Source organism: Phenylobacterium sp. FG114, assembly GCF_057809855.1.
The window spans coordinates 548,905-592,220 of record NZ_JBMDKU010000001.1 but is presented as its reverse complement, the minus strand read 5'-3'; the positions used below and the strand labels follow the sequence as shown (position 1 = coordinate 592,220).

The window sequence follows — 43,316 nt, the reverse complement described above, 5'->3', positions numbered from 1 at the left end:
CGGCCACCGCACCCACGGCCGCGCCGCCGACCGCCAGGGCGCCCGAGGCCAGCGCGCCGGCGCCCAGGGCGGGGCCGCCGCTCACCAGGGCCGCGGCCAGGTTGGGAATGAACAGGGCGAGCATGGCCAGGAGGAGGGCGGCCGAAAGGATGGCTAGGGCCTCGTAGAGGTCGGGATTGCCCGAGGGCTGCAGCTGGTCGAACACCGAGCGCGCGCCGGAGACCACGATCGCCAGGGCCAGGACCTTCAGGCCGGAGGCGACCACGAAGCCGAGGGGCCGCTCGGCCAGGAACGCGGACTTCGACCAGATGCCGAACGGCAGCAGCACGAAGCCGCCCAGGGTGACGATCTTGAACTCCAGCAGGGTGACGATGATCTGCAGCGCCAGCACCGCGAAGGCGAGCATGATGCCGATCATCGCCAGGCCCAGGATCAGGGCGTCGGTGAGGGCGCCCACCACGTCGAGCGGGTTCTCGCCGAAAGCCGGCGTCTCGCCGAGCGCCTTCACGATCTCCCAGCCCTGCTGGAGGATGGCGCCGGGGTTAAGGAAGTCGGCGCGGGAGAGTTTGCCGCCGCCCGCCGTGAGGCCGAGGTCGATGAAACCGCCCCAGATGGTCTGAGAGAGCCCCTGCCAGTCGTTGATGAGGTAGGCGAAGGCGCCGATCAGCAGCACCTTCGCGAAGCCGCTCGCTAGCACTTCGCGGTTCGAGGACAGCGCCCACTGGACGCCGGTCAACGCGACCACGAGGGCGATCATCAGGCCGAAGACCCCGTTCACGGCGCCGCTGAGGGCGTCAAACCCGGCTGAGACGGTCGTCGAGAAGACCGTCATCAGGTCGTTGGCCGTCTGAGGCGTGGCAGCCATCCTCCTAGCGCCTCTACCGCCGCTCGTGAGGAAGCGGGTCGAAGTCCGGGTTCGGGATCGTCGTGGGCTCCCGGCCCCAGAACTGCCGCCGCGCCTCCGCGCCCGCCGCCCGATCGGCGGCGCGGCGCGCACTCTCGGCGGCGAGCAGCCGCGACTGCGCCATGAGCAGGGTGCGCATGGAGCCCAGGTCCTCCGCCAGGACCGCGAGCACCTGGGTCGACGACTGGATGGCCGCCGTCTGTCCGTCGGCGCGTCGGCTGGCGTCGATCGCCCCTTCGAGGCGGCCGGTCCGGCCCCGGCTGAGCCGCTCCAGCTCGGCGGCGGTGCGCGCCAGGTCCTGGGCGGTCTCGCGGGCCTGCGTGTTGCGGGCGCGGGCCTGTTCGAGGGCGCGCCGCGGGTCGAGGCCGTCGACCGTGGTCGGGTAGATCCTCTCGAAGTCGGACTGCAGGGCATCGATGTCGGAGGCCAAGCCGCGGACCGAACGGGCGAGCTCGCCGATGTCGCGAAGGGTCGCCGAGGTCTCGGCCAGGTGGCTGTAGGGGGAGGCGGCGAGCTCGCGGGCCTGGTTGGCGAGCATGCGCGCCTCGTTGGTGAGGCTCTCCAGCTGGCGGGCGGCCTGCAGGGCGTTTTCGAGATGGTTCTTCGGATCGAACACCACCTGCTGGGCCTGGGCGGGCTTGGGGTCCGAGCAGGCCGGGACGGCTAGGACGAGGGGGGCCAGCGCGGCCAGCCACCTATTCCGCGGCGAGCGCTGGGCCCGCGAGCGCATCGAAGAGCGCATCGACATGAGCAAATCCCTTGGCTGCGAGGAAAGCGCGCGCGAACCCGTCCGGGCCGGCGCGGGCGAGGGTCCGGTCGATCAGCGCCTGGTCCTCCGGTGTGGCGGAGCCGCAGAACGCCAGGCTCGCGCCCGAGAGCTTGAGGTCGAAGAGCCGCCGCCCCTGGGGCTGGCGCCAGTAGTAGGCGCGCTTGGGGGTCGCGAAGGCGATCAGCTCCAGCTGCCGGCGCGTCAGGCCGAAGCCGGCGTAGAGCTCCGCCGAGGCGGGCTCCAGGGCGCGGGGGTTGGGCAGGAAGACCTGGGTCGGGCAGGACTCGATCAGGCTGGCGGCGATCGAGGAGGCGGCCACGTCGTCCAGCGACTGGGTGGCGAACACCACGGCCACCCGGCGCTTGCGCAGCGTCTTCAGCCACTCGCGGATCTTCGCGGCGAAGGCGGTGTCGTCGAGGAAGAGCCAGGCCTCGTCCAGGATCAGCAAGGTCGGGCGCCCGTCGAACCCGCGCTCCAACTCGTGGAAGAGGGCGGCCAGCCCCGGGCCCAGCACGGAGCGGGTCGCCATGAGCTGCTCGAGCTCGAAGGTGTCGAACACGCCGGGGCGCAGGTCGCTGGCGACGCCGTCCAGGAGCGCGCCATGCGGGCCCTTGAGCGTCAACGGCTCCAAGGCTGCGGCGACGGCGCGGTCCTGCACCAGGGCGCAGAACACGGTCAGCGAACGCTGCTCCGACGGCGCTTCTGCGAGCGCGCCCAAAGCCGTCCACACCTCCTCGCGCAGGCGCGGCGTGACCTCCACGCCGGCGGTGCGGACCGCGTCGGCGATCCACTCCGCCGCCCAGGCGCGCTCGGCCGCATCGTCGATGCGCGCCAGCGGCTGCAGGGAGAGGTCCGCGCCGGGCTCGAGCGCGCGCCAGGCGCCGCCGGCCGCATGGGTGGCGGCCCGCGCGCTGCGGCCCTTGTCGAGGAAGACCACCCGGGCGCCCGGATAGCGCAGCCACTGCAGCGCCAGGAACGACAGCAACGCGCTCTTCCCCGAGCCCGTCGGCCCGACCACCATGGCGTGACCCACGTCGCCGACATGCAGCACCAGACGGAAGGGCGTGGAGCCGGTCGTGCGCGCCACCGCGAGCGGCGGGCCGCCCAGGCAGGCGTCTTCCGCCGGCCCGGCCCACACCGCGGACACCGGCAGGAGATCGGCGAGGTTGAGGGTGCTGACGAGCGGGCGGCGGACGTCCGCATAGGCCTCGCCCGGCAGGGCGCCCAGCCAGGCCTCGACGGCGTTGAGCTCCTCGGTCCGCGCCACGAGGCCCTGGGCGTTCAGCGCGCCTTCCGCGGCCCGCGCCTTCTCCGCGGCCAGGACCGGGTCGGCGTCGAGGACGCTGACGGTGATCGTCAGGTAGCCGAACGCACAGCTGTCGGCGCCCAGCGCGGCCAGGGCGCCGTCGCACTCCTCGGTCTTGCCGGCGGCGTCGGTGTCGAGGAGCGGGACCTCCTCCTTGGTGATCGCCTCGCGCAGCAGGACGCCCACGCCCTTGCGCTTGGCGAACCAGCGCTTGCGCAGGCGCACGATCTCGCGCTCGGCGTCGGCCTTGTCGAGGCCGATCCAGCGCGCGGTCCAGCGGTAGGCGAACGGCAGCGCCGACAGCGCGTCCAGCAGACCCGGGCGCGTGGCGGCGGGCAGGCTGCGGACCGAGACCACCTTCAGCGCCTGGTCGCCGAGGCGCGGCGCCAGCCCGCCGGTGAGCGGAGCGTCGGCCAGCGCCACGTCGAGGAAGACCGGCAGGTCCGCCGGCGACACGCGGTGGGTCCCGGTGGAGCAGCAGGCGTGCAGCCAGGTGAGCAGGGCCTCGTCGCCGAGGCGCTCGGCTTCGGGGAGGGTGTCGCCGAGCAGGTCCAGGACGGCGTCAGCCTCCCGCTGGAAGACCGCCAGCGCCGCGCGCCAGTCGCGGTCCGCGCGGCCCAGCCCGTCGAACAGCAGCCGCTCGATCCGGCGGGTCTCCTCCGCCGGCGGCAGCCAGGTCAGCGCCAGCGCGTAGTCGGTCTCGAAGGCCGGGTCGGCCTGCTCGAACGCGGCCTGACGCTCGGCGTCCACCAGCCAGGCGGCCGGGTTTGCGATCCCGGAGACCGGATAGGCGGGGGCCGGGCGGCGACGGGCGTCCACATGCAGGCACCAGCCCGTGCCCAGGCGGCGCAGCGCATTGTTGAGGCGCGCGCGGACCGCCATCAGCTCGTCCTCCGTCGAGGACTCCAGGTCGGGCCCGCGGAACCGCATGGCCGTCAGGAACGAGCCGTCCTTGTTGAGGATGACGCCCGGCGCCACCAGCGCGGCCCAGGGCAGGTGGTCGGCGAGCGTGGCGGGCCGGCGGCGGGCTTCGTCCAGGAAGCGCATGGCCGCCTCACGCGTCCAGGTGGCCGGGGCGGCCCAGGTGGCGGCGCAGCACGTCGAAGAAGCGCTTGTCCGAGCGGGCGACGAAGAGCCCGAGCGCATGGGCCAGCGCCCACCAGAGCAGGCCCAGCCACCAGATGCGCAGCGCCAGTCCCAGCACCAGCGCAACCGTGCCCATGACGATGGCATAGTCGCGCGGCATGCCGGCCAGAAGCACCGGCTCGGCCAGGCCCTGGGCGACGGGCAGGTCCCAGCCCTCCCGGTGAAGCGACGCGTCCATCAACCGACCTCCGCGCCGCCGGCGAAGCCGAAGAAGTCGAGGAAGAAGGTGGAGGCCGCGAACGCGATCGACAGGCCGAAGAGGATGCCGATCCCGCGGCGCATGCCCGAGCCGCTCTCGCTCATGGCGATGCCGGCGCCGAAGATGACCACCGCGAACACGGCCGCCGCCTGAACGACCGGGCCGGTGACCGATTCCACGATCTGCTGGAGGGGGCCCTCCCAGGGCATCCCCGCGCCGCCCGCCAAGGCCGGGCCGCCCACCATCAGGCCGCAGAGGGCCGTCGCGGCCGAAAGGCCGCGTAAGAATTCCTTGCGCATCCGTGCAATCCCTGGCGCGATCTCGCGCTCTGATTGCAATCAAAACGTATCGGAATTCAGGTTGTCAACAGATCTGTGCATTGTTTTTGTTGCAACTTTCTTGAGACTTACTGACGACTTGTCGGCGAACTGCACGCACTTCGCCCGTAAGTTGTCATAGCGTCGGCGCCGACCTGCCCCGTGCGAGGGGAAATCCGCGACCTCAGGGCGAGGCCCCGGCCTGAGGACATGCGCCGGACCCGGACCGACCCCGCAACCTGGCTGGCGAGCCGCCCAGCGTGTGGATGTTTTTCAGGACGTGTTGAGGCCCGCCGCCCGGACTTGCGGCGTCTGCGGCCTGTCTCGGCGCGTCTATTTTTAACAGGTCGCCGCAAACGTGTTAAAAAGTTCGCGAAAAACGAACATGAGTCGGACGATATGTTAAAAGCGAGCTATCAGATCCCGCCGCTGCCGCCGACGTCGATCGTGGAATCGCCGGCCGTCCTCAAGGCGGCGGCCAAGGCCCATCGCCACCTCGCCGAACTCAAGGGCCGCGCCGCGAGCATACCGAACCAGGCGATCTTGATCGACTCCTTGGCCCTGCAGGAGGCCAAGGCCAGTTCCGAGATCGAGAACATCATCACGACCCAGGACGAACTCTTCCAGGCCGGCCTGTTCCTGGACGGTCCAGGGTCGGGCGCCGCCAAGGAAGTCGCCAACTACCGGGACGCCCTCAAGCGTGGCTTCGACATCCTGCACCGGAACGGCGGCCTGCTGACAAACAACGCGATCATCGAGATGTTCCAGGTCCTGAAGCGGACGGACGAGGGCTTCCGGGCGACTCCGGGCACCGCGCTGAAGAACGACCGCACAGGGGCTCTCGTCTATGTCCCCCCGCAGGACCGGGACGCGATCCAGGCTCACATGACGGCGCTGGAGCGCTTCATCAACGACGACGACCGGAGCGACCTGGATCCCCTGGTCAAGATGGCCGTCATCCACCACCAGTTCGAAAGCATCCACCCGTTCTCGGACGGCAACGGCCGCATCGGGCGGATCATCAATGTGCTCTATCTGACCCGGTCGGGACTGCTCGACATCCCGATCCTCTACCTCAGCCGCTACATCACCTCGAACAAGGCCGACTACTACCGCCTGCTGCAGGAGGTGCGCGACACCGGCGCCTGGGAGCCTTGGCTGCTCTATATGCTGGAGGCCGTCTCCAGCACGTCCCAACAGACCCTGCAGCTGATCGAGGGCATGCGCGCCCTGATGGCGGACTACAAGCGCCGCCTGCGGGAGCACGCCTCGATCCGCTATTCACAGGACCTGCTGAACAATCTCTTCCGCCACCCCTACACCCGGATCGAATTTCTGCAGACGGAACTGGGCGTGACCCGCCAGACGGCGGCCAAGCATCTCGACCAGCTGGCGGCGGCAGGCTTCGTCGAGAAGCAGCAGCTCGGGCGCAACAACTACTACATCAACACGCCGCTCGTAGCGCTCTTCCTGAGGATCGCAGAGCCGCAGTGACCGTCTCGGTCAGGGCCTCTCGCGCCCCATGGCGGGGCCCATCGGCAGCCGGCGGCTCCCGCGCGTTCACCCGGTCCGGCCGGAACCGCTCAGGCGACTTCGCACAGGCGATAGCCCCCGTCCGGATCGACGCCGTCCAGGGCCAGGATCGGCTCGACGGTGCGGCCGGCCGGTCGCCGGGCGATGTGGACGATGAGGTCGATGGCCTGCCCGATCACCCGGGCCGGGTTCTGCGCCATGACCTCGCCCAGCAGATCCTCCAGCCGCAGGAGCGACTCCCGCGCGGAGTTGGCATGGATGGTGGAGACACCTCCCGGATGGCCGGTGTTCCAGGCCTTCAGCGCCTCCAGCGCCGCGGCGCCGTCGCGCATCTCGCCCACCACGATGCGGTCCGGGCGCATCCGCAGGGCGTCGCGGACCAGGTCGGCGACGGTGATGGGACGTGGATGGCGCCGGGTGAGGACCGGCACGACGTCCCAGGCCGCGCATTGCAGTTCCGGCGTGTCCTCGATCAGGAAGACCCGGTCGTTCGCGAAGGACGGCTCGGCCAGGATGGCGTTCGCCAGAGTGGTTTTGCCCGACCCCGTGCCGCCGGAGATCAGGATGTTGCGCCGGCCCTCGACGGCGGCGCGCAAGGTGTCGGCCTGACGGCGCTCCAGCACGCCGGAGGCGACGTAGTCCTCGAGACCCCAGATAACGGCGGCGCGCTTGCGGATGGAGAACGCCGGCTGCGCGCAGACCGGCGGCAGGAAGCCCTGGAAGCGCTCGCCGCTCGGCAGCACGCCGGAGAGGCGGGGATCGTCGCGGGTGATGGGCTCCCCCACATAGTCGGCCACGAGGCGGATGACCCGCTCGCGCGAGGGCGCGGTCAACGCCGCGCCGCTGTCCGTGCGCCCGGACCCCAGCCGGTCGACCACCAGGCGTCCGTCCGGGTTGGCCAGGACCTCGACCACCCGCGGTTCGGCCAGCGCTTCGAGGATCGCCGGGCCGAGCGCATGGTCGAGCGCCTCGCGCTTGCGCGCCAGCGCCACCGCCTCGGCGTTCATTCGGCCGCCGCCGCGAAGCTGCGCGCCTCGAGCGCCGCCTCGCCGTCGGGGCGCCGGCCGGCGACGATCCGCGCGGCGGCCGCGTCCAGGAGCGTCTCGATGCGCGCCTCCACGGCCGCCCGGACCAGGGGATCGTGGTCTCCGGGGGCGTCCGGCAGCCGCGTGAAGAAGGCGCGCGCGAACTCCACGAGCAGTTCCTGGACGATGGTCATGTCGCGGGCGTTGGAGCGCATATGGTCGCGCAGCGCCCGCTCCAGGGCCAGCAGGCGGTCGTCGGGGTCGGCGCCCGGCCGGCGCTGCAGGCCGCGGGCGATCGCGCTCTCCGCGGCCCGGCTCAGGGTCTGCCGGTGGGCGCGGGCTTCGCGCCGCAGGGCGAGCTCCGTCTTCGGGTTCTCGAAATAGACCTGGACGCGCGGCGTCGGCCGCTCAGCCGCTCTTGCCATGATGATACTCCTGCAACTGGTCGAGGACGGCTTCCTGCGCCGCGAACTCCTCGGCGACGCGCCCGTAAATCTGCGCAGCCTTGGCGGCCGCCTTCTTCTCGTCCATGGCGCCCACGACCTCCTTGAAGAGGGGGAGGCTGGCGGTTCGGTCCTCGCCCAGCGCGCGGCGCCCCGCCCACGGGTGGGCGGGACGCCCCGGCGTATCGAGCACGTGTGTGTCCGGTGCGGGGATCGCGGCGCGTTCGCGGAAGGGGGAGCGCTGGTCGTAGCGCACCTTGCGACAGCGCAGCGGCCGATGGCCGGCGGCGAACACGAGCTGCTCGTCGTCGGGCAGGGCGCGGATCTCTCCCGGTTCGAGGAGGGGCCGTTCGATCTCGGAGCGGGAGACCGAGCCGTGGCCGGCCGCGAACGCGGAGGGCCCGCTGCGGGTCGTCCGCGTCTCGGCGATCGTCCCGGTCAGGCGGGAGACCTTCTCCTGCGTGAGCGGGTCCAACGCCGCGAACGCCGTGAAGACGTGGCAGTTGTCGAGGATGGTGTTGTTCGGTCCATAGGTCTCGACGATGTCGTTGAGGCTCTGGGCCACGAACATGGTCTTCAGGCCATAACCGCTCATCAGCCGCAGGCTCTTCTCGAAGAATTCCACGCGCCCCAGCAGCGGGAACTCGTCCATGGCCATGAGCAGCTTGTGGCGCTTGGGCCGGCCGGCGGCGTCGGCGGTCTCGTGGGCCGTCAGCGACTGCGCCGCGGCGTAGAACAGGAGGCGCACGAGCGGCTTCAGCGCCGCGGCGTCGGCGGGCGCCACCTGGACGTAGAGGCTCATCGGCGCGTCCGCGCACACGAGGTCGCCCACCGCGAAGTCGGACACGGACAACGCCCGCTCGACGTCCTCGCCGGCCAGCCACTTCAGGTAGGCGCGCGCCGTGCCCTGGACGGAGGTCCGGAAGCGGTCGTGCATGGCCGCATAGCCTTTCACGGCGGTGCGGATGAAGGGGTGGGTCTCAGGCTCGCCGTCGGGGCCGGGCCGATGCAGCGTCCGCAGCATGACGTCGGCCGCATCGTCGAGGTCGGCCAGCAGCTCGCGCACCTTGAGGAGGGTCTTGGCCTGGTCCTCGGCGGCATAGAGGACGTGCAGGATGACGGCCTCGAGGATCTCGGACGCGGACTTGTCCCAGATCGCTTCCTCGTCCCGCACGCCCCCGGGGTCCGAGAGGATCGCCACCAGCCGCTGAACCTGAGCCAGCTCGCCGGCCCCGGGTCGGATCTCGGCCAGGGGGTTCCAGCGCACGGAGGCCGGATCTCGCGGGTTGAAGCGCAGGGCATGCGAGAACGTCGCGCGCCACCCGGCGGTGACCCGCCACAGCTCGCCCTTGGGGTCGTGGATCATGGCGCTCTCCGTCCAGCAGAGCAGGCTGGGGACCACGTGGCCGCGGCCTTTGCCGCTTCGCGTGCCGCCGGTGACGAGCGTCGGGCGCAGGTCAGCGGTCACCAGCAGCCGGCCGTCGAGCTCTCCGATCACGCAGCCCGTCCGGGCGCGCAGGCCGGCGCGGCGCGCCTCGGCCAGGCCGCCCCAGCCGCGGCGACGGCGCGGCGCCGTCGGCCCGTCCAGCAGCACCCCGGCGCCGAGGCCACCGGCCAGGCCCAGGAGGACCAGGGAGGTGGCCGCGCCGAAGGTGCGCGGCTCTTCGGACCCGAACCGCTGGCGCCAGGATAGCAGCGACCAGGGCGGGTAGACGACAAGGTCGCTGGCGACCCGAAGCCCTGGGCCCAGGGCCGGTGCGAAGGCGAAAGACCAGCCCACGAACTGCGCGCCGGCCTGCAGCCCGAGCGCCGCGCCCATCGCCAGACCACACAGACGCCCGCTCACGCTCACCGTACGCTCGTCCTGTTGGGCGCCGGCCCTTGGCGGCCGGCGGACGGAAATCGGACTTCGGCGATCTGTGGGCGCCGCAGCAAGCTGGGCCATTGCCGCGATTGGGTCCGCCGATGGACCAAGGACGACCGGGCCCGTCCATGGTCGGACGGCATCAAGACCCGAGTCGTCGCCAGGCCGACATCCTGGTCCGCGAAGGGACCAAGAAGGTCCGCCAGCGCTCAGGACGGGCTGCTTAGACGAGACCGCAATCTCATTGCGGGTGGCGCGCGAGGTGGTCGCGCCCAAGGTGCCGGCCCGATGAAAAGTGACAGCTCGACGACAGCTGCGCCTTGAACAACCTCCGCGCGAGGCTTTACTCCCCGGAAAGTAGTGTGCGGGAGCTTGTGTCCTCATGGTTGCGCCTGCGGATCGCGACCCGACCGCGAAGGGGCCGCTGCTGGCGCGGATCCTGCGCGCGGTGCGGAACTTCCGCCGCCGATTGCTCGTGGACGTGGCCCGCGAGCTCAACATCAAGAAGCGGACCTACGAGCACTTCGAGGGCGGGTTCGGGCCGCTGAACGTCGAGCGCGTCCACGCCTTCGCCGAGCTGCTCCGCGTCGATCCGTACGGCGTCCTGGCGGCGCTCGAAATCTGTTCACCCGAGTTCGCCGTGCGGACCGCCGAGAACAAGCTGATGACCATGTTCTATCTTCAGCTGCAGGACTTCGACGAACGCACGGGCGACGCCATCACGCTGCTCGACGCCTACACCCTGATGGCCGCATTCCGCGAGATGTTCGCCAAGCTGGAGAAGGAGGCCCGAGAACGGGAGGCGCTGGTCTCCCGAAGGCTGCAAGGGCCGCCTGACAACAGCGGCGAGGATGAACCGTGAGATGCGCTCCCCGACCAGGTCGGAACGCGGAGTGCTTGCGCGAGCCACCCGCCAGAGGTTGGCCCCACGGCGTCGCTCACCCGGAGATTGGTGGCCGCCTTGGCCGGTCGCAGCCTAGCCTGGGGCCATGTGCAACCTCTATGCGATGATGAAGGGCCGCGCCGCCGTGGCCGCCCTGGCGCGGGCCATGGACCGCAACAACAACCAGCCGCCTATGCCGGGCGTGTACCCGGACTACGCGGCGCCCGTCGTGCTCCGCGACGGTGACGGCGCCCGCGAAATGCGTGACCTGCGCTGGGGCATGCCGTCGTCCAAGAAGGCGTTGATGGACGCCGCCGCCAAGCGGGCGGACAAGCTGCGCGCCAAGGGGACGGCATTCGACTTCAACGAGCTGCTGCGGATGGAGCCGGACAAGGGCACCACCAACATCCGGAACACCGCGAGCCGGCACTGGCAGCCTTGGCTCGGCCCGGCGAACCGATGTCTCGTGCCCTTCACATCCTTCAGCGAGCCCGACCAGGTGGGTGGCTCCCTGCAGCCGGTCTGGTTCGCACTCGGCGAGGACCGGCCGCTGGCCTTCTTCGCCGGCGTCTGGACGCCGTGGGGCTGCGTCCGGAAGATCAAGACCGGCTGGGAGGACTGCGAGCTGTTTGGCTTCCTGACCACGGACGCCAACGCGGAGGTCGCCACCTATCATTCGAAGGCGATGCCGGTGATCCTCACCGACGAGGCGGAACGGGACCTCTGGCTGAGCGACGCGCCCTGGCCCGAGGTCCAGCACCTGCAGCGGCCGCTTGCCGACGGCGCGCTCACCGTGGTCGCCAAGGGTCCGCGCCAGGACGATCTGGAACTGGCCTAGGTATCCGGCGGGACCCACGACCAGGGGCCGTCATAGAGGTGCGGGAACACGGCCACGTCGTCAGAACCGCAGCCGCCCTCGCCTGTGCAGGACAGCCGCGAGGCCAGGTCGGCGATCCTGAGTCCGAGCCGGTCGCCGAACCGCTCCAGCAAGGCCGGCGGTGTCCATTCCACGAGCCGGGGGCAGGCCTTGCAACAGATCGCCAGCGACCAGCCGGTGGCGAGGTAGTCCCGCACCGTGTCGCTCCCCGCTTGGTCCGGGTGGAAGCGCCGCAGCGCGGCGTCCGGCGGTCGTCTCAGGGTCGACGGCAGGACCGCCCCTCCTCTCAAATCCACACCCGGGCGCGGCCCTCGGCGCCACAGGCCCTGCACTTCAGTCGCCGCCGGATGTCCGCCGGGGTGGCGTCCGACCCACAGCGCGCGACGGCGTCGCGGTAGCTCCAGGTCGTCCGATGGCCGCAAGGCTCACACTGGACCTTCAGCGTGTCGCTGGGCGCCAGGGACCGGTGGATGTTCTGGAACATCGTCACAGCTAGCGCGGCCCGCGATAGGCCGCGTGGCGACTCTTGTAGGCCGCCACGTCGAGCTTCCCGGGTGGACTGGTCATGGCCACCCAGGTCCCGCCGGTGAGCGCCCGGGCGGCATAGGTCAGGACCCCTCGCTCGCACTCCAGCCCGGGGCAGCGCGGCCTCTGGCCCCAGAAGACGGCGTCAGGGCCGTGCGTGCGGATCATCGCCGGCAGGCTGACCCGCAGCTTGGTCGCGCAGCGGTCACACGTCGCCTTCATCTCCCAGCGCCGCACATGCATCTCGGCGAGCGTCAGGGCCGCCAGCGGACTGGGCGGCGCGGCGAGCACGTCGGGTTGTTTCGTCCCCACCTCAGCCAACCTCGACAGGCGTGCGTGACCTCGCCACGCCGGTAGACGCTGCCCCCTTGCGAACACATGCCGGGTCACAAGAAGCGATATCGGTGTGGTGGGTCCTGCGCTGAGCCATTAGCGAACAAAAGCAGAACTTACGGCGCCTGGCGAGTCCGATCTCGCGTGACCCGAGTCCTGGTGATCGGCTGTCGCGGATTTGAAACCGGTCCAGGTCCGGCCGGCCTTATGGCCTCCCGCGCCGCGAGCAGCAGCGCGTCCAGTGGAGGGCGTCGCCGGCCGTTGAGACGTGAAGGGATTTGTGAAGCGGTCGTGAGGACAGCGCTCAATGAGCCGGCAGATCGAGGCCCGACAGGCGCTGACGTCAGCGTGGGTGAGCAAGCCGATGTGGTTGTCCGAGGCGCCGCGCCGTAGGCAGCCGCCAATTCCTACATGCTTGAGGCCGCTGCCGCCGGCATGGGCGTGGCGATCACCGCCTGGGCCTTCGCACAGCCGGACATCGAACGTGGCCGGCTCATCGCGCCGTGGGGCTTCTGCCAACTGCCCACCCGCTTCTGCCTCTTTCAGCCCACGCTCGCGCCCGCCGCAGCGGTCGAGAGCCTAGCGCGGTGGCTCGTGACAGAAGGTCGGCGCACGGCGGCCCCGCCAACCTCAACGCTTTAGACCATCCGCGGTCAGCGGCCTGGTCAGCGGCGTCTTCGCATCTGTTCCGCTGGCTTATGGATAGACCGCTCAACTCAGTCGTCCTGCCGCAGCACCGAGCCAGCTGGGGCGTTGACGTTCGCGCCGAGCTTTCGGAGGGATGGGGTGTCGGCGGTTTCCCGCTCAACGACGCCACCCGTTCGGAGCCCATTTTGGACGCCATCCTGACGATCCTCACGTTGCTGGTCGCGGTGATCGTCAGTGGGTCGCTCGCCCGCCTGACGCGCCTGCCGCTACCGCTGGTGCAGATTGGACTCGGCGGCGTCATAGCGTTGTCGATCGTCGAGACCGTCGAATTGCGGCCGGACATCTTCTTCCTGCTGTTTCTGCCGCCGCTGCTGTTCCTCGATGGTTGGCGTATTCCTAAGACCAGCCTCTTCCGGGACCGCGCGATCGTTCTGGAGCTGGCCCTGGGCCTGGTCATCCTGACGGTCGTCGGCGTCGGATTCCTGATCCATGGGCTGATCCCGGCCATGCCGCTGCCGGTGGCCTTCGCACTGGCCGCTGTGGTCTCGCCGACCGACCCCATCGCAGTCGGGGCGATCTCCAGCCGTTCGCCGATCCCGAAGCGGATGCTCCACATCCTGGAGGGGGAATCCCTGCTGAACGACGCGTCCGGCCTAGTGTGCATGCGCTTCGCCGTCGCCGCCATGCTGACCGGCTCCTTCTCGCTGCCCGACGCGTTCGTGACCTTCCTGTGGGTTGCACTGGGCGGCATTGCGATCGGGGCCTCGGTGACCTGGGGCGTGACCCAGACCAAGCACTGGGTGACGGCCCGCCTTGGCGAGGATACCGGCGCACAGATTCTGATCAGTCTGTTGATGCCCTTCGGCGCCTATCTGCTGGCCGAGCACTTCCACTGCTCCGGCATCCTCGCCGCCGTCGCAGCGGGCGTGACCATGGGGTTCGTCGAGCAAGCGGGACAGGCGCTGGGCGTTACCCGCGTCCGTCGCACGGCGGTCTGGGACACGGTCCAGTTCGCCGCCAACGGCGTGATCTTCGTCCTGCTGGGCGAGCAACTGCCGGGCATTTGGGAAAGCGCGAGCCAGACCGTGCGGCTCACCGGCCACAGCGAGCCCTGGTGGCTGATCGTCTATGTCCTGGCGATCAGCGCCACGCTCGGCGCCTTACGGTTCGCCTGGGTGTGGACGTCCCTGCGGCTGACCCTGTTCCGAGCCCAGCGGCGCGGCGACCGCCCGCAGAAGACAAGCTGGCGCCTCGTATTGGCCATGTCGTTCGCGGGGGTTCGTGGCGCCATCACCCTGGCCGGCGTCCTCACCCTGCCGTTGACCCTGACCAATGGCGACGCGTTCCCAGCGCGCGATCTGGCCATATTCCTGGCGGCCGGCGTGATCGTGGTGTCACTCCTGGTGGCGAGCCTCGGTCTGCCGCGCGTCCTGAAGGGTCTGGAACTGCCGCCGGAGCCCTCACGCCAAGCCGAGGAAGATCAGGCCCGCGCGGCCGCGGCCGAGGCTGCGATCCGCGCCATCGAAGAGGCGCAACATGCACTGTCTCAGAGCGGCGTGGATGTCGATCTGTCGACCGAGACCGCCGCGCGGATCATGGAACTCTATCGCCATCGTATCGACAGCCGCACCCAGGGGCCCGAGGAGACTGCCGTCAACCGCCGGACCGAACAGATCGAACGACAACTACGGTTGGCTGGGGTCCGGGCCGAACGCGACGAGATCTTCCGTCTTGGCCGGGATCGACGGCTCGACGAGGACGTCACCCGACGGATCGTCCGCGAGTTGGACCTGCTCGAAGCGCGCTACGCCAATTGATCGCCCTCCCACGGCCGGAAGCTGCGTACGTGCGGCTCGCCAACGTCTCCGTTGCGCCACAAGCCGTCATTGAGATCAGGCCCGGAAGCAGACATTCAGGCATCGGCGAGCGCGCCGTTAGCGGACTCGAATGGCAGCCCGCGCGCTATGCCAATCTAGGTAGGGTGCACCGCGCAGTCGGGCGAGCATTGGGAGTGGACGGCAATCAAGCTTGGCCTTAGGCGAGTGGCTATCACTGAGGCTCCACCGTAGGAGCCTGATAGGCTGAGGTCGGCACGAAAGTGAACATCCTCTCGTTCAATCCTGGTCATGACGGGGCTGTCGCCTACGTTCAGGACGCTCGGTTGGTTTTCTCCATCGAAGCCGAGAAGAACTCCAACTATCGATACTCTCCGATATCGAGCCACGATGTCTTCGCCGCACTGAGTCAACTCGATGAGCACCCCGACGTCATCTGCACTGGCGGCTGGTGGCCGAGAGAAGCGGAGCGAACAGGAGAGGCGCCACCCGTCGGATACCGTGGCGTTTCCGCGCGTGAAATTGTCGTCAGCGAGCAACGCTTCTTAGGACAGCCGGTCCGCCGCTTCTTCTCATCCCATGAGCGGTCACACTTGCTCTGCGCGTTTGGCCTCTCCGACCTGCCGAAAGGCACGCCATGCTACGCCTTGATCTGGGAGGGCGCGATCGGTGCGTTCTATGAGATCGATCAGGACCTAAATATCACGCTGATAGCCAACGTGATGACCCACGGCGTCATCCGCGGCGATCTTCGCGGCCATGGACCCCGCGATGCCCGCCCAGGCCTCCTCGTAAAGATCAAGCTTCGCCGTAAACTCCGCTATCGCCGACGCGAGCCCGTCCCGGGCCCTTGCTCGCCGCTCGATCAAAGTCGGAAGTGTTTCGGGTTTCGCCGACAGCTCCGGGGTGGCGATACTGGCGTCTCGGGCGGCTTGCAGTGCTTCGCCGAGTGCCCGCTGCGCTAGCAGGAAGGTCTCGTGCGCCTGCAGGAACGGGTTCACAGTGACATCATCGCCCAGCAGCCGCACAAGGTGGCTGCGGCCCTCCGCATCCAGCCCGCGGATCCCCAGACCTGCCACCGCCGCCACGGCCGCCTTGAACAGCCCCGGCCACTCCCCGATGCGCTCCGCCACCCGCGCACCGGCGGCGATCGTCGCCGCTGAGCTGTCGAGACGGACCCGGAGTTCGGCCTTGCGTGCCGCGGGTAAGGTGTCTTGCTCGCACATTGGACAAGCGTCGTCCTCGCCCGCCAGGGCCAAGCCCTCCGTCCAGAAGGCAAGGATCGCTGCGCTGTAGGCGGCGGCGGTCACGCCGGCCAACGCCGCGACGGCGTCGTCGACGGCGCGAGAAGCCTGACCCAGGGCGCTCAGTGCCTCAAACGCCGATTCGCGGTTGGCCTCGTGCGCCTCGCCCAGGGCAATCGGGCCGGTGTCGAAGACCGCCTTGCCGGCCGCCTGACGGGTCTCACGCAGCCGCACAAGCGCCTCTGCGGACGTTGGCGCCGATTGTCCCGTCAGGACCGAAGCGGCCTTCAGCAGCGCCTGCTCGTCCTGTATCTGGTCGACCACCGCAGGCGTGCTGGACCACCGCTCTGCCACGGCGCTGGCAGACGGCACCGTCTGAAGCTCGGCCGCCAGCAACTTGAGATGAATGCGAGCGTCGACGACCGTCTTCGGCGGCGTCCGCTGAAACGAGGCGCGCGCACTGTCGAGCGCGCCCTTGAGGGCGGTGAGTTCTTCCAGGCCAAGCGCGGCGCAGATCGCGTCGCGGCGATCTTTCGGCTTGGAGTGGACGAAGGTCTGCAAACCGTGCTGGGCGACCACCGGATAGAAGGCGTCGAGCGCCTGGATCCCTAGCGAACTGAAGTTGGCCGCGCCGCCGTCCACGAAGGTCGTCGACGTCTCTTTGGGCCCCAGCACGCGCGAGAGCAGGACCTCGCGACCGCCGATGTGCGCCCGCAGCGTCACCTCGGTGGGTGCGGCGCCGTGAACATTGGCGAAGGTGTTGGCGTATTCGGCCTTGCTGTAGTCCTCGCCGCGCAGACGCCGCTTGGTCGTCCCGTAGAACAGCCACTCGATGGCCTCCGCCAGGCTCGTCTTGCCGTGGCCGTTGGGGCCGAAGAGCAGAACGAGGTCAGCGTCGAGATCGATGGGATCAACCGCTGGTCCGAAGCCCCGGAAGTTACGGACAGTCAGTTCGAGCAGGCGCATCGTCGCTCTCCGCAAGGCCCTGCTCCATCACGTCCTTCAGCCGAGTCACCACGTCAGCCGCCTTCAGCGAAGGATCGCGGTGGCAGGCCGTGAAGGTCGCCACCAACCGCTTCGACAGCCCAGCGGCGACGTCGCGCTCAAAGGATTCGAGATGGGACTTATCTGTCATCGGGGTCCGCCTAGCGAAGCCCGCAGCTTAACTACGCGGGTGAGAGAACGCCACGTGGCAGACCTCCGCCAGTAGGAGGCCGCGGGCTGAGCGCGGTGGTTACCCTGATGGTGACCTGCTGCCGGACTTGTCGAGGCAGCAAGCGGACGGTCCTAACGTCGGCAATGAGTCAGCTCCAGACTCAGCTTCGCCTGAACCCACCACACGCCCCTGGCGCTCTACAGCGTGAGGTTGGGCGAGGGCCGCGGCGCCGCCGCCCGCCCGACGCCGCGATGAATTCGCATAAGACCGCATAGCCGCGAGAGCATTGTCAGCTGAACCGGCGATCGACGCGGTCCCGGAGCGTGCGCGAGTAAAAGGGTTTCCCGTTCTTCAGGGCCACAAGGGTGTCCTCGATCACGAACTCCGTCACCGTCGCGGTCATCAGGATCTCGACCCGCATTTCGCAGTCCCAGTCGCCGCGGCGCATGCGACTGGTCTGCGTCACGCGCCAGCGGCAGCTGGTCCGATCGGCGGGATCGTAGCTGAGCTCCATGTCGGGGCCGCCGCCCGAGAGTTCGACGCCGGTCGCAGCCACCGTCTGGGCGCTGCTGGCCCAGGCGCCCTGGACCTGGACCGAACCGCCCGGCGCCTCCCGCACCTCGAGGGCCGGGTCGCCGCGGGAGAAGGCGGTGTTGCGCACGGCGATCGGGAACGCCGCCTCGACGTCGGGGATCGGGCGGACCGGCAGGTCCAGCCCACACCCCGCGAGATCGAAACTGAGCGTCACGGGTTCAGGCGACGGCCAGGTGAGCGGCCAGAGGTTGTCGGAGAGCGACAGCCGCAGGGTGGAGCCGGGCTTGAACCGATGTGCGATGGGCTCGAGCGAGAGCTCGACGTCATAGAACGTCCCCGGCTTCAGCTGCGCGGGCGGCGCCTCGAACCCCGCCCGGAAGCAGAGATTCAGAACGCCATAGGAGACCAACCAGGAGCGACCGTTCCCGTCGACCTCGCAGAGCCGGGCCGTGACGGCCGCCACCGGTCGGTCTGCGGCGACGCGGAGTTTGAGCAGCGGTACGCCGACCACCTCCGTGGGCTGCTCGATCGCTCGGTCGAACACCAGCGAGCGGGCGTCATCCTGGGTCTGGTCGCGTGGCAGTTCGGCGGGCGCGTAGGGAATCCACTCCGGCGCGGCGAGGCCGACGACCTTGCCGGACCGCCGGACGAGACGCCCGGCGGCCGGCCGCTCGTCGAGCCGGCCGGGGGCAAGGCGGAGCGCCCAGGGACGGATGCTCGCAGAGGGCCAGGTCGCCTCGGCCGCCCACCGGCCGGGTATCTCCCGCATGCCGGCCTCCGCCGGCGTGGCATAGTTGATGTAGAATCGGAACCGGGGGTCGCCTCCCGCGGGCGCGGCCTCGCCGGACAGCCAGCGCCGCCACCACCGGACCTCCTCCGTCGCCCAGTCCAACCCGGGTCCGGGCTGCGCGAGATCCGGATAGCTGTGGCCCCACGGCCCGAAGATCGCCTTGGACGGCGCCGGAAGCGCGCGCAGCAGCCGCTCCGCGGACTGGGCGTAGGCGTCAGCCCAGCCGTCGACGATATAGGCGGGGCAGTCGATTGCGGCCGGGTCGAGGCCTACCGAGCCGTGGCGCCAATAGGCGTCGTTGGAATCGTGCTCGAGCCAGCGCGCGGCGATCGAAGGGGTGGATTCCAGCCGGCTCCGCCAGAGCGCCTCCCAGCCTTCGCCGACCACCTGCGGGTCGGGGGGGCTCGACATGACCATCGCGAACCCGGCGGCCCACTTGAGGTTCGTGAGGCCCGGCAGGCCTCCGACATAGTGCGCGTCGTTGCGGAACCGCATGTCGGTGGCGCACATGGGAACAATCGCCTTGAGCGCCGGAGGCCGAGACGCCGCGATCTGCAGGGTCGAGAAGCCGCCCCAGGAGAGGCCGCGCATGCCGACCGCCCCGTTCGACCAGGGCTGGGCCGCGAGCCAGGCGATGATCTCCGCGCCGTCCGCCTGCTCGCGCGCCAGATACTCGTCCTCGAGCACGCCCTCGGAATTCCCGGTGCCGCGGATGTCGACGCGGGCGAAGGCCACGCCGCGGGACGCCAGTTCCTGTCCCCAGCGGTCGTCCAGGCCCCGGTAGCGGTCGAAGGTGCGGTAGGGGATGTATTCGAGAACCACAGGGAAGCGCTGGTCCGCCCGGCCTTGCGGCAGCCAGAGTCGGGCGGCGAGCTTCAGCCCTCCGCGGAGGGGGATCCACACAGGCTCGACGGCGCGTACCGGATGGCCGGACGGCGTATCCGCCGCCGCCGCGGCCGTCGCAGCCGCAGGAGCCAGAAAGGGCGCCGCCAATCCGCCCAGAACGCTGCGACGCTTCGGTCTCATCATGCTCGGATATCCCGGATTCGCGGCGGCGGCCGCTAGCGGCGTGTGTGGCGCAGGAGGTCTTCGTTCAGCTCATAGCCCAGGCCCGGATCGTCTGTCAGGTTAAGCCACCCGTCCTTGTCCGGCCGCAGCGGCGTCGCGAGCAGGAAGTCCCGCCGCTCCAGCGACCAGTCCGGCGGATCGTAGGGAAACTCCAAGAAGGATGCGTCGGTGACGCCTGCGGCGAGGTGCAGGTTGGCGACCACGCCTGCGCCATTGGTCCAGGTGTGCGGGGTGAAGCCGACCCCGAACTGTTCGGCCATCTGCGCCACCCGGCGCAGGCCGGTGATACCGCCAACCAGCGCCGCATCCGGCTGCAGAATGTCCAGGGCCCCAGCCTTCAGGAGGTCCCGGAAGGCGCCGGGATCGCGCGTCATCTCCCCACCGGCGATCCTTACCGAGGTGGCGTTTCGGAGGCGTTGCATGCCGTCGAGGTCCGCACGGTGCAGCGGTTCCTCCATCCAATAGACCCCGAGCAGTTCGAGTTCTCGGGCGACCGTCAGGGCGTCCTTGAAGGTCCAGGGCGCTTCTACGTCCCAAGGCATTCGCCAGCCCTGATTACAGTCGACCATGAGTTCGATCCGGTCGCCCAGTCGCTCGCGGACGGCGGCGAGCCCGGCCACGTCCTCGCGCCAGTCGCCGCGGTGGAAGCGGATCTTCAGCGCCGGGAACCCTTCGGCCACGACCCGCTCGGCGGCGTCGGCCAGTTCGGACGCGCTGCGCAGCGCGCCAAGGGAGGCGTAGGCGCGGACCCGGGACTGCCGGCCGCCCAGCATTTTCCAGACGGGCTGGCCGCAGATCTTGCCGGCCAGGTCCCAGAGGGCCAGGTCCAGCGGCCAGCAGCGTCCGTAGTGGAAGTCGATGTGCGACAGGACGGTGTGGTGCCGTTCCAGACGCATCGGGTCCTGTCCCAGGAACAGGGACTCATGGCCCTCGAACCCGACCATCAGATCGCCGGAGCCCCAGCCCTCAAGGCCGTCGTCCGTCCGGACCCGCACGACGGTGGCGTCGAAATGACTCCGCGCGCAGCCATCCCAACTGGCCTTGAACGGCGGCTCCAGCGGTAGCCGGTGATGGCTGATCTCGATCGCGGCGATCTTCATCTCGCGCCCCCCGGCGTCGTCATTTGAAGTGGGTCCAGACCGTCTTCAGGTCAGCGTATTTCTCGAGTGCGTGCAGGGAGCGGTCGCGCCCGAATCCGGAGCGTCGGAAACCACCGAAGGGCGTCGCCAGGCTCGACTGGTCGTAGGTGTTGATCCAGACGGTGCCCGCTCGGAGGGCCTCGCTCATGCGGTGGGCGCAGTTCAGGTCGTCGGTCCACACGGCGGCGGCCAAGCCGTAGTCCGTGTCGTTGGCCAGGGCGATGGCTTCCGCCTCCGTGTCGAACGGGGTGGAGACCAGCACCGGGCCGAAGATCTCCTCGCGCGAGACGCGCGCCTGCGGGTCGACCCCGGTGAGGAGCGTGGGCGCCACATAGGCGCCTTTGGGGGTGACGGGCAGCCCCGTACCGCCGAAGGCGAGCGTCGCCCCCTCGCGCTGACCGAGCGCGATGTAGTCGAGCACCCGATCGCGGTGGGCGCGTTCGATCAGCGCACCGAACTGTGTGTTTGGGTCCAGTGGATGGCCGATGCGGATCGCCCGGGTCTGCGCCTCCACGCGGCGATGGAAATCGTCGGCGATCGTCCGGTGGACCAGCAGCCGGGTGCCCGCGTGGCATGTCTCGCCGGCGTTGTAGTAGACGCCCCAGGCCACGGCGCTCGCGGCGGCGTCCAGATCGCCACAGTCCGGCATGATGATCTGCGGGCTCTTGCCGCCCAGCTCCAGGGCGACCCGCTTGAGGTTGGATCCGGCCGACGCCGCCATGATCCGCGCGCCCACCTCCGTGGATCCGGTGAAGGCGATGAGGTCCACGTCCGGATGCGCCGCCAGCGCCGCGCCGGCTTCGTCGCCGAGGCCCGGGACCACGTTGAAGACGCCGTCCGGGATACCCGCCTCGCGGGCGAGGCGGCCCAGGTAGAGGCTGCCGAGGGACGATTGCTCAGCGGGTTTCAGGACCACGGAATTGCCCATGACCAGCGCGGGGCCGATCTTCCACGCGGCGATGATCAGTGGATAGTTCCACGGGACAATCGCGCCGATCACGCCCAGCGGCATACGGCGGATGAGGGCGCGGTCGTTCGGGCCGGTGGGCGCGATCTCGTCGTAGAGCTTGTCGGCGCACTCGGCGTAATAGGCGATGGCGTCGGCGCAGGCCGGGACGTCCACGTTGAGGGCGTCGCGGATCGGCTTGCCCACGTCGGCGGTCTCGAGCAGGGCGAGCGGCTCAAGGTGTTCGCGGATCAGGGCGGCGAAACGCAGCAACACCGCCTTGCGGTCGCGGGGTTCGAGATTGCGCCACACGCCTCCGTCGAAGGCGGCTCGCGCCGCGGCGACCGCGGCGTCTACATCGGCAGCCCCGCAGCGGGCCACGTGAGCCAGGGGCGTTCCGTCGATCGGGGAGACACGGAGGAAGGTCTCTCCGGAGGCGGCCGGCCGGTAGCCGCCGGCGATGTAGGCGCGGCCCTCAGCGACGAGCGCGGCGCGGCGCGCCGTCCAGTCGGCGAAGGTAAGCTCGTGAGGTGACATTTGCGATCGCTAGGGCTGGTCTGCGAGGGCGGCGGCGGCCCTGGCATGGCGGACTAGGTCGGCGTTGTCGGCCGGCCTGCGGTTGGAGCGGAGCATCGCGGCGTTCTCCGGCCGCGCCATCTGGCGGGCCAGGGCGTCTGGGTCGACGCCCTCGATCCGCAGGTCGACGCCGACCGTGCGCACGAACCGCAGGAAGCCCGCAGCGAGGGCGTCAGGCCCGGAAAGTCCCATGGCCTCGGCCACCGACGCGTAGGCTTCGGGATGCGCCTCTACATTCCAGGCCAGGGTCGCGCCCATGCCGATGGCCACCGCGCGCCCGTGCGGGATCGGGGCGAGCGAGCCCAGGGCGTGGCCGATGTTGTGGGCGATGGCGGTGCCTGCGTTGTCGATCGCCACCCCGGCGAAGGTCGCGGCCTCCAGGAGGCGGGCGCGGGCCTCGAGGTCGGCGGGCGCGCGGACCGCCACGGGGAGCCAGCGGCTGACCAGGGCCACCGCGTGGAGCGCGAAGACGCTGTTGCCCGGCGAGGCGTTCGCGTTCGTCGCCGCTTCGATGGCGTGGACCAGCGCGTCCACGCCGGTCGCCGCCGTCACGGCCGGTGGGAGGTCGACCATGAGTTCGGGATCGTGGACGATCAGGTCCGGCTTCAGGCCGTCGGCCCAGAACCAGTACTTGGTCCCGTCGGCCGCCGAGAGGACCGAGACCGCCGTGGCCTCCGCGCCGGTCCCGGCGGTGGTGGGCGCGCAGATCAGCGTCGGGCGGCCACGCGGCAACGGCTCGGCGGCGAGCCGGTAGCGGGCGAGGTCGCCGCTCGCACCGATCAGGCTGGCCACGAGCTTCCCCGCATCCATGGTGGAGCCGCCGCCGACACAGATCACCGCGCCCGCGCCGATATCCCGCGCCTGCTTGGCGGCGGCGGCGACCGTCGCCTCCTTGGGCTCGCCCGGCGGCATGACGAAGACGTCGGGTTCCAGGCCGTCAGCCTTCAAGGCTTCGACGATCCCGGTCCCGTGAGGTCCTCCGGCTAGCGCCGGATCGAGGAGAAGGATGACCCGGCGAGCGTCCGTCCGCGACGAAACCTGGGCGCCGAGATCGCGAATGGCGCCGGCCGCGCCGTGTATCGCCGGGACCCGCCCGATCGCGACCTCATGCATCGTCGCGATCCTCCGCCGGAAGGGCGCGGCGCCGGCGCACCGGATTGTGGTCGTTGATCATGTCGGCCGGCCGGTAAGGCGCCTCCAGCCAGGCCCGCTCCTCCGGAGACAGCGCCAGGTCCGGCGCCCGGATTGCGGTCTCCAGTTCGTCGACCGACTGGGCGCCGACCAGCGGACAGTCCACCGCGCCGCTGTGGAAGACCCAGGACATGGCGATCTCGGCCGGCGTCACGCCGCGACGGGCGGCGAGCTCCGCGACCCGGCGCACGATCACCTGGTCCACCTCGTCGCCAAAGAACTCCTGGGTGAAGGTGTCTGTCCGCATGCGAATGTCAGCCGCCCCAGCCAGCATGCCGCGGGCCAGGGGGCTGAAGCTCGTCACGCCGATCCCCTCGTGGCGGCAGTAGGGGATCATCTCGCGCTCCTCCTCGCGGTAGAGGAGGCTGTACTGGCACTGCATGTTGACGAGGCGGGCCCAGCCGTTGCGTTCGGCGATGGCGTTCATCTTGGCGAACTGCCAAGCGTACATCGTGGAGGCGCCCAGGTAGCGGGCCTTGCCGGCGCGCACGACGTCGTTCAGCGCCTCCATGGTCTCTTCCAGGGGAGTCGCCGGATCGAACGCATGGACGATGTAGAGATCCAGGTAGTCCGTGCCGATCCGCTGGAGGCTGCCGTCTATCGCCTCCAGGATGTGCTTGCGCGAGAGGCCCTGGTCGTTGGGCGCGTCGCTGAGCGGGTAGTAGACCTTGGACGCCAGCACCAGGTCCTCGCGGCGCGCCGACGACAGCAGCGTCCGGCCCACGACCTCCTCGTTGCGGCCTAGCGAATAGAAGTCGGCCATGTCGAAGAAATTGATCCCCAACTCCAGCGCCCGCCGCAGGATGGGGGCGGACTGTTCGGCGTCCAGCACCCAGGGCCGCCAGGCGGAGGCGCCGTATCCCATGGTCCCAAGCCCGAGAGCCGAAACCTGCAGTCCCGTTCTGCCAAGTCTAACGTAGCGCATTCGACGTCCAGGCTTCGCCGCAACCGTGTTGCGACTTCAGGGCGGACCGTCGCACGGCCGTTGCGACCGTCGAAATTCCAAAATTGGATTGGCGCATGATCTGGTGCGGGCTGGTTCGCCGGCGCCTTGAACGCTAAGGCGGGCACGACCCTTTGTGAGGTGTTGACTCATGGCCGAGCCGCCCCTGCCGTCCCGCCTCAACGCCTGCCTGGCGGCGATCCGCGCGACGCTGGCCCCGGTCGTGAGGGAGGCTCTGATCCTCCCGCCGGCCGGCCCCGTACGGATCCCCGAGACTCAGGACGCCGGTCTGCCGGTGCTCCGGTGGCTGGCTCAGACCGCGGTGGCCGCGCCGCCGGCGACGGCCGCCGCGGTGGCCGAGGTGGCGGCCCTGGCGGGCGCAATGGTGTGGCGCCAGACCTATGGGCGCGACGAGGCAAGTGAGGCGTTCCTGGAAAATTACGGCTGGACCGAGCTCGCCGGCGCCCGGGGGCTGGTGGCGGATCCCGCGATGTCCGCCGGCCTGCTGCTTCTGGGGCCGCATACGCTGTATGCCGCCCACGAGCATCCGGCGGTCGAACACTATGTTCCGCTGTCGGGCACGGCGCACTGGTGGGACGAGGACCGTGGCTGGCGCACGGAGGCGCCCTTGGCCGTGGTCCTGCATCGCTCCGGCGTGCGCCACGCCATGCGGACCGGCGCCGAACCCTTGCTGGCCTATTTCCACTGGTCGGGTCCGGGGGTCTCCGAACGCGCGCGGTTCAGCGGGCGGGACGACGCCTGAGCGGCCGCATACACCCATCTTATTTTGTCATTTGAGTTGCTGTGGCCCAGATCGTCCTCTGGGGTCGCGCGCCCTGCGGAGACGGGGCCAATGCCGGGAGATCATATGCTTCGCGAACGCGCCCTGGAGTGGGCCCGCCGTCGTCACGGGCTCTATGTCGGCGGTCGCTGGAGAGCTGCCGGCGAGACCAGGCCGTGCGAGGATCCATCGCGGCGTGTCGTCGTGGCCGATATGGCGGAGGCGGCCGTCGCGGACGTCGACGAGGCCGTCGAGGCCGCACGCCACGCCTTTCGCGCCGGACCCTGGCGCGACATGACCCGCGCGCTGCGCGCCGATCGCCTGCGTCTCGCGGCGCGGGTGATTCGCGATCATGCCGAGGAATTGGCCGCGATCATCGCCCTGGAGAACGGCAAGACGTTCGTCGAGGCGCGGGACGATGATATGCCCGACACCGCCGACGTCCTCGACTACTACGCGGGCTGGATCGACAAGGTCTATGGCGAGACCGCGCCGGTGGGCGCAGGGTTCGTCAACTACATCGTCCGCGAGCCGGTGGGCGTCTGCGGCCTCATCGTGCCGTGGAATTTCCCGCTGCTGCTCGCCATGTGGAAGATCGCCCCGGCGCTGGCCATGGGCAACACGGTGGTCGTGAAGCCCTCGGAAGAAACTCCGCTCTCCCTGATCCGATGCCTCGAACTATGGGACGCGGCCAAGGTCTTTCCGCCCGGCGTCGTCAATCTGGTGACCGGCGACGGCGCGGTGGGCGCGAGGTTGGCGGAGCATCCGGACGTCGACAAGCTCTCGTTCACCGGCAGCACCGCCACCGGGAAGCGGATCGTGCAGGCGTCCGGCGCCTCGAACCTGAAGACCGTGACTCTCGAGCTCGGCGGCAAGGCGCCCGTGATCCTGTTCGCCGACCTTCCGGACCTTGAGGGGGCCGTCGCGCGCTGCGTCCAGGCGCACTTCTCGCAGAAGGGCGAAAAGTGCACGGAACCGACCCGGCTGCTCGTTCAGGACGAGATCTACGACCGGTTCGCCGCGGCCGTTGTGGAACGGGTCCGGGCGATCCGCCCCGGCGATCCGTTCGATCCGGCGACGACCCAAGGGGCGCAGTGCGGCGAGGCCCAGCACCGCAAGATCATGGACCACATCGCGGGCGGCCGGGCGGCGGGCGCCAAACTCCTTGCGGGTGGCGACGCCCTGTCCCCGGCAGGAGCGGCTGACGGTCTCTTCGTGGCGCCCACGGTCTTCGGCGAGGTCCCAAACCATCTGGCGATCGCGCGCGAGGAGATCTTCGGGCCGGTGCTCGTGCTGCAACGGTTCGCCACGGAGGAGGAAGCCGTAGCCCTGGCCAATGACACACCCTATGGCCTCGCGGCGGGCCTCTACACCGCAAATGTGTCGCGGGCGCACCGGGTCGCCGCCGCCCTGGACGCCGGCCAGGTGTTCGTCAACCGCTACGGTTGCTACGACTTCGCCGCCCCCTTCGGCGGGTTCAAGCAGAGCGGCTGGGGCAAGGAGATGGGCCCGCATGCCCTGGAGGCCTACACGCGACAGAAGTCCGTCTGGATCGCCCTGTGAGCAGCCGCGAGGAGCCGATCGCCCCCCCGTCCAGGACAGTCGCGCCGCTCGGCGCGGAGCGCTGGTACGTGCTCGCCGTCATGCTCCTGGTCTACGCGCTCAATATCGCGGACCGCTATGTGGTCTCGACGGTCCTTGAGCCGATCCGCCTGGAGCTGCACCTCAGCGACGCGGCCGTCGGCCTGCTCACCGGTGGGGCCCTGGCCCTCTTCTATGTGACGGTGAGCCTTCCGGTCTCCGCGCTGGCGGACCGCGGGAGCCGCCGCAATATCGTGGCGATCTCGCTGCTACTCTGGTCCGCCATGACCCTGGCCTGCGGGTTCGTCCGCAACTACTGGCAACTGCTCCTGGCGCGGATCGGCGTCGGCGTCGGCGAGTCCGGGGCGACGCCCGCCTCCACGGCCCTCATCGGCGACTGCTTCCGACCGGCCGAGCGGCCCATGGCGATGACCGTGTTCACCCTGGGGGCGCCGCTCGGGGCGTGGCTCGGCTCCGACCTCGCCGGCCGGGTGGCCGACATCCATGGTTGGCGCGCGGCGTTCGTCGCCCTGGGCGCACCCGGCCTGGTCCTCGGGGCCATCGTGTTCCTGACGGTGCGCGAGCCGAGGCGGGCGGCCTTCGACGCGGAGGCCGCCGAAACCCTCGCGCCGATTCCCTTGCGCCGCACCGTCGCCCTGCTGTGGAAGAACCGGCCGGTCGTGCACCTGATGACGGCAGGAGCGCTGAGCGCGCTCTGGGGATGGGGGCTGCTCTGGTGGACCCCGACCTACTTCGTCCGGGCCTTCGGCATGTCTGTCGGCGAGGTCGGCGCGGCTCTCGGGGCCGCGCACCTGATCGCCGGGGCCGGCGTCACCCTGCTCGCCAGTTGGGTGATGAGTCTGCCCGCCCTACGCGCGCCGCGCACCGTCTTGTGGACCCTGGCGGCGGTGGGCGCGGTGAGCACCCTCCCCTCGATCCTGATGCTGTTCGCGCCCACCCCTTCCGGCGCGCTCGTCATGATCTACCTCTTCCTGCCGGCCATCTACTTCTACATCGGCCCCTCCATCGGCCTGCTGCAGAACTGGGTCTCGCCGGCGATGCGCGCCCAGACCACGGCCATCAGCGTCCTCATGGGCAACGTCACCAACCTGATGGTCGCGCCGCTGCTGGTCGGGAGCTTGAGCGATGCGTTCGGAGGCGCAGGCGGCGCCTCGGCGGAGTCCCTGCGCTGGGCGATGATCGTTCTGTCGCTCACGGGCTTCTGGGCGGCCTATCACTACTGGGCTGCGGCGCGCGCTTTGGCGCGGGACGCCGCCGCTCCCCCCAAGTCCTGAGGCCCGGTCCGCGATGACGAGTTCCCATGATGGGGCGGTGCACCCCACTATGCCCTCCGCATCGTCTCGCGGCGGGAGGGCCACACCTATGATCAATCGACGATGGCTTCCGTTGAACGCGCTGCGCGCCTTCGACGCCGTGGGCCAGCACCTGAGCTTCACGGCCGGAGCCCAGGCGCTCGGGGTCTCCCAGAGCGCCCTCAGCCGCCATGTGATCGGACTCGAGGAGCTCCTGGGCCGCCAGTTGCTGGAGCGTCGGCCGCACCGCGTCTGTCTGACGGAAGCTGGCGAGGTCCTGCTGCCGGTCGTTCAGAAGTCCTTCGATCGCCTGGAGCAGGTGCTGAACACGATCCGGCACGGGACGCGGATCAGCCGCACGCTCCGAATCTACATGCCGCCGTCGCTGCTGAACCACCTGGCGATTCCGCTGCTGCGGGAGTTCCGAAGCGAGTTCCCCGACATCCTGATCGACGTGTCCTCGAGCAACGCGACCGGGCGGCCGTCGCAGGATCTCGACGTGGCGGTCGTCTACGATCGTCCCAATGTGGACGATCAGGTGACGGACCTGCTGTGGATGGTGCGCCTGACGCCGGTTTGCTCGCCGGAGATCGCACGGCAGCATGCGGGCAAGCCGCTCGGCCGGTTCCTCGCCGACAACGAACTACTGCACGTGCGGCTCGAAGGCGAACCACGGGGCCTGCTCTGGGCCGGTTTCGCCGGGCAGTGCGGACTGGACCTCGACACCGACAGGGGCCTGGCCTTCGACACCGTGATCTCGGCCGTCCAGTTTGCGCGATCGGGCGCAGGGGTGGCTCTCGCGGACCGCGAGATGTTCGCGGCCGACCTCGCCTCCGGCGAGTTGGTCGCGCCCTTCGAGACCTCATGCGAGAACGGATACGGCTACTATCTGAAGTTCCATGCTGAGGATCTGACCGACCCCGTTGTGGCCGCCTTCCGCAGCTGGATTATCGCCCGTTTCAGCGGGACCGCCGGCCGCTGGACTGAGGACGGGGTTTCCAGGCCCCCATCGCCCAGCAACGCCGCTTAGGATCCGGGGGCCAGCTGGGCCGTCATCTCGCACGGAGGCCCGCTCGACCGGCTGTGGCGGCGGGACCCAGCAAGGATGGGTGATGCGCGCGGCCCTCCGCCCCGGCTCGCCGCTTACCTGCCGCCGGAATGATAGGGTTCAGGTTTCAGATTTCCGTTGGCATCCGATGATCGCCAATCGCGTGCGGACCCTCAGGCCGGGCCGGCGTAGACTGTGCGTGCAGGCGGCGGGGCGTGGCCCCGCCGCCTGGCCCGGCTAGAAGCGCGCCTTGAGGCGAGCCCCGATGGTCCGGGGTCGCGCCAGGGTAACGCGGTCGCCGGCCTGGTAGATTTTGTAGTAGGTGGCCCGGCTCACGTCGGTGACCTTGACCCCGTTGGTGAGATTGGTCCCGAACAGGCCGATCTCGTAGCGGCCCCACTCGTAGGCGATCGACGCGCTGAGATCTTTCGCCGAAGGAATGACAGCGTAGCGCGAACTCGGGCCGTTGGGGGTCAGGACGCCGTTCGTGATCACCGTCGCAAATTCGCTGAACGTCGTCTGCACTTTGTCGCGGTAGTTGAAAGCGCCCATGAGGTGAAGGGCGCCGTCGCCCAAGTCGCGATCGTAGAAGAGCGCGGTGGTGAAGATCCACTTGGGGAAGTAGGGCGTCCGGTCGCCATCGAACGCCCCGACCGTCGGGATGTCCCCATTCGCCTTGGCGTCGTTGAAGGACAGGCTGCCTCTGAACGTGAGGTCGTGCGTGACCTTGAAGGTGGATTCGACCTCGACGCCCTTGCTGGTGATCGAACCCTTATTGTCCGTGAAGAAGTAGGAGCAGTTCAGCCCCAGGCGCGTCTGCACGTTCTGCCAGTCGATGTAGTAGGCCGCCGCGTCGACGGTGAGCCGCCCGTCCGCGAAGCGACCTTTCTGGCCGACCGAGTAGTTCCAAAGGTGGTCCGGTCCGAAGGTCAGGGGGGCGGCGGTGTAGCCATAGGCAGCGAGATCACGGGTGCATTGCCCCGCCACGCCTGCCGTTCCCAGCGGCACCGGCTGGTTGGCGCCGCCATAGCGGAAGCCCTTGGCCGCCTCGGCATAGACCATCACGTCAGGTGTGATCTGGTAGGAGACGTTGACGCGCGGGTTGAAGCCGTCAGCGCTCTGCTTGGCGTTCAGGGTCAACGGGACGTGATCTACGACGCCGTACACGCCGCTCGAGAAGAGAGAATACTTCTCGTGGAAGTCGAACCAGCGGACCCCCGCCGTGACGTCGAGCTTGTCCGACACGTGCCAAGTGCCGTCCGCGTAAAGGGCGAGCTGGTGCTCGTCGATGTTCTGCAGGCCGGAGAAAATGTCGTCCGGCCTGAAGGCGGCGTCGACGGTCTGGGAATTGTAGCGGCCGTCGGGCGTGTTGAACGGGCCGTAGAAATAGTTCTCGTAGGAGAGACGGTCGAAGCCCGGCACCGGGATGTCCTGCCACAGACGCCGGCTTTGTTCCTCGTAGAAGGCGCCCACCGTCCAGCGGACCGGGCCGTCGTCGTGGGACACGATCCGGACTTCCTGCATGAAGTCGTGGATCCGGTTGTTGATCTGGAACATCTCCGCCGGAATGCTGTTCGTGATCGCCTGGTCGTATTGGGCCGGCTTCTTGAACAGAGGATAGGCGTTCGGGCCGATGGGAAGGCCGCTGCCGTAGTCCTCGAAGAAATAGCCGATCTGGGGTTCGGGGCTCGAATTGAAGCCGATGTGCCGCGTCGTATAGGAGGTGGTGGAGATCACCTCGGCCCCGCCCAGGTCATAGGCGACGTTCAATGTGTAGAGCTGCAGGCGGTCGTTGGTGCCCTCCGGGGAATTGGAGGACACGGTGTAGCCCGGCAGGCCGCTCAAGCCCTGATTCAGGCCATAGGCGCGGCTGTGCTCGAAGGTCCCGCTGAGGTCGATGGTGAGGTTGTCGCTGGGAATCCAGCGGAGCGCCAACCGGCCTTGTTCTGTCCGCGCCAGATTCGCATCGTCCTTGTGGCGTGCACCGATGTTGTCGATGTAGCCGCCAGTCTCGCTCTTGTAGACTGCGGCGCGCAGGGCGACGGTCTCGCTCAAGGGCGCGTTCACCATGCCGCGGAAGCTGTAGCTCGGATCCCCATGCTGCGTGCCCGACCCCGTTGCCTCCACCGATCCGAAGACGCTGTCGAGGCTCGGCTTGGCCGTAACGAAGCGGATCGTACCGGCCATCGAGCTCGCGCCGAACAGGGTGCCCTGCGGGCCGCGCAGCACCTCAATGCGCTCAAGATCGAAGACCTTCAGGTCCGGGGTCTGACCCTGGACGGAGATCGGCGTGTCGTCGACATACACCGCCACCAGAGACCGGTCGGAGGTGTCCGACGCCGCGTAGCGCCCGGTGGACAGGCCGCGCATGTCGAACTTCTGATAGCCCGGCGCACCTTCCGTGATGGAGAGCGAGGGCGCCACCTTCGCCAGATCGGACAGGTTGACCTGCCCGGCGCGGTCGAGCTGGACGGGGTTGATCGCCGAGATCGCCATCGGCACCTTCTGTAGTGACTCGGCCGCGCCGCGATTGGCGGTGACGACCACCTCTTCCACCTGGGCGGAAGCCGGCGCTTCAGCCGCGGCGGCGGCCTGGCCCGCGAGGACGCTGAGGCTGGCGGCGGACAGCAGGACGCTGGTCAGCGTGGCTTTGGACACCGCAAATGGCTGTATGGCGCGAACATGGCGCATAGAAGTTCCCCCCTCGTCTTCCGACGACGTTGTGTTTTCTGACTAGGCCCGACCGCGGGACTCTCGTCCCGATCCCGTGCTGCGAACCCTTGGTGCAAGTGTCCGCGCAGGCCGGCGCCGATTGAAGCGACTTATCTGGATGCGGCCATCCAAAAAAGGCATCCGCGCCCGGCGGCGCGCAGGACTACCTCGCCGCAAGGGCAGCTTGGAGCGCCGCCAGCCAAGGCTCGAACTTGCGCCATTGCTCGACGCCGTTCCGGTCCAGCGGCCGCCGAACCTGTTCGGAGCTCGCGGTGCGGACCGGACGCACCGTCTCATGGAACCGAAGGCATGCCGATTCGAACGATAGGCCGCAATGATCGAGCAGGCGACGGATCTCGGATTCCGGCCGGTCCACGAGGGTCTCGTATTGCACCTTCAGGACGCGACCAGGGAGCACTGCATCGAAATGGGCCATGAGCCGCTCGTAGTCGCGGTAGTAGCTCGCGAACCAGGTGAGGTCGGCGCTGTAGCCTTGGCCTTCGGCGAAGTTCTGCTTGAAGGCCGACAGCCCGCAAGCCACCGGATCTCGACGAACATCGATGATCCGTGCGTGGGGGAGCATCAGGTGGATAAGGCCCACGTGGAGGAAATTGCCTGGAAACTTGTCAGTGAATATCGGGCGGCCCAGTCGTCGGTGCAGGCGCGTTCGGTCTAGATAGGCTTCGCCGAGACGCTGGAACTCATCCGTCGACAGGGTCGCGAGCCGCGCAGGATATCCGCTGTCCCGGAGGCCGGGTGCGGTTCCCGCCTGGGCCGCCAGGATCCGCACGTCGGGGAGTTCGGAGGTTCCCTCTACCTGCGAATGGCTGGCGAGGACCTGTTCCACGACCGTCGAGCCGGCACGCGGCAGGCCGACGATGAAGATGGGATCTGCTTCGGGACAGCCCGCGTCGGCCCTCGCCGCCAGCAGCTCCGGCGTGAAGGTTGCGATCGTGCGATTGACGAAGGCGGTGTGGGCCGCCGGATCGAAGGGCTGCCGGCTCCGCCTAAGGCCGTTGCCGGCCTCGTAGTGGGTGAAGGCGGCCCCGAAGTCCCCGCTGTCCTCAAGGGCCTTGCCCAGGGCGAAGTGCAGATCGACCCGCTCCCGCAGCTCGACCACCGGGTCGGCGAGTCTTGCCCTCATCCGCTGGAGGTCCGCATCGGCGAACGGGACGACCTTCAGGTTGGCGATCGCCCAATAGGCAGCGCCCGCACCGGTCGGCCCGTCGGCGCGGCGGCGGTACGCTCTCAGCGCCTCGGCTTGTCGCCCGAGCGTCTTCAGCACATGACCTCGGGCGAGGACCAGATCCATGTCATCGGGCGCTTCGGCGAGCAGGCCGTCAAAGAGCGCGAGCGCGGCGTCGTAATCGCCGGTCTGCGTCCGGAGCGCCGCATCGAGGTGGCGGACGGCGAAGGTCGGGTGATCGGCGCGAAGGATGGCGATCTCTCGGATCGCTTCGGGCAGCTTCTCCTGGCGATAAAGCCCGAGCGCGTAGGTAAGGCGCAGCGGTGCGAAGCGTGGCGCCGCGGCGAGGGCGATCTCCAGATGCGGTTCCACGACGCCCGCCAAGTCCCAGGCGACGGCGAGGTCGGCTAGGGCCTTGAGCATCAGCGGATCGTTCGGTGCGAAGCCGGCGGCGCTCAGCCGCGTGCCGGCTTCGGGCTCGCCATAAAAGAAAGCCTCGATGAGCGCTCGCGGCGCCGATAGGTCCGGGCGGCCACCGCCCTGTTCAGGCTGGGCGCCAGGTTCCAGCGCGAGTTGGTCGTGCAGCGCGGCCTGCGCCAGCCATGATCCGGGGTTCAGGATGGCCGCGCGTCGGAGGTGTTCGATCGCCGCCCTGGACCTTCCCAGAACTGTGAGCGCTGCCCCATACTCGAACTGTGGCCCCCAGGCTCCTGGGGCCTGTACGCTGACCTCGCTAAGCACTTTTGCGGCGGCTTCCGCGTCTCCAGTCCGTCGCAGGGCCGCGCCGAGGATGAGACGTGCTTCAAGGTTGTCCGGAGAAAGTCGCAGAGCCTCCCGAGCGTTTCGGACTGCGCCCGTCGCATCTGTGGCCAACATACGTCGCCCGTTCGCGAGCCGTTCAGCGAGTGGGATTGGGGGCGCCATCGTCAAATGCAGGAAAGCGTCCTTTATCCTGGTCCGAGCGAGCGATCGACCATTATCAGCCGCCAGACCCCGGCGGCCACCAACTGTCCGTCATAAGTCACGGAGGGACAGACGGCTTCGCCTCCCCAAGGGAGCCGCATGCCGTTCTCTAATGCGGACGTTTCCAATTTCGCCAATGAGTCAAAAGGGGTCGATCGAGGATTCGCGGCCGCGGCCGAAAAGGTGCTCAGTCGAAGCGCCACAGCTCGATCGGTTCAAGTCCGAGCGCGCGTGCGAGTTCGAACACCGTCTTGGCTGAGGCGTTTCGCTCGCCCCGTTCCACCAGACCGACGTAGTTTCTGTGTAGTCCGGCCCGTTCGGCGAGCTCTTCCTGACTCCACTGGCGAGCTTCCCGGCACGCACGAATTCGGCGGCCCAAACTCAACAGGTCAGTGTCTACTGGCACCCCGGCAAAGTTGCCGGGGAAGCGAACGGACTCTACACACTGACAGTGTGTCCTGATAAGCTTGTTGGCTTCCCATTGTTGGGCGCCAAGCCACGATGTCTGTCACCACGCCAGCTGCAGATACCCATGTCGACCCCGATTTAGGATCCCGGGTCGAACTGGCTTCTTCTCATTTTCGCGCGCATGCCGGGTGGCTGCTGAACTTCCTAAGCCGACGCTTCGGCAAGGACGCTGCGGAGGACATTGCCCAAGAGGCGTTTGTCCGAAGCATGGGGGTCGAAACGGTTCGCAACCCCCGAGCCTTCCTTGCCACGCTAGCGTTGCGGGCTGCGGCGGACCAGGCGCGGCGGGAGAGCGTACGGCCGATCGCTGGGGAGTTGGAGGAGGCAGACGCACCGGTCCTGCCGGACCAGTTGGAGCGGGTTCTGTTGCAACAACTCTTGCGCGAGCTACCGCGTCCCGTGCGGGAGGTGTATCTGTTGTGCCGGGTCGCCGGCTTCACCTATCCCGAAGCCGCCGAGCGCCTGGGCATCTCGGTCAAGCGCGTGGAGGCGCGGATGACGGAGGCGCACAAGCGATTCGCGGCCCTGTTGCGGGACTGAGGCGGGTCTTGGGATGAGCCACCAGGCAGAAGCTTCGCGGGCGGAGGCGGAAGCGGCGCGCTGGTTCGAGGTGCTGCGCAAGACCTCCGTGACCACCCAGGCGCTGCGGGAATTCCACGCCTGGAAGCGGGACGCCGAGAACGCCGCCGCCTTCGGTCGGGTCGAGGCCGGCTGGAAGGTCACCGGCGCCCTGGGCTCGCGTCCGGAGGTGCAGGCGGCCGTGGACGAGGTCCTGGCGCGGCATCCGGCGCGGAAGCGGATGGACTGGCGCTTCGTGGTGGCGCCGGTCGCCGTGGCCGGCGGCCTGGGTCTTGCCGTCTGGGCGCCGGGCGCCGTGTCGCCGCGCTACGAGACCGGCGTCGGCGAGCAGCGGGTGGTGGCCCTTTCCGACGGCTCCCGGGTCCGGCTCAACACCGACAGCGCCGTGCGGGTTTGGTACTGGGGCGGCGAGCGCCGGGTGGTGCTCCGCCGCGGGCAGGCCTTCTTCGACGTGGCGCATGACGCCTCGCGGCCGTTCCTGGTGGAGGCCGGGCCCGCCGAGGTGCGCGCGCTCGGCACGAAGTTCGATGTGCGGCGAGACGACGGCACGGTCGCCGTGACCCTGGTCGAGGGTCGAGTGCGGGTGGAAGGCGATGGCGGCGGCGAGACGACGCTCGCGCCGAACCAGCAGCTGACCGTGACCAGGGCCGGCATGAGTCGGCCGCGCGCCCTGGCGGCGGCCGAGGAATCCAGCTGGACCACCGGGCGGCTGACCTTCCGGGGCGCGCCGCTGCGTGACGTGGTCGCCGAGGCGAACCGCTATTCCCGCCGCAAGATCGAGCTCGCGGCGCCCGAGGCCGTGGCCGGCGAGCTGGTCAGCGGCACGTTCGACGCCGGCGACATCGACGCCGTCGTCGCCGCCCTCACGCACTACTACGGCCTCGAAGCTGGCACGCCGTCGCCCGAGGTGATCCGGCTCACGCCCCGCGTGCCCAGCGGCGCCTGAACTTTTTTCGCGAAGGGCCCGAGGGTATCGGGGCCTTCCACACGACTAGCCCCCCAGAAGCGCGACGCCGACTGGCAGCGGGGGCCGAAGTGGTCCCGGCGATGGACGTCGCCCGGGAGGGGAAGCGATGGTCCGGCGTAGGCGTGAGTGGAGTTTGAGTGCGGTGAGCCTGGCGGCGCTGTTGGCCGCCGTTCCGGCCGCCGAGGCCCGGGCCCAGGCCCAGGCCGCCTACGCGGTCGACGTCCCGGCCGGGTCGCTCGAGTCGGCGCTGCTGGTCCTGGCGCGGCAGACCGAGCACCAGCTGTTCTTCTCCAAGGATCTCGTCGCCGGCCGCCGGGCCGCGGCGCTCAAGGGCCGCTTTGCGCCGGAGGACGCCGCGGCGCGCCTCGTGGCCGGCGCCGACCTCTCCGTCAGCCGAGCGGGTCCCCACCTCCTCGTGCTCGCGCGGAAACCGCCTGCGCCGGCGACCCGACAGCCGGCGCAGGCGGCGGACGAGGCCGTGCGCCCTTTCGCGACGGCGCAGCTCGGCGGGGCGGCGCCGGCCGCGCCGGACAGCGGGCCCGTCCGGGCGGCGCCCATCCTCCTCGATGAGGTGCAGGTCACGGGGTCGAACATTCGCGGCGCGCCGTTGGCCTCGCCTTTGCTGGTGATCGACCAGGAGGCGCTGGCCGCCTCAGGCCACGCGACGGTGGCCGAGGCGCTGCGGGCCCTGCCTGAGAACTTCGGCGGCGGGGCAGGCGAGGGCAACTCGCTGGCCGGCGCCGACCCCGTGGGGCGGAACACCTCCTTCGGCAGCGGCATCAACCTGCGTGGGCTCGGCAACGGCGCGACCCTCGTCCTGGTGAACGGCCGTCGGCTGGCGGGCTCGGGGACCTTCGGGGACTACGCCGACGTCTCCTCCATCCCCACCGCGGCGGTGGCTCGCGTGGAGGTGCTGCTGGACGGGGCCTCGGCGATCTACGGCTCCGACGCCGTGGGCGGGGTGGTCAACATCATCACCCGCAAGGACTACACGGGCGCGGAAGTCCGGGTGCTGGCCGGGATCGGGACGTCCGGCGAGCCTGCGCAGGGCCAGGCCTCGGTGACGGTGGGCCGCCGCTGGGACGGCGGCGGGCTGATGCTGTCCTACGAGCTGCAGCGGCGCGAACGGCTGGCGGCCGAGGACCGCGACTTCGCGGCCAGCGCCGACCTGCGGCCGTTCGGAGGGTCGGACTTCCGCGGAACCAACAGCTTCCCGGGCAATGTGCTGCTGCCCGTGGCGGGGACCAACACGCTCGCGCCGGCCTTTGCGATTCCTGGAGGGCAGAATGGGGTGGGCCTGCGGCCCGGGGATTTCCTGGCCGGCGTCGTCAACCGCCAGAACCAGCGCCTGGGCGTGGACGTGCTTCCCCGTCAGACCGTCAACGCCGTCTACGCGGCTGTGGACCAGGAGGTGGGCGAGCGGCTGGTCCTCACCGCCGACGGGCGCTTCAGCGCGCGGCGCTACAAGGCCCGGTTCGCCCCCGCCGTCAGCAGCTTTACGGTGGGACGCGGCAATCCCTTCTTCGTGTCGCCGAATGGCGCGGCCACGAACCAGATCGCCTATTCCTTCGCGGGCGAACTGCCGAACGTGATCTCGGCGGGCAATGTGGAGAGCCTGGCGCTGACGGCCGGCGCAACGCTTCGGCTCGGCGGCGACTGGAGGAGCGAGGCCTATGGCGCCTTCGCCCAGGAGCTCACCGAGGTGCGGGGCCGCAACCTCGTCAACTTCGCGATCCTGGCGGAAGCGCTCGGCAATGTTGCCGACCGCGCCGACACCGCCTTCAGCACCGCGCGGGACGGGTTCTTCAATCCGTTCTCCGGCGTTGCCGGGTCCAATCCGGCGGGCGTGATGGGCGCGATCGGGTCCGGTTCGACGTTCGCGCGGATCCGCAGCCGGGTCTCCACGGTGAATGCGCAGGCCGACGGATCGGTCCTGTCCCTGCCGGGCGGGAGGGTGAAGCTCGCCGTGGGCGCCCAGGCGCGCCGCGAGAGCCTGGTGCGCAGCGGTTTCAACCAGATTTCCACCGTCGTGCCGGCCCCGACGGCCCCGACCGACGTCTCGCGCGACGTCACCGCCGCCTTCGCCGAGCTGCGCGTGCCGCTCTTCGGGGAGGCAAATGCACGGCCGGGGATGCAGCAACTGGAGCTGTCGCTCGCCGGGCGGCTGGAACACTACGAGGCGGTGGGAACCAGCTTCCGGCCCAAGGTGGGCGTGGTGTGGGGGCCGACCGACGACCTGCAGCTGCGGGCCACCTACAGCCGCTCGTTCCGGGCGCCGGCGCTGCGCGAACTCTACGACCCGGCCCTCTACAACCCGACCTCGCAGCCGCTCGGCACGGGGCGGATCCTCGTGCTGCAGCTGGCCGGCGGCAACCCGGACCTCAAGCCGGAGAGCGCGGACTCCTGGACCGTCGGCGTGGATTTCGCGCCGTCCCGGTGGCCGGGGCTGAAGCTGTCGCTCACGGCCTTCGACATCCGCTTCAAGAACCGTATCGACCGCCCGGTGACGGCCAGCATCGCCGCCGCCCTCGTCGACCCGCGACTGAGCGCCTTCGTGCGGCGGATCTCGCCGGGGACCAATCCGGCCGACCTCGCGTTGATCACCGAGCTGCTGAGCGACCAGGCGCTCAGCACCACCAACGGGGTGTTCCTGCCCACGGAGTATGGCGCGATCGTCGACAGCCGCTTCGTGAACACCGCGGCGCTGCACGTGCGCGGGCTGGACGGCACGGCATCCTACGCCTTCGATCTGGGCGAGGCCCGTGTGCGGCTCGGCGCCAACGCCAGCTACCTGTTCAGCTTCGAGCAGCAGTTCACGCCCACCGCGGCGGTGATCGAGCGGGTGAATGTCGCCAACTTCCCGCTCAGGTTCCGAGGCCGGTTCACCGCCGACTGGACCCGCGGGCGGCTGAGCCTCGGCGGGGCGCTCAACTACACCGGCCGCTATCGCGACGGCCTGGGCGCGCGGATCGGCGACCAGGCCAAGGTCGACCTGCAGGCGCGGCTTGCGCCCGCCGAGCGCGGCCCCATGGAGGGGGTCGCGGTGCTGCTGACGGTGCGCAACGTCTTCGACAGGGACCCGCCGTTCTTCAACAATCCGGTGGGCGTCGCCTACGACCCCGCCAACGCCGATCCCATCGGCCGATTCGTCTCGCTGCAGCTGACCCGCACCTGGTGAGGCCGGACATGCCGCGGCTTGCCTGCGCCACGGCCGCGGCCGTGGCGCTCCTCTGGGGCGTCCCGGCGACCGCACGCCCCTTCACGGTCGACGACCTGCTGCACCAGGAATCCCTGGGCGCCCAGGCGTTCGATCCCTCCGGCCGCTGGCTGGCCTTCGAGCAGCGCGGTCCCTACGACTCCGCGAAGCGTTACGACCAGCACTTCGCCATCGGCCAGACCCTGGGCCGGCTGAAGGTCGTCGACCTGCGGGCGGGCGCTCCGGCTCGGCCGCTGCTGGCCGAGGATCCCGGGCCGGGGCTGGTGCTGGGCCCGTTCTCCCCCGGCGGCGAGCGGGTGGCGGTGTTCGACACGCGCGACCACGGCTGGCGGCTGGGGATCGTCACCGTGGCGACGGGGGCGGTGCGCTGGTTCGACATCTGCCCGCAGGAGGCCAAGCGCGGGCGGTCGCTGCAGTGGCTGTCGGACCGCGCGTTCCTCGTGTTCGACCGGCCGGACGGCTGGCCGCCAGCGGGCCTGCGCCAGGACTGGCAGGTGCGCGAGCGCCTGGCCGCGGCCTGGGCCGCCGCCGCCTCGGGCGCCGGCGCGCATACGGTCCTGGGGAGCGGCGCCTATGCGGGAATGCGCGTGCGCGCCCCCGCCCGCCGGCTGCTGAAGGTGGATGCGGTGACCGGCGAGATCGCTCAGCTGGCGAGCGGCGAGTTCATCGACATGGAGCTGTCGCCGGCCAAGGACCGGGTGGCGCTGTTCCGGTCAGGGCGGGATCTGCAGCCGAGGCCGGATGGACCGGTACGTGGGCCGGCCGGCTTCGAACTCGAGGCCACCCACCTCTCCGTGCTCGACTTGCGGACGCGGGCGACAGTGGATGTGCGCGGCGTCGGCGACCTCCTCCCCAACCTCTTGGCCTGGTCGCCGAGCGGGCGGCGGCTGCTGGCTTTCGAGCGCGGAGGCGATGGCCTGTGGCCGTCCGGCGGGCTTGTCCGGGTCGACGCGGAGAGCGGCGCGGCTGTCTCCCTCGGGCGGGATCTCGAGCCGCGCGCGACCTTGAACCCGGTCTCGATCCGCGCCGGCTGGATGGGCGACGACCCGATCCTCTACGGACGGCCGCGCGGCGGCGACCGCTTCGACTGGTTCCGCTTTGCCGCGGGGCGATGGACGGCGCTCACGAGGGACCTGCCCGACGGTGACCAGCCGGTGCTGGCCGTGGGTCCTCGCCGGCTGGTCGTCCTGGCCGGCGGGCGGATCGTGGCCGTGGGACCGGACGGCCGCTCGCGCTTGCTGGACCGAGAGACCGCGACGCTGGCGATCCGGCCGTTCCCGGGGACGCCGGGCTCCCGGCTGGTGAACGCCCTGCCCACCGGAACCTGGGTGCGGCGCGAAGGCGGCGAGCTCGCCTGGGTGACGGAAGCCGGTATCACGACAGGCCCTGCGCCGCGCTCCCAAGCTGGAGATCTCCTGATGGCGTCGGCCGCCGCCCGAGCCGCCTTGATGCGGCGTCTGGAGCCGACGGGGGTGGAAACCCTGAGCGTGGTGCGCGCCGGGGGCGCCCCGCTTCCGATTGTCACGGTGAACGCCGGTTTGGCGGAGACCGACGTGCCGGAGATCGTCCCGATCCGCCACCGCGGGGCGGCGGGGGAGCCGCTGACCAGCTGGATGTACCTGCCGCCGCGCGGGCCGGGGGATCCGGTCCCGCCGCTCATCGTGCGCCCCTACCTGGGCTCCAACCACGCAACCCCGCCCCGGGAGCTCTACATGGAGCAGGGCTTCTTCCAGAACCTGCGGATGCTCACCGGCCACGGCTATGCGGTCCTGGTCCCTAGCCTTCCCAATCCGCCGGGCGGTATGACCGATCCGGCGGATGGGGCCGCCGAACGGATCCTGGCCGTCATGGCGGCGGCTGAGGCGGAGCCGGGGCTCGCGGGGCGCTTCGACGGGGGCCGGGCGGCGATCCTCGGCTGGAGCTTCGGCGGCTATACCACCATGGCCACGATCACCCAGACCGACCGCTTCCGGGCCGCCGTCGCCATGGATGGCATCAGCGACCTGGTCGGCTACTGGAGCACCATGCCGCTTCAGCGCGCGATCCTCCCCGAGGACGGCTACAGCGCCATCGGGGTCACCGGCACCGTCGAGTCCACCCAGCCTCGCCTCGGCGGACCGCCTTGGGCGCACCTTGATCGCTACCAGCGCAACAGCCCGCTACTCCACGCCGATCGCATCCGCACGCCGCTGCTATTGATCCACGGGGCCCTGGACCCGGTGCCGCTGTCTGGCTCGCAGGCCATGTACTCGGCCCTGTTCCGCCAAGGGAAGGACGCCATGCTGGTGATCTACTGGGGCGCCAACCACGCGGTCACCGCCCCCGGCGACGTGCGCGACGTCTGGGCGCGCACCTTCCGCTTCCTCGACGCGCACCTCAGTGTCGCCAGCGCCACCGCACCGCGTCCAGCGAGTCCGGGACCCGGGTCTGCCAGTAGCGGACCCACGCCTCCACCGCCGCGGCGTTGAGCACGTCCATGGCCGTGCCGCCGCCGCCCGTGAGCAGGTGCTGGGGATCGAGCGTGCGGCCCAGCACCTCGCGGTCGAGCAGGCCGGCTTCGGCGAGACATCCGTCCATCAGGTAGGGGCGCAGGGTCTCCAGGCTCATGGCCGCGAGCTTGCCGTAGTAGGTGCTCATGTCGCCCTTGGCGCGCCGCTGCAGGACTTCGGTCGGAAGGCGATCGCGGAAGGCGCGTCGGGCGAACGGCCGGTCGTAGCTCTCGCCGGCCAGGTCGGGGACGGCGATGGAGAGGCCGTGTTCCACCACCGGCTGGGCGAACAGGGGCAGCAGGATGTCGGCCGCCTGCAGCCGCCGGCTGGGGCCGCCGTAGAGGTGGGTGACCGCCACCCCCTGGACGTGCAGGACCTTCGCGGGCGGCAGGCCGCGCGCCCGGGCCTCCCGCACCCAGGGATGCTCCACGGTTTCGGCGGCCGCCGCCACCACGGGGCTGAGCAGCGTCGAGGCCATGCGGGGGCGCCGAGCGCGGCCGGTGCGCTCCGCGCGCACCTGGCGCAGCACGCTCCACACCGACTGGCGGGTCCGGCGCGCCACCGCCGCCAGCAGGGGCGAGGCCAGGGCGCGCGCGCCGTCGCGGGCCAGGGCGTCGGACATCACCAGGGCCGTGGGGAACTGGAAGAAGACCCCGTCGCCGCCCTGCCCGGAGACGATCGCCGAGGCCCCGGTTTCGCGCAGGCGGGCCAGCTCGTCGCGATCGCGGCCCGCGTCGACGCCGCCGATCGCCGGCCACGCCTGCCGCGCCGTCTCCGCCAGGCTCGCCTCGTCGATGGGCGTCGCCCAACCGCGTGGCGTGGTGAGCTCCACGCCGATCCGGTCCGTCACCGCCCGGGCGTACTGGCTCTCGTCGGCTTCCGGCCGGCTGTCCTGGTAGTTCAGCCAGGCGGCGACGCGGGGCGTACAGCCGGCGGCCGCCAGGGTCCCCGCGAGGATCGAGGAATCCAGCCCTCCGGAAAGCTCCATCAGGACGCGGTCGTATCGACTGACGAGCGCCTCGGTGCAGGCCTCCACCCGCTGGACGGCGTCGCAGGCCGCCGCCTCGAGGTCGCGGTGGCCGTTGGCGGCGAAGTCGGCCGCGCTCCAGACGGTTTCGGGAGGTCTCGTCGGGTCGCCGATCCGCACGAGTTCGCCCGGCTGTACCACGGTGATGTCGTCGAACAGGGACCGCGTCATGGCCGCGGCCGGGGCGGCCAGGAAGCGGGCGATGGCCTCCCAGTTGAGGAACGGACTATGGGCGCCGAACCCCGCCGGCGCGTGGGTCATGTCCGAGGCGACGATCTCCACGCCGTCCTTCAAGGACCAGGTCATGCAGCCCACCAGGCCGCTGGGATCTCGCAGGACGTACGGAAGGCCGCCGGCCGGGTCGGACAGGATGGCCACGTACCGACCCCAGCCCGCCCGAACCAGGCGCCGCGCGAAGGCGACGGGCTCGGCGCGGCGCGCGAGCGCCGCCGAAAGCGCCGCGGGATCGCCGGGGTGCGGGATCAGGTCGCCGAGGATGACGCCGGCGTCGCGCGGCAGGCGCCGCAGCGGGAGCGGCGCGCCCGGGGGCTGCCAGAGCGACAGCCCATCCAAGCCCGCGGTCTGGCGCCAACCGCCTTCGGCGCCGAGCCTGGCTTCCAGGGCCTGGATGCGCACGACGGCGTCCCGACAGGCGGACGGCCAACAGAGGGCGAGGTAGGCGCGCCGCATCAGGCGACCAGGATCGGCGTGAAGCGCGACACCCGCTCGACCGTGTCGTCGAGCACCACCTCGCCGGCCTGCAGCCAGCAATGGGCGCTGAACGGCCAGGT

Annotated in this window: 36 protein-coding genes (1 of these 36 running past the window's edge); 13 read left to right on the top strand and 23 right to left on the bottom strand. The window is 70.0% G+C overall.

Annotated elements, in window-relative coordinates:
• The 5 genes from ACODSY_RS02975 to ACODSY_RS02955 form a co-directional block, all read right to left on the bottom strand.
• On the bottom strand, positions 1 to 865 hold an 865-nt coding region (locus ACODSY_RS02975), incomplete at its 3' end, for a type IV secretion system protein (protein ID WP_488950137.1).
• A gap of 13 nt (positions 866 to 878) precedes the next feature.
• Positions 879 to 1,652 carry a conjugal transfer protein TrbJ gene (locus tag ACODSY_RS02970; protein ID WP_488950136.1) on the bottom strand — a complete coding sequence of 258 codons (774 nt, stop codon included), beginning with the start codon at positions 1,650 to 1,652 and terminating at the stop codon, positions 879 to 881.
• Complete coding sequence (trbE, locus tag ACODSY_RS02965; protein WP_488950135.1) at positions 1,600 to 4,026, bottom strand: conjugal transfer protein TrbE; 2,427 nt, start codon at positions 4,024 to 4,026, stop codon at positions 1,600 to 1,602. The genes ACODSY_RS02970 and trbE overlap by 53 nt, the downstream gene beginning before the upstream one ends.
• 7 nt (positions 4,027 to 4,033) lie before the next feature.
• The gene (locus ACODSY_RS02960) at positions 4,034 to 4,303 is read right to left on the bottom strand and encodes a VirB3 family type IV secretion system protein (RefSeq protein ID WP_488950134.1); all 270 of its coding nucleotides are present in this window, start codon (positions 4,301 to 4,303) and stop codon (positions 4,034 to 4,036) included.
• A complete protein-coding gene (locus ACODSY_RS02955) occupies positions 4,303 to 4,623 on the bottom strand; it encodes a TrbC/VirB2 family type IV secretion system protein (RefSeq protein WP_488950133.1) in 321 nt (106 codons plus the stop codon). Before ACODSY_RS02955 ends, ACODSY_RS02960 begins: the two co-directional genes overlap by 1 nt.
• 417 nt (positions 4,624 to 5,040) lie before the next feature.
• On the opposite strand from ACODSY_RS02955, the gene ACODSY_RS02950 reads away from it, so the two are divergent.
• Positions 5,041 to 6,135 (top strand): Fic family protein, encoded by a 1,095-nt coding sequence (locus ACODSY_RS02950; protein ID WP_488950132.1) that lies wholly within the window; start codon positions 5,041 to 5,043, stop codon positions 6,133 to 6,135.
• Between the two features lie 89 nt (positions 6,136 to 6,224).
• On the opposite strand, the gene trbB is transcribed toward ACODSY_RS02950, so the two are convergent.
• Genes trbB through ACODSY_RS02935 form a run of 3 tightly spaced genes read right to left on the bottom strand, consistent with a single transcriptional unit; the run spans position 6,225 to position 9,488 of the window.
• Positions 6,225 to 7,181: a P-type conjugative transfer ATPase TrbB gene (gene trbB, locus ACODSY_RS02945; RefSeq protein ID WP_488950131.1), complete on the bottom strand. Its 957-nt coding sequence runs from the start codon at positions 7,179 to 7,181 to the stop codon at positions 6,225 to 6,227.
• Positions 7,178 to 7,624 carry a hypothetical protein gene (locus tag ACODSY_RS02940; protein ID WP_488950130.1) on the bottom strand — a complete coding sequence of 149 codons (447 nt, stop codon included), beginning with the start codon at positions 7,622 to 7,624 and terminating at the stop codon, positions 7,178 to 7,180. Before ACODSY_RS02940 ends, trbB begins: the two co-directional genes overlap by 4 nt.
• The gene (locus tag ACODSY_RS02935) at positions 7,608 to 9,488 is read right to left on the bottom strand and encodes a type IV secretory system conjugative DNA transfer family protein (RefSeq protein WP_488950129.1); all 1,881 of its coding nucleotides are present in this window, start codon (positions 9,486 to 9,488) and stop codon (positions 7,608 to 7,610) included. The genes ACODSY_RS02940 and ACODSY_RS02935 overlap by 17 nt, the downstream gene beginning before the upstream one ends.
• A gap of 400 nt (positions 9,489 to 9,888) precedes the next feature.
• On the opposite strand from ACODSY_RS02935, the gene ACODSY_RS02930 reads away from it, so the two are divergent.
• Positions 9,889 to 10,368, top strand: coding sequence for an XRE family transcriptional regulator (locus ACODSY_RS02930; protein ID WP_488950128.1), 480 nt, complete (start codon positions 9,889 to 9,891; stop codon positions 10,366 to 10,368).
• Between the two features lie 127 nt (positions 10,369 to 10,495).
• Entirely contained in the window at positions 10,496 to 11,227 is a 732-nt protein-coding gene (locus ACODSY_RS02925; RefSeq protein WP_488950127.1) for an SOS response-associated peptidase, read from the top strand.
• Here the strand turns inward: ACODSY_RS02925 and ACODSY_RS02920 are convergent.
• The 3 genes from ACODSY_RS02920 to ACODSY_RS02910 form a co-directional block, all read right to left on the bottom strand.
• Entirely contained in the window at positions 11,224 to 11,463 is a 240-nt protein-coding gene (locus ACODSY_RS02920) for a hypothetical protein (protein WP_488950126.1), read from the bottom strand. The two genes, ACODSY_RS02925 and ACODSY_RS02920, sit on opposite strands and share 4 nt — an antisense overlap.
• 89 nt (positions 11,464 to 11,552) lie before the next feature.
• Entirely contained in the window at positions 11,553 to 11,750 is a 198-nt protein-coding gene (locus ACODSY_RS02915; protein ID WP_488950125.1) for a hypothetical protein, read from the bottom strand.
• Positions 11,751 to 11,758: 8 nt separating this feature from the next.
• A complete protein-coding gene (locus ACODSY_RS02910; protein ID WP_488950124.1) occupies positions 11,759 to 12,103 on the bottom strand; it encodes a hypothetical protein in 345 nt (114 codons plus the stop codon).
• Positions 12,104 to 12,535: 432 nt separating this feature from the next.
• On the opposite strand from ACODSY_RS02910, the gene ACODSY_RS02905 reads away from it, so the two are divergent.
• Both ACODSY_RS02905 and ACODSY_RS02900 read left to right on the top strand, forming a co-directional pair.
• On the top strand, positions 12,536 to 12,766 hold the full coding sequence (locus ACODSY_RS02905; protein WP_488950123.1) for a LysR substrate-binding domain-containing protein: 231 nt from the start codon (positions 12,536 to 12,538) through the stop codon (positions 12,764 to 12,766).
• A gap of 191 nt (positions 12,767 to 12,957) precedes the next feature.
• Positions 12,958 to 14,589, top strand: coding sequence for a Na+/H+ antiporter (locus ACODSY_RS02900; protein ID WP_488950122.1), 1,632 nt, complete (start codon positions 12,958 to 12,960; stop codon positions 14,587 to 14,589).
• A gap of 713 nt (positions 14,590 to 15,302) precedes the next feature.
• On the opposite strand, the gene ACODSY_RS02895 is transcribed toward ACODSY_RS02900, so the two are convergent.
• The 7 genes from ACODSY_RS02895 to ACODSY_RS02865 all read right to left on the bottom strand — a co-directional run bounded on the left by ACODSY_RS02895 (position 15,303) and on the right by ACODSY_RS02865 (position 24,176).
• Complete coding sequence (locus tag ACODSY_RS02895; RefSeq protein ID WP_488950121.1) at positions 15,303 to 16,817, bottom strand: AAA family ATPase; 1,515 nt, start codon at positions 16,815 to 16,817, stop codon at positions 15,303 to 15,305.
• Complete coding sequence (locus ACODSY_RS02890) at positions 16,789 to 16,986, bottom strand: hypothetical protein (RefSeq protein WP_488950120.1); 198 nt, start codon at positions 16,984 to 16,986, stop codon at positions 16,789 to 16,791. The genes ACODSY_RS02895 and ACODSY_RS02890 overlap by 29 nt, the downstream gene beginning before the upstream one ends.
• 310 nt (positions 16,987 to 17,296) lie before the next feature.
• Positions 17,297 to 19,360, bottom strand: coding sequence for a CocE/NonD family hydrolase (locus tag ACODSY_RS02885; RefSeq protein ID WP_488950119.1), 2,064 nt, complete (start codon positions 19,358 to 19,360; stop codon positions 17,297 to 17,299).
• 32 nt (positions 19,361 to 19,392) lie between these two features.
• Positions 19,393 to 20,499 carry a mandelate racemase/muconate lactonizing enzyme family protein gene (locus ACODSY_RS02880; RefSeq protein WP_488950118.1) on the bottom strand — a complete coding sequence of 369 codons (1,107 nt, stop codon included), beginning with the start codon at positions 20,497 to 20,499 and terminating at the stop codon, positions 19,393 to 19,395.
• A gap of 19 nt (positions 20,500 to 20,518) precedes the next feature.
• Entirely contained in the window at positions 20,519 to 22,021 is a 1,503-nt protein-coding gene (locus ACODSY_RS02875) for an aldehyde dehydrogenase (protein ID WP_488950117.1), read from the bottom strand.
• A 9-nt stretch (positions 22,022 to 22,030) separates the two neighbouring features.
• Positions 22,031 to 23,173 carry an iron-containing alcohol dehydrogenase gene (locus ACODSY_RS02870; RefSeq protein WP_488950116.1) on the bottom strand — a complete coding sequence of 381 codons (1,143 nt, stop codon included), beginning with the start codon at positions 23,171 to 23,173 and terminating at the stop codon, positions 22,031 to 22,033.
• The gene (locus ACODSY_RS02865; RefSeq protein WP_488950115.1) at positions 23,166 to 24,176 is read right to left on the bottom strand and encodes an aldo/keto reductase; all 1,011 of its coding nucleotides are present in this window, start codon (positions 24,174 to 24,176) and stop codon (positions 23,166 to 23,168) included. The genes ACODSY_RS02870 and ACODSY_RS02865 overlap by 8 nt, the downstream gene beginning before the upstream one ends.
• A 169-nt stretch (positions 24,177 to 24,345) precedes the next feature.
• Here ACODSY_RS02865 and ACODSY_RS02860 point away from each other — a divergent pair, with 169 nt between their 5' ends.
• The 4 genes from ACODSY_RS02860 (at position 24,346) to ACODSY_RS02845 (ending at position 28,899) form a co-directional block, all read left to right on the top strand.
• Complete coding sequence (locus tag ACODSY_RS02860) at positions 24,346 to 24,957, top strand: dimethylsulfonioproprionate lyase family protein (RefSeq protein WP_488950114.1); 612 nt, start codon at positions 24,346 to 24,348, stop codon at positions 24,955 to 24,957.
• Positions 24,958 to 25,062: 105 nt separating this feature from the next.
• On the top strand, positions 25,063 to 26,538 hold the full coding sequence (locus tag ACODSY_RS02855) for an aldehyde dehydrogenase family protein (protein WP_488950113.1): 1,476 nt from the start codon (positions 25,063 to 25,065) through the stop codon (positions 26,536 to 26,538).
• The gene (locus tag ACODSY_RS02850; protein ID WP_488950112.1) at positions 26,535 to 27,851 is read left to right on the top strand and encodes a spinster family MFS transporter; all 1,317 of its coding nucleotides are present in this window, start codon (positions 26,535 to 26,537) and stop codon (positions 27,849 to 27,851) included. The genes ACODSY_RS02855 and ACODSY_RS02850 overlap by 4 nt, the downstream gene beginning before the upstream one ends.
• Before the next feature lie 112 nt (positions 27,852 to 27,963).
• Positions 27,964 to 28,899: a LysR substrate-binding domain-containing protein gene (locus ACODSY_RS02845; RefSeq protein WP_488950111.1), complete on the top strand. Its 936-nt coding sequence runs from the start codon at positions 27,964 to 27,966 to the stop codon at positions 28,897 to 28,899.
• 255 nt (positions 28,900 to 29,154) lie between these two features.
• Here ACODSY_RS02845 and ACODSY_RS02840 read toward each other — a convergent pair whose 3' ends face one another.
• The 3 genes from ACODSY_RS02840 to ACODSY_RS02830 form a co-directional block, all read right to left on the bottom strand.
• On the bottom strand, positions 29,155 to 31,575 hold the full coding sequence (locus ACODSY_RS02840; RefSeq protein WP_488950110.1) for a TonB-dependent receptor: 2,421 nt from the start codon (positions 31,573 to 31,575) through the stop codon (positions 29,155 to 29,157).
• Positions 31,576 to 31,792: 217 nt separating this feature from the next.
• Entirely contained in the window at positions 31,793 to 33,739 is a 1,947-nt protein-coding gene (locus tag ACODSY_RS02835; protein ID WP_488950156.1) for a tetratricopeptide repeat-containing sulfotransferase family protein, read from the bottom strand.
• Positions 33,740 to 33,965: 226 nt separating this feature from the next.
• Positions 33,966 to 34,184: a helix-turn-helix domain-containing protein gene (locus ACODSY_RS02830; RefSeq protein WP_488950109.1), complete on the bottom strand. Its 219-nt coding sequence runs from the start codon at positions 34,182 to 34,184 to the stop codon at positions 33,966 to 33,968.
• Positions 34,185 to 34,279: 95 nt separating this feature from the next.
• On the opposite strand from ACODSY_RS02830, the gene ACODSY_RS02825 reads away from it, so the two are divergent.
• From ACODSY_RS02825 to ACODSY_RS02810, 4 genes are all read left to right on the top strand, one after another.
• Positions 34,280 to 34,786 (top strand): RNA polymerase sigma factor, encoded by a 507-nt coding sequence (locus tag ACODSY_RS02825; RefSeq protein ID WP_488950108.1) that lies wholly within the window; start codon positions 34,280 to 34,282, stop codon positions 34,784 to 34,786.
• A 13-nt stretch (positions 34,787 to 34,799) separates the two neighbouring features.
• Entirely contained in the window at positions 34,800 to 35,771 is a 972-nt protein-coding gene (locus ACODSY_RS02820; RefSeq protein WP_488950107.1) for a FecR family protein, read from the top strand.
• A gap of 163 nt (positions 35,772 to 35,934) precedes the next feature.
• The gene (locus tag ACODSY_RS02815) at positions 35,935 to 38,970 is read left to right on the top strand and encodes a TonB-dependent receptor domain-containing protein (protein ID WP_488950106.1); all 3,036 of its coding nucleotides are present in this window, start codon (positions 35,935 to 35,937) and stop codon (positions 38,968 to 38,970) included.
• Between the two features lie 8 nt (positions 38,971 to 38,978).
• Positions 38,979 to 41,477 (top strand): alpha/beta hydrolase family protein, encoded by a 2,499-nt coding sequence (locus ACODSY_RS02810; RefSeq protein ID WP_488950105.1) that lies wholly within the window; start codon positions 38,979 to 38,981, stop codon positions 41,475 to 41,477.
• On the opposite strand, the gene ACODSY_RS02805 is transcribed toward ACODSY_RS02810, so the two are convergent.
• Positions 41,386 to 43,215 (bottom strand): asparagine synthase-related protein, encoded by a 1,830-nt coding sequence (locus ACODSY_RS02805; protein WP_488950104.1) that lies wholly within the window; start codon positions 43,213 to 43,215, stop codon positions 41,386 to 41,388. The genes ACODSY_RS02810 and ACODSY_RS02805 overlap by 92 nt on opposite strands.
• On the bottom strand, positions 43,215 to 43,316 hold the end of the coding sequence (locus ACODSY_RS02800) for a lasso peptide biosynthesis B2 protein (protein ID WP_488950103.1). 576 nt of this gene lie beyond the right edge of the window; the window shows 102 of its 678 coding nt (coding positions 577–678); its start codon lies off the right edge, out of view — the gene reads right to left on this strand; it ends in the stop codon at positions 43,215 to 43,217. Before ACODSY_RS02800 ends, ACODSY_RS02805 begins: the two co-directional genes overlap by 1 nt.

Coding starts and splice junctions, on each gene's coding strand:
- ACODSY_RS02970 (WP_488950136.1), bottom strand. CDS start 1,652: ATGTCGATGCGCTCTTCGATGCGCTCGCGGGCCCAGCGCTCGCCGCGG.
- trbE (WP_488950135.1), bottom strand. CDS start 4,026: ATGCGCTTCCTGGACGAAGCCCGCCGCCGGCCCGCCACGCTCGCCGAC.
- ACODSY_RS02960 (WP_488950134.1), bottom strand. CDS start 4,303: ATGGACGCGTCGCTTCACCGGGAGGGCTGGGACCTGCCCGTCGCCCAG.
- ACODSY_RS02955 (WP_488950133.1), bottom strand. CDS start 4,623: ATGCGCAAGGAATTCTTACGCGGCCTTTCGGCCGCGACGGCCCTCTGC.
- ACODSY_RS02950 (WP_488950132.1), top strand. CDS start 5,041: ATGTTAAAAGCGAGCTATCAGATCCCGCCGCTGCCGCCGACGTCGATC.
- trbB (WP_488950131.1), bottom strand. CDS start 7,181: ATGAACGCCGAGGCGGTGGCGCTGGCGCGCAAGCGCGAGGCGCTCGAC.
- ACODSY_RS02940 (WP_488950130.1), bottom strand. CDS start 7,624: ATGGCAAGAGCGGCTGAGCGGCCGACGCCGCGCGTCCAGGTCTATTTC.
- ACODSY_RS02930 (WP_488950128.1), top strand. CDS start 9,889: ATGGTTGCGCCTGCGGATCGCGACCCGACCGCGAAGGGGCCGCTGCTG.
- ACODSY_RS02925 (WP_488950127.1), top strand. CDS start 10,496: ATGTGCAACCTCTATGCGATGATGAAGGGCCGCGCCGCCGTGGCCGCC.
- ACODSY_RS02915 (WP_488950125.1), bottom strand. CDS start 11,750: ATGTTCCAGAACATCCACCGGTCCCTGGCGCCCAGCGACACGCTGAAG.
- ACODSY_RS02905 (WP_488950123.1), top strand. CDS start 12,536: ATGCTTGAGGCCGCTGCCGCCGGCATGGGCGTGGCGATCACCGCCTGG.
- ACODSY_RS02895 (WP_488950121.1), bottom strand. CDS start 16,817: ATGCGCCTGCTCGAACTGACTGTCCGTAACTTCCGGGGCTTCGGACCA.
- ACODSY_RS02890 (WP_488950120.1), bottom strand. CDS start 16,986: ATGACAGATAAGTCCCATCTCGAATCCTTTGAGCGCGACGTCGCCGCT.
- ACODSY_RS02885 (WP_488950119.1), bottom strand. CDS start 19,360: ATGATGAGACCGAAGCGTCGCAGCGTTCTGGGCGGATTGGCGGCGCCC.
- ACODSY_RS02880 (WP_488950118.1), bottom strand. CDS start 20,499: ATGAAGATCGCCGCGATCGAGATCAGCCATCACCGGCTACCGCTGGAG.
- ACODSY_RS02875 (WP_488950117.1), bottom strand. CDS start 22,021: ATGTCACCTCACGAGCTTACCTTCGCCGACTGGACGGCGCGCCGCGCC.
- ACODSY_RS02870 (WP_488950116.1), bottom strand. CDS start 23,173: ATGCATGAGGTCGCGATCGGGCGGGTCCCGGCGATACACGGCGCGGCC.
- ACODSY_RS02865 (WP_488950115.1), bottom strand. CDS start 24,176: ATGCGCTACGTTAGACTTGGCAGAACGGGACTGCAGGTTTCGGCTCTC.
- ACODSY_RS02860 (WP_488950114.1), top strand. CDS start 24,346: ATGGCCGAGCCGCCCCTGCCGTCCCGCCTCAACGCCTGCCTGGCGGCG.
- ACODSY_RS02855 (WP_488950113.1), top strand. CDS start 25,063: ATGCTTCGCGAACGCGCCCTGGAGTGGGCCCGCCGTCGTCACGGGCTC.
- ACODSY_RS02835 (WP_488950156.1), bottom strand. CDS start 33,739: ATGGCGCCCCCAATCCCACTCGCTGAACGGCTCGCGAACGGGCGACGT.
- ACODSY_RS02825 (WP_488950108.1), top strand. CDS start 34,280: ATGTCTGTCACCACGCCAGCTGCAGATACCCATGTCGACCCCGATTTA.
- ACODSY_RS02820 (WP_488950107.1), top strand. CDS start 34,800: ATGAGCCACCAGGCAGAAGCTTCGCGGGCGGAGGCGGAAGCGGCGCGC.
- ACODSY_RS02810 (WP_488950105.1), top strand. CDS start 38,979: ATGCCGCGGCTTGCCTGCGCCACGGCCGCGGCCGTGGCGCTCCTCTGG.
- ACODSY_RS02805 (WP_488950104.1), bottom strand. CDS start 43,215: ATGCGGCGCGCCTACCTCGCCCTCTGTTGGCCGTCCGCCTGTCGGGAC.